We start from the raw sequence: 55756 nt of genomic DNA, 5'->3' as shown, positions 1-55756 counted from the left end.
CCGGCGGCCGAAGGATCGGCTGACGTCTCTGCAGGTGATCCCCGCAAGCTTAAAATCCTGATCCTCAGCCAGTATTTCTGGCCCGAGGGCTTTCGCGTCAACGACCTCTCCAGCGAACTGATCGCGCGCGGCCACGAGGTTACCGTGCTGACCGGCCTGCCGAACTACCCGGACGGTAAGATCTTCGCCGACTTCCGCGAGAACCCCGGGAAATATTCGAGCTTCGAAGGGGCCCCGGTCCACCGCGTGCCGGTGATCCCGCGCGGGAACAGCAGCCTGAAGCTGATGCTCAACTATCTCAGCTTTGCGCTTTCAGGCACGATCTTCGGCCCAGGCAAGCTGCGCGGCCAGCGCTTCGACGCGATCTTCGTCTTCCAGACCTCGCCGATCACTTCAGCGCTGCCCGCGCTGTGGATCGGCTGGCGCAAGCGCGCGCCGGTGCTGATGTGGGTCCTCGACCTGTGGCCCGATACGCTCTCCGCCATCGGGGTGGTCAAATCGCCCGCGCTGCTGGGGCTGGTCGGCAAGCTGGTCAGCTTCATCTACAAGCGCTGCGCGCGTATCCTCGTCCAGTCGCGCGCGTTCTACAACAATGTCGAGCGCTATGCGGGCGGCACGGACACGATCCGTTATTTCCCCGGCTGGCCCGAGCCCGTGTTTCAGAACGCGGTCGACGGGCTCGACCCTCCGCCCGAGCTCTCTCCCTATGCGGACGACTTCAAGGTGATGTTCGCGGGCAATCTGGGCCAGGCGCAGGATATTCCCGCGATCATTGAAGCGGCAGACGTACTGCGTGACGAGCCTGCCTTACGCTGGATCATCGTGGGCGAGGGGCGTGCGGGCGACGATGCGCGCGCCGAGGTCGCCAGGCGCGGACTGGAGGGCAAGGTGATCTTCGCGGGCCGTCACCCGCTCGAACGCATGCCATCCTTCTTCAGCGCCGCCGACGCGCTGCTGGTGACGCTGCGTGACGAGCCGATCTGGTCGATGACGATTCCGGGCAAGGTCCAGTCCTACCTTGCCTCCGGCCGCCCGCTGCTCGGCATGTTCAACGGCGAAGGCGGGCGCGTCATCCGTGAGGCCGAAGCCGGGATGACTGCACCCGCTGGCGACTACCGCACACTGGCAGACAATGTCCGCACAATGATGCGCATGTCGCGTGAAGAGCGCGCCGAGCTTGGCAGGAACGGGCGTGCCTACGCGCAGGCCCATTTCAACCGCGCCGCGCTGATCGCCAGTCTGGAAGAGTGGATCGTGGAACTTGGTGACAAGACGACTGCGGAGCGACAGCATGCCTAACCTCGCGGATCTCACCCCTGCCTTCCTCGACGAGTTGAGCGAAGCGGCACTCCGGTCCGACCGGCGGCGGATGCACTATTGCATCCACGCTGACCACTCCGACCCGGTGCAGATGCTGGTCAACGCGGTTGCGCCCGACAGCTATATCCGCCCGCACCGCCATAGCCTCGATCCGAAAGTGGAGCATCTGAGTGCGCTGCGCGGAACCTTTGCCTGCTTCGTGTTCGACGATGCGGGAGAGGTCATGTCCAGCCAGATTTTCGGCGAGCATGGCGATGCGCCTTTCGGCATCACGCTGCCGCCCGAGGCGTGGCACACGGTGGTCGCGCTGGATGATGGCGCGATCCTGCTCGAAGTGAAGCAGGGCCCGTTCCGGCCCGAACTGGCGAAGGAGCCTGCCGACTGGTCGCCCGAGGAAGGCACGGCGGAAGGTGTTGCGCTGATCGAGCGGCTGCGCGCCGGGCTCTCCGGCGTCAATTAGCGTTCGCGCCGACCCGCGTGATCGTGGGGCTCGTGAAGGACGTGTTCTGTGCCTGGAAGCCGCTCGACTGGCGTGCCGTGAGCGTTAGCGTCTGCTGTGGGCAGTCGCCGGGCACGGTGAAGGCCTTGCGATAGGTCTGCGTGCCCTGTCCTTCGGCCAGGTCCGCCATCGCGAAGGGCTGACCATCCGTGCAGGCGATTTCCCAGCGATAGGCGGAACGATCGCTTCCCTGCGGTGCCTCGAAGCTGCCCGCAAGGCGATAGCGGCCCGGGGCGAGCCGCAATGCCTGACTGGCGACCGCACCCGATGATGATGGGACCTTGCTCACGTCGAGGACGTAATCGTCCCCCGAACGGATGATCGTGGGCAGAATGCCCGTCGGTTCTTCCAGCTTCCAGTCGAAGGATGTCGAATAGGCCCGCGTCTGGCTGAAGGGCCGGATCGTGCCTGGCTTGCGGTTGATCCGGCTGGTGTAGTAATCCCAGGCGTCCTGGCGGAAGCCCCGGTTGTACAGGTTGGTCGCAAGCAGCTGATCGGCGGGATAGGCAATCTTGGTGCCCGCACGCCGCAGTTCTTCGACCAGCAGCGCGATATCCTTGGGGTTGCTGGCGCTCATCGCCGCAACATTGATGAAGTTCTGACCCCATGGCGGGTTGCTGCGAAACAGGCGGATGAGTTCCTTGCGCACCAGTGGCTCGCTTGCCGCACTGGCCAGCGTCGGGAAGAGCACGTCGGTGGCGTTCTCTTCGGTCCGAAGCGCGAGATCGTAGTGCTCCAGCGCGCCGCGGATGTCGCCCCGCATGGCCGCCTGCTCGATCGCCCAGATATGCGCGCGGGTCTCGCGGCGGGACATCCGCAACGCATAGGCGAATGCTTCGTCGGTTTGCGCCGGTTGGTTGTTGAGCTGGCTCGCAAGGCCGATCGCGACCGCAGCGTCGACCGCAGTCGGGTCTTGCTCCAGCGCGCGCGCAGCGACTTCGCGGAAATTGGTCGGACGATTACCCTGGATCGGGTTCGACACCTCGGAGAGGGCAAAGCGGCCCGCAATCACTGGGTTGGACGGATCGACCGCATAGGCGAGGTCGATCGACCGTCGCGCCATCGCCGAACCCAGCGAATAGACCCCGCTGGCCACGCCGCTCAGCACTGCGAGGGCAGCAATGACGTAACGGGTCCGCTTGCCCAGCGGCAGCGAAAAACCGGACGCGGAAGCTCCGCCCGCGGCCGAGGCACTCGCTTTCGCGGTGCGAGCGGGTTTGGCGTCAGGCACTCTTGCCCTCATCCTCTTTGCCGTAGGAGTATCCATATTCGTAGCCGTAGGAATAACCGTAGGCGGATTTCTTGGCTTCGAACTTGGTGAGGAGGGCGCCGAAGATGCGGATGTTTGCGGAGTTCAGGCGTCCGATGGCGTTCTTGACGAGGCCTGCGCGGATATTGTGGGATTCGACCACGTAGAGCACGCCTTCGACATGGGTCGCGATCAGCGGAGCATCGGCGAGGCCCATCACCGGGGGCGAGTCGATCACGACGTGGTCGTACATTTCCAGCAGGCGGCGCATCAGCAGATCGAGGCGGTTGCCGGTCAGCAGTTCGGCGGCGTTGGGCGGGATCGGACCGGCCGACATCGCGGTGAACCCCAGGTGGGTCATCGGGAAGGTCATGGTCTCGATCTCGTCGTCGCCGGCGAGGAAGTTGGACAGGCCGCGATCGTGATCGACCCCGCCCAGCTGGTGGACCGAGGGCGAGCGCATGTCGCCATCGACCAGGATCACGCTCTTGCCCGCACGCGCCAGCGTGGTGGCAAGCGCCAGCGAGCTGGTCGACTTGCCTTCCGCAGGCCGGGTCGAGGTGACCGCGAAGGAACGCGGCACGCCGTGTTCGGTGGTGAAGCCCAGATTGGTGAACGCGGCGAGATAGGCATCGACCAGGCTCGACTTGCGATCGAGCAGCGCCTCGTCCGGGCGCCCCTCGGCAACCGTGGGGATGGTGCCCAACAGCGGCAGGCCGAGCTTGCGGCGCACCTCCGTGGGATCGGTGATCGCCTCGTCGATCTGTTCGAGCAGGAAGGCCAGCGCCGCGCCGATACCCGCGCCCACGATCAGCGAGAGCAGGACGTTCATCAGCAGGTTGGGGCTGGAGGGGGCCTGCGGGACATCGGCCGGATCGATGATCGAGACATTGTTGACCCCGACCCCGCCGGCAACGCCGATCTCCTTGAAGCGCTGCAGCAGCCCGTCATACAGCGCGCGGTTGGTATCCACCTCCTGCTGGTAGATATTGTACTGGATCGAGCGGCGACGCAGGTCGAGATAGTCCGCCTTGAGGCGATTGACCCGCGCCTGCAGCGTCTGTTCGCGCTCCAGCGCGGCGCGGTAATCGCCCTGCAGCGAGCCCGAGACGCGCGCTTCCTCGCGTGCGATCGCCCGGTCGAGCTCGTCGATCTGCGATTGCAGCGCGCGCGCCTGCGGATAGCCCGGCTCGAACCGGACCATCAAAAGCTCGTACTGGCCGGCCAGATCGGCGCGCTTCTCGCGCAGGTTGTTGATCGCCGGGTTGGACAGCGATTCGGTGGAGGAGGAGCCGCCGCCCGCCTGGCGTGCGCGCGCCTCGGCCTGGATCCGGTCGGCGGTCGCCTCGGTCAGCGCGGCGTTGAGCGCGGCCAGATCGTCGGCCACGATCGAGCGTTCCTGCGTGCGCCCGTCGGCCCCGGGCTGTGCGGGCAGGTTGATGATCTCCTCGCTCGAGGCGTAGGTCACCAGCTGGCGCTGGGACTCATCGAGGCGTTCCTTGTAGTCGGCCAGCTGCGCCTGCAGCTGCTCGCGCCCGTAGGAGGTCGCCTGGACCTTGCGCTCAAGGTTGGACTGGATGAAGTTTTCCGCCCAGCTGTTCGAGACCCGCGCGGCAAACGCGGGATCGGGCCCGGTAAAGCTGATGTCGACCAGCCGCGAGAGGCGCGCGGGTGCAACGCTGATATTGGCGAGCAGGATCTCGCCCGCGATCCGCTGGCGGTCCTGGCGGCCCTGCGCGGTGTAGCGCCCGTTATCGAGCGCGAAGGCGGGGTCGTCTCCGCCTTCCACGCCGTAGGATGCGAAGAACTCGGGATTGTCGATCAGGCCCAGCTGGCCGGCCACCCGTTCGGCCAGGGTGCGCGCACGCAGCAGGCCGTACTGGGTCTGGTAGAACTCCTGGTCGGAGATGGAGACCTCGCGCTCGACCCCTTCGAAGTTGGTCACCTGGCTGCCTTCGCGCGAGATCTCGATCGTCGCGGTGGCGGTGTATTGCGGGGTCATCAGCAGGGTCGCGACCAGGCCCAGCGCAACGCATGCCGCGATCGAACCCAGGATCAGCCAGCGCCAGCGCTGCGCGATCCGCAGGTAATGCTGCACGATCGAGGGACCATCGCCCTCTCCCGGCTGGCCCGCCTGCACGCCCAGCGGATTGCCGCCACCCTGCGGGGGCTGGTCGGAAGGGCCGGACTCGCTGCCGAACCGGGAGGCCTGGATGTTCATGCTCGGCAAAAACCTTGTTGCAGGCGCACGTTTGCGCGCGCCCGGAAAAACCTACTGCAAAATCGTGACCAGCGGCGATGCCAGCAGCGGCGCCACCGTCAGGAAGTCGCGGAACAGACGTCGCTGGGGGGAGTCGCCCACCACCACGATGTCGTTGGCGTAAATCGCGGGGTCGTCGTACAGCCCGCGCTCGATCGCCTCAAGGCTGTAGAGCCCGGCCATCCGCCGGCCGTTGACCGTGCGCAGGATCACCACCTCGTCCTTGCGCGCAAACTCGCTCGTCCCGCGCGCCGCCGCGATCGCACGCAGCAGCGTCGTCTGGTTGGTCACCGGATACAGGCCCGGGGTCTCGACCTCGCCCGACACGGTCACCACCTGGCTGACCGAGTTGACGATGTTCACCGTCACCTCCGGATCGCGCACGTAACGCGCATCCAGCGCCCGCTCCACATCCATCGCCAGCTCGCCCGCGGTCTTGCCGCCAGCCTCGACCGTGCCCAGAAACGGCAGCGCAATACGCCCGCTCGCATCCACCTGAACATCGCGCGTGAACTCGGGATAGTTGAATACCTCGATCCGGATCGTGTCCAGCGGACCAATCAGCGCAGGACGATCCGCCGCCACCAGATCATCGCGGTTGGGTATAGGCAACCCATCCGCAGCCTCCACCACCGTCATGCGATCCGTCGATACCAACGGCTCCGGAGACCCGCACCCCGACAAAAACAACACACACAATAGCAATATCAATCGATGCATTATCTGCCTCTGGCGTGAATGGTCGAGTGGAAGGAGTCCGGGCAGACCCGACGCGCCCCCAGACTGGCGGCGCAGATAGGCCGAAACGCTATTCCGGTAAAGTGCTCATTGGGCCGGGTTCGTGTTTCGCCGCCGGGTGCCACCGCCGGACTTGCGCTTGCCTGAACCGGATTTCCCGCTGCCAGCGATGCGCTCTTCGCGCGGGTATCCGCCCGCCAGCCAGACCGCCGCGATCGCGCCCAGCGCCATGATGATCGGCGTGCGCGCGGGGTAATCGACGAAGCTGGCCGCGAACACCAGCAGCAGCATCCAAGATCCCAGCACCGCCAGCCCGCGCCCGGCAATCCATGCGCGCACGCTGGCATAGGCCCACCAGCCGATCCCCACCACCAGCAGCAGTGCGCCCAGTACGCCGCCTTCGAGCACCACCTGCAGGAAATCATTATGCGCAAGGTTGTAATAGCGGAACTGGAGCATCGCGTCGGGTTCGGCGATGCGGAAGACCGGATCGAAAGTGCCGAAGCCGCTGCCCACGGGGGCGAAGGTGGCAGCCATCATCGACACCACCCCAGAGAGATCTTCGCGTGCATCGCCGGAGATCGATTCCGAGCCCAATCTGTCGAAGGACTCTGCCCGTCCGAGCACGACGCTCGCAACCACCAGGGCGATCAGGATCGCCGCGCCCACAAGCAGCGCGGATCGGGGAATCTTCGGCGCATTGCCGCCCGGGATGACGAAGACCGAGGCGCCCGCCACCAGTGCAAGCGCGCCAAGTGCCAGACCGGCGCGCGACCCCGTGGCGAGGATCACCAGCACCATCAGCACGATCGAGAGCCCGCCACCGCCCAGCGCGAAAGCGGGAGAGAAATGGCCCCGGCGAACGCCGCGCGCCGCGACGAAAAATACAGCGACAATCGCCATGGCGAGCATAAGCGCCTGATGGTTGCGGTTGGCGAGCACCCCGCTTGCCTCGCCCGCGCTGTCGTTGATCAGCGGGTGGTCGAGGCTGATGCCGGAAAATTCCGCGAGCCCGACAAGCAGTGAGAGCACAGCCATAACAATCACAGCCTGTACGATGCGCCACTGCGCCTTTTCGGGCAGGTAGGCAGCGAAGGCGACCGCTGCGACCGGTACCACCAGCGACATCAAGGCGTTCATCGTACCTGGAGGCGAAAGGCTGATCGGCCGCCATGGCTGTGTGCCAAGCCCGGCGACATCGGCGGCGTCGAGGAACAGGTCGCGCCCCGGCATGGCGGTCCACAATCCCGGCGGGAGTGGGATCAGCTGTACCGCGACCAGCAGCGCTGCGGCGGCGAGCAGGATCAGCGGCATGCCTAGTTTGAATTGCGTCGGCCGAGCCTTGAGCACGAAGAACACCAGCACGGCCCAGGTGCCCACGCGGGTAACCATCTGGCCCAGCACATCGGCGCGCGATGCGCCGCCCGCCAGCCAAACGATCGCGAGCAAAACCAGCAGGCACACGAAGGCGAGGCTTTCCGGGCTGCCGCTACGTTCGAACGGAAGCCAGGATTTCAGAACATTGCGCTTCATTTTGAAATTGTTTCCGTCCGGGGTATGCGACGCGCGTCTTTAGGGAAGTTTCAATGATCAAGCGAATCATGCTGCTGGTTGCAGCCTTGGGATGTCAGGCATGCGGCCAAGAGACCATCGAGCCTTACAAGGTCGATAGCTTCGCCGGTCGTGAAATTCCAGCGGCGCAAAAGAAGGCTGCCCAGGCGCTCTCGATCGGCAATGCGTCTGCGCTGACCTATTCGGACAGCCCCTATACCCAGGCGGTGCTGTGCGATGTGGCGACCGACACCGTGCTGGGCCCCTATCGCAATTCCGCCCAGCTCGACCAGACGCAGCAGGCGGCGATGGCGCAACTGCTTGAGCTGTTCGACAAGCGCGCGCAGACTCAGGCACGCGAAGCGCAAAAGAACGCGAGCGAACTGGCGCAAGATCGCGAATCGCTGGCCGAGCAATTCATGCCTACCCGCCCGGCCAAGGCGAAGGTCGCGCTTGCCTGTATCCGTGAGATCGAGGGCTTCGGCGACCTTCCGGGGATCTAGCCTCCGGGATCTGACCCAGGGAAGCTAGCCGAGCGCGATGTCCGGCGCGTCTTCCTGCTTCATCCCGACGACGTGGTAGCCCGCGTCGACATGGTGGACCTCGCCGGTGACGCCCGACGACAGATCGCTCAGGAAATAGAGGCCCGAGCCGCCGACATCGTCGATCGTGACATTGCGGCGGAGCGGCGAATTGAGCTCGTTCCACTTGAGGATATAGCGGAAATCGCCGATCCCGCTGGCGGCCAGCGTCTTGATCGGCCCCGCGCTGATCGCGTTCACCCGGATGTTGTCCGGCCCCAGGTCATTGGCGAGATATTGCACGCTGGTTTCCAGCGCGGCCTTGGCGACGCCCATCACGTTGTAATGCGGGATGACCTTTTCTGCGCCGTAATAGGTCAGGGTCAGGATGCTGCCGCCATCGGGCATCATCGCCGCCGCACGCTTGGCCACCGCGACCAGCGAATAGGCAGAGATGTTCATGGTCATGAGGAAATTGTCGAGGCTGGTGTCGACATACTTGCCGCGCAGCTCGCTCTTGTCGGAAAAGCCGATCGCGTGGACCACGAAATCGAGGCTGTCCCAGTGGCTCTTGAGCGTCTCGAACGCGGCGTCCAGATTGTCCATGTCGCTGACATCGCAGGGAAAGACGATCTCCGAGCCGAGCTGTTCGGCCAGCGGGCGGACCCGTTTCTCCAGCGCCTCGCCCTGATAGGTAAAGGCCAGCTGTGCGCCCTGCGCGGCGCAGGCCTTGGCAATGCCCCAGGCGAGCGATTTATCGTTGGCGAGCCCCATGATGAGCCCCCGCTTGCCTTCCATCAGACCGGTCATGGTTTCTCCTTCTCGTATCCCAGCGCCTCTGGCGCGATCCGCGGCTCGTGCGCGCTCATCGTCGCCAGCCGCTCTTCCTCTGGCGTCTCTGCGAGCGCCGCGTTCAATTGCGCCCCGATAACGACGCCGAGCCCGACCAGCCAGAAAAACAGCAGCGTGATGATGATTCCGGCGAGCGAACCATAGGTGAGGTTGTAGCTGAAAAAGCTCCGCAGCACCTGCGGCAGCGCGACCGTCACGCCGACCCACCACAAGGTCACCGCCAGCGCGCCGGGCCATTTGGGATAGCGTTTCTTGCGGTACTGGCCGGGAGTCAGCACGTAGAACAGCGCGTAGAAAGAACCGAACAGGCCGAAACCGGGCACGAAGCGCGCCAGTGCCAGCTTGCCCAGCGCATCGCTGAGGGGCGGGAAATAGGCTGCAATGATTTGCTGCGCGGTCCCGATCATCACCTGCGCGATCAGCGACAGCATCAGCACGATGACCGCCGCGATGATTATCCCGGTGGATGCGAGGCGGTACCGCCAGAAGGCCTGGGTCGCCTCGGTGCCGTAGGACCGGCGCAGCAGGTCGCGGATCGTCTCGATCAGGCTGCCCACGGTCCACAGGCCCAGCAGCCCGCCCGCCCACAGCAGCCAGCCCTGCCGCGCGTCGATCACGTTGCGCGCCACGGGCTCGATCACCTCGGCCACAACCGGCGGCATCGCGAGCAGGAGGGCGTTGATGCTGGCCGCGCGCTCGCTGCTCTCGCCGAAGGCGGCGAAGATTGCCGCACCGGTGATGAAGAAGGGAAAGATCGCGAGCATCGCGAGGTAGGCAAGGTTGCCCGCGTAGAGGAAGCCGTCGTTGAACGTGCCCACCAGCACCCGGCGCGCAACCTCGTAGGAGCGGAAATACTTGTGTTCCGGCGCGCCGCGCGAGGTCCGCAGGGCCTGCGCCTCACGCCGCCGGTCTTCGGGGGTCAGCGAGTGGATCTGCCGGTTTTCAGGATCGGGAAGCGCCTGTCTGAGACGCGGAATGAGGCGGCCCATCGCCACCTCAGGTGCTCAGGTCCGCGCGTGGGTCGCTTGTGTCGGTCCATCCCTCGAGTGCTTGCTGAAGCGGGCCGATATCCTCGGGCAGGACGATCTGGATCGTTACCAGCTGGTCGCCGCGGCCACCGGTTTTGCGCGAGAAGCCCTTGCCCGACAGGCGCATGGTGGTGCCGCCGCTGGTGCCCGGCTTGATCGTCAGCATCACCGGCCCGTCGACCGTGGGCACGCGGACCTTGCCGCCGCGCACCGCCTCGCTCAGCGTGATCGGCAGTTCGAGCCGAACGCGGTCGCCGTCGCGTTCGAAATGGGGGTGCTTGTCGATTTCGACCGTGACCAGCGCGTCACCCGCGCCGCCGGGCCCCTGTTCGCCCTTGCCACGCAGCCGCATCTGGGTGCCGCTCTCGACCCCGGCGGGCAGCTTGAGATCGATCGTCTTGCCGTCGGACAGGGTGATCCGCTGGTCGATCAGCCTTGCGGCATCGACGAAGGGCACGCGCAGGCGATAGGCGATGTCCGCACCCTTGCGCGGGGGTGCGCTGCGCGAGCCGAAGCCGCCGCCTCTGGCGCTCCCGCCGCCCATCGGCCCGGTCCGGCCGCCGCCGAACAGGCCTTCGAACAGATCGCCCAGATCCACGTCTTCGCCGCCGAAGCCGCGAAAATCCTGGTTCGAATAGCCGCCGCGCGGCCCTGCGCCACCGCCGCCGAACCCGCCGCCACCGAAGGGATTGGTCGGATTGCCTTCGAGGTCGATCTCGCCGCGATCGTAGCGGGCGCGCTGTTCCTTGTCGGACAGCAGATCATAGGCCTTGGTGATGTCGGAAAAACGCTCGGCCGCCTTGGGATTGTCCTTGTTGCGGTCGGGATGGAGCTGCTTGGCGAGCGTGCGATAGGCGCTCTTGATCTCCTTTTCAGACGCACTGCGCCCGATGCCGAGGATGTCGTAAGCGTCTGCCATGAGCTGCTAGCTAGAATTCGCACCGGGTCCGCGCAAGGCGCTTGGCGACATAAGCCGGGTTACGCACAGCACAATCAGGCATTTGCAACGCGGGTCTCCTCGACCAGAATGGCACTCGCGTCGGGTCGCAGCGCAAGGCCGCGCAGCCCGCGCGAAAGCGTACAACTGCCCACGGGCAGCGGCTGTTCGTCCAGCGTGACCCCTTCGGACAGCGGCAGAACCAGACACTCGCGCCCGAAACGCCGTTCCGGCAAAGCGGCAGAACCGGTCAGTTTCGCGACCCGGAAAAACGGCCCGTCGATGAGTTCGGCATAGTCGCCGCTCGTCTCACCGGCACGGGTCAGCAGAGCGTCGTCGAACGGCTGACGCCGGGCCACCCGCAGCGCCTCTTCGAGATGCAGGTCGCGCGGGCGCCCGTAATCGTATAGGCGATAGGTCACATCGCTGTTCTGCTGCACCTCCAGCAGGCTGATGCCCGGGCCGATCGCGTGGATCGTGCCGGCCGGGATCGACACGAAATCGCCCGGCTGCACTTCGAGCCGGCGGACCGCGCTCTCGATCGATCCGTCGAGCGCCCCTGCACGCAGTTCGTCCACGCTCATCGTCCGCTCCAGCCCGACCGCGATGGTCGCGCCGGGCTGCGCATCGAGGATGTACCAGCACTCGTTCTTGCCCCGCTGGCCTGCCGGGGCCTGCGCATCGTCGGGGTGGACCTGCACCGACAGCGCGGCATCGGTGAAGATGAACTTGACCAGCAGGCTGTCGAGCTCGGGCGGCGGATCGAACCAGATCTCGCCCAGCGGCTCTTCGCCCGGATTGGCGAAAGGCGCAGGCGGCGTTTGCCGACCCCACACCTTGCGCACCAGATGGACCGGGAGCGTCCTCATGAGAGAGAGGCTCCGTCCAGCTTGCCGACATCCTGCGCCGCATCGGCGCGCATGACGAGAATCTCGTCGCCGTCGACCACCACGATCACGTCGTCCAGCCCGACCACCGATACCCGCGGCCCGTCGCTGTCGACCATCACTCCGCTGCAATCCAGCAGTTCGTGCGGCCCGCGAGAGGCGCCTCCGCGCGCCTCGCGCAGCGCGTCCCAGCTGCCGATATCGGACCATCCCATGGAGACGGGGACCATTGCGGCATGGGCGGTGTTTTCCATCACCGCATAGTCGATCGATTCGCCCCGGATCGTCTCGAACACCTTGGCATCGGGGCGGAACAGCGCCCCGTCCTCGGTGCCTTGCGCCACTGCAGCCTCGCACAGGACCGCCATTTCCGGTCGGTGTCTGCGGAGCTCTTTCAGGAATACGTCGCGGCCAAAGGCAAAGATCCCGCCGTTCCAGCTGTAGTGGCCATCGGCAAGGAAGCGCTGCGCAGTGGCAAGGTCCGGCTTTTCGACGAACGCGTCGAGCCGGAAGCCGTCCGCGAGAGCCTCCCCCCGCTTGAGGTAGCCGTAGCCGGTGTGTGGATGGCTTGCTTCGATCCCGAAGGAGACCAGCCAGCCCTGCTGGGCCAGCTGCGCTGCGGAGCGAGCGGCCTCCCGGAATGCGGGCGCATCGGCAATATAATGGTCGCTCGGGCAGACCAGCAGCACGCTGCCTTCCTGCGCGCGCAGCGCGGCGAGCGCGATCGCGGGCGCGGTGTTGCGGCCCATCGGTTCAGCGATAATCGCAAGCTCATCGCCGCACTGTTCGCGCACCAGCGGCACATGCGCCTCGCCCGCGACCACCAGGGGGGCGGCGAATTGATCGGGATCGGCCACCCGGTCGAGCGCCTGCTGGAACAGCGTCCGCTCGCCCAGCAGCGGCAGGAAGGGTTTGGGCCGGGCAGGGCGAGAGCGTGGCCAGAGGCGTGTGCCTCCGCCGCCGCACAGGATCACGGGCTTGATTAACGCCGACATGGCCGGGTGTTTACCAAGCACTCCTTACCAAATGAATGCGCCAATTGCGGCTCTGCACGGGCGGGGCTAGGGACCGGAGCATGAGCGACACCTCCCATACGCCCGCCACCAGCAGCGCGCTGCCCACCGATGGCCCGCTGGCGTTGTTCGACCAGTGGTACGCCGAAGCGCGCGCGAGCGAGCCGAACGATTCGAACGCAATGGCGCTGGCAACCGCCACGCCAGAGGGTCGCCCGTCGGTACGGATGGTGCTGCTGAAGGACTTCGGCGAGGGCAGATTCACCTTTTACACCAACGCGCAGAGCCGCAAGGGCGAGGAAATTCGCGCCAATGCGCATGCCGCACTGCTGTTCCACTGGAAGAGCCTGCGCCGCCAGATCCGCATCGAAGGCCCGCTCACCCAGGTGAGCGACGCGACCGCCGACGAGTATTTCCACTCGCGCTCGCGCCCGGCGCAGCTTGGCGCGGTCGCGTCAGACCAGTCGCGCCCGCTCGCGGATCGCGAGGCCTTTGTCGCACGCTATCACGAAGCCGAGGCACGCTTTGCGGGCGGCGAGGTGGAGCGGCCCGCGCACTGGACAGGGTTCACCCTGCACGCCGAGCGGATCGAATTCTGGCTCGACCGCGACAGCCGCCTGCACGATCGCCGCGTGTTTCTGCGCGAGGGCGACGGCTGGACGAGCACGCTGCTGTTCCCATGAGGAGCGGGTCGGCCAGCGAGAGGGCAAACCTCGGCCGCGCCGCCGCCATCGCATCGATTTCGACCGCGCTGCTGCTGGTCGCGCTCAAGCTATGGGCGGTGTGGCAGACCAGTTCGGTGTCGCTGCTCGGCAGCCTGGCGGACAGCGCGCTCGATCTGGTGGCGAGCCTTGTCACCCTGCTCGGCGTCATCGTCGCTGCGCGTCCGGCCAGTTCCACCCACCGTTTCGGGCATGGCAAGGCGGAAGCGCTGGCAGCGATCTTTCAGGTGATGCTGATCGCGGTGTCCGCCGCAGGCATCGCCATGCGATCCGGGCAGGCGCTGGTCGAAGGCGAGCGGGTGGTCGCCGCGCAGGAAGGGATCGTGGTCAGCGTGATCGCGATCCTTGCAACCTTCGCGCTGCTTGCCTTTCAGCGTTACGTTCTCGCGCGGACGGGCTCGCTCGCGATCCATGCCGATCATGTGCATTACCAGTCGGACCTGCTGCTCAATCTCGCAGTGATCGCGGCGCTGGTGCTCGATCGCTATCTCGGCGTGGCGTGGGCGGATCCGCTATTCGGCCTCGCGATCGCCGCGTGGCTGCTGTGGGGCGCCTGGCGTGCGGGCTCGGAAGCGGTCGATCATCTGATGGATCGCGAATGGCCGGAGGAAAAGCGCCGCCGCTTCGTCGAGGTCGCAGCGCGCCATCCCGAACTCGCCCGCCTGCACGATTTGCGCACGCGCACGAGCGGCGGAATCGATTTTGTTCAATTTCATGTGGACCTCCCCGGCGACTACACCGTTGAGAAGGCTCACGATATCATCGACCGGGTCGAACAGGAGCTGGGCCTCGAATTTCCAGAGGCCGAGCTGCTGATCCACATCGACCCTGCCGGTCATGTCGATGAGCCCGGAAACACACTCGTCGAGCAAGACGAGTTCGCCAAGCTGGAGAGCAAACCATGACCACGCTGCCTTACTGGCACGTCGACGCCTTCGCCAACCGGCCCTTCGCGGGCAACCAGGCGGCGGTGATGCCGCTCGCCTCGTGGTTGTCGGATACGACGCTGCAGGCGATCGCAGAAGAGAACAATTTCGCGGAAACCGCCTTCGTGGTGCGCGACACCAGCGGCGGGGCCGACTGGGAGCTGCGCTGGTTCACCCCGACCAGCGAGGTCGCGCTGTGCGGCCATGCCACGCTGGCCGCGGGGCACGTGCTGCTGGACCCGGACAACCGCTTCGGAAACGAAAGCGGCGACAGCGATTCGGTGACATTCCGCACCCGCAAGGCGGGCCTGCTCGAAGTGCGGCGGGTCGAATCGGGTTATGAGCTCGCGCTGCCGATCACCAGGGTGGAGGAGGGCGAGTATCCCTCTCTGCTCAATGCACTGCACGTCTCCGCGCCGCTGTTCGAATCGGTCAGCGGGGCGGAACAGACTACCATCGTGCTGCTCGAAAACGAAGCGGAGGTCCGCGCGCTGGAGCCGGACATGCGCGCACTCGCCAAGATCGACCGGATGGTCATCTGCACCGCGCCGGGCGACGAGACCGACATCGTCAGCCGCGTGTTCGTGCCCGCCTGGGGCGTGCCGGAAGACAGCGTCACGGGATCGGCCCATGCGGCGCTGGCTCCGTTCTGGGCGCAGCGGCTGGGCCGCGACACGATGAGCGCGTTTCAGGCCTCCGCGCGTGGCGGGCATCTGCATTGCCGGATGGATGGCGAGCGGGTGTGGCTCGGCGGACCATGCGTCACCGTTGTCGAGGGCAAGTTCCACCTGCCCGAATAGGGCGTGCGGGCGGGGCCGCGCCCCTCACCGCGTTATGGCGTGGGGTAGAGTTCCACCAGATCGTTGATCTGGCGCAGCAGCGCGCGGCGTTCTTCCGCGTCCGAATGGCCCAGCCGCACGATCGTCAGCTTCTGTTTGGGTGAGACCACGATGTACTGGCCCATGTGCCCGATCGCGGCGAAGATGCCTTGCGGATTGTCGATCGGATAAAGCTGGTTCTGCGGATCGGAGGCCTGCGTGTTGAGCCAGATCTGCCCGCCGTAGAACGGCGCGGGCGGACTGGGTTCGACCATGAAGTCGATCCATTGGCGCGGGACCAGCTGGGTCCCCCGATAGCTGCCGTGATTGCGCAGGAATTCGCCGAAGCGCGCCCAGTCGCGCAAGGTACCGTGGATCGCGCTGCCGCCGATCAGCGTGCCCGCTGCGTCGTATTCCGGCACCATCGAAGTCATGCCCAGCGGGCCGAACAGGCGAGTGCGCAGGTAGGTATCGACCGCCTTGCGCCGTTCCTCCGGGTCCTGGCTGTCCCTGGTCAGCACGTCGGCGGCGATATCGGCGAGGATCACGGTGGTGTTGCTCGAATATTCGAACTTCTCGCCCGGCTCGGCCTCCAGCGGCTGTTCCTCGGCGAACTTCGCCATATCGTCGCGCTGGTCGAGGAACAGCATGCGCACTTCGCTCGATTCATAGGGCACCTCGCCGCCCTCTGTATGGTCGAGGCCGGAACGCATCTGGAGGAGGTCGCGCAAAGTGATCTCGGCGCGCGCATCGCCGGGGCGCTGCCATTCGGGCACCGGCGCGGGCGCATCCAGCTCCAGCGCGCCATCGGCGACCAGCATGCCGATCATCACTGCAGTCACCGTCTTGGCCATCGACCAGCTGATGAAGCGGGTGTCTGCATCATAGCCGTCGGCATAGCGCTCGCCGACGATCTCGCCCGCGTGCATGACCAGCGCGGCGCGGGTTTCGCCAAGGCCCTGCTCATCCTCGAACAGGTCGCCGAATTCCATCGCCAGCCGCTCCCGCCCGACGCCGGGATTGTCCCCGATCACCGACAGTTCGGCCTCGGTTGCGCCCGGATCGGTCTCCGCGCCCCCACCGCACGCGGCGAGGCACAGAGCGAGGGGGAGGGTGAGGCAGACGGGGGTTGCAAGCGCACGGGCGCGGGGCGAAGACATGCGCAGCAATTCGCACGAGAGAAGCCCGCTTGGCAACGACAGATACCCATTCCGCTTACACCGCCAGCCGCCAGGGCGCCCGCCGCCGCCTGTGGCCGCGCATCCTGCTGGTCGCGCTGCTGGTGCTGGCGAGCATCGCGGCGATCGCGTTCTTCGCCAATCGCACGGCGATCAACGGCTATGCCGTGACCGGCGCGGCCTACGCGGCGCGGGTCGGCTGCTCGTGCCGCTATATCGGTGGCCGCCCGATCGGCGATTGCGCGAAAGACAAGGTCGCCGGGATGGAACTGGTCCGCCTGTCCGACGATCCGGCGACGAAGAGCGTTACCGCCACGTTCCCGCTGCTCGCCAGCCAGACCGCGACATATCGCGAAGGCTATGGCTGCGTGCTGGAGAAGTGGGAAGACTAGCGCGGGTTGGCGCGTGTCAGGCCGCGGGCCGGGTGCTGTCGATCCAGCCGCCGCCGACTGCCCGGTCGCCCGCATAGATCACCGCCGCCTGCCCCGGAGCGACGCCGTATTCGGGCGTGTCGAAGGTGATCGTGACGGGTGATCCCTCGCCCAGCGAGCCTTCCAGCGTGACCGGCACCGGTTTGGCGAGCGAGCGGACCTTGGCCGTCAGCGGCAGGTCGGGCAGCGGGCCGATCCGGTTGGTGTCGACCAGCTGTGCGCTCGCGGTGGCAAGCATGGCCTTGGGCCCGACGCGCACTTCCGCGGATTTCGCATCGAGCTCGACCACGTAAAGCGGCTCCGGCTGACCGCCGATCTCGAGCCCGCGACGCTGGCCGACGGTGAAGTGGACTACGCCTGCATGCTCGCCCAGCGTTTCGCCGGTGCGCGCGTGGACGATGGCACCGGGCGTCGCGCCTTCTGGCCGCAACTTCTTGACGATGCCGGCATAATTGCCGTCGGGCACGAAGCAGATGTCCTGGCTGTCGGGCTTGGCCGCGTTGCGCAGACCCGCTTCCTCAGCGAGCGCGCGGACCTGCGACTTGGGCATCCCGCCCAGCGGGAAGCGCAGGAAATCGAGCTGCGGCTGGGTCGTCGCGAACAGGAAATAGCTCTGGTCACGCCCGGCATCTTCGGCCCGGTGCAGTTCCGATCCGCCCGCACCCATGACCCGGCGCACATAATGCCCGGTGGCGAGGCAATCGGCATCCAGTTCGCGCGCCATGGTCAAAAGGTCGGTGAACTTGGGGCCCATGTTGCAGCGGATGCAGGGCACCGGCGTGCGTCCAGCGAGGTAATCGTCGGCAAACTGCTCGACCACCGATTCGCGAAACGCGCTCTCATGATCGAAGACGTAATGCGCGATCCCCAGCCGGTCCGCCACGGCGCGCGCGTCGGCGATATCGTCGCCCGCGCAGCAGGCACCCTTGCGGCCCGTCGCGGCGCCATAATCGTAGAGCTGGAGTGTGATTCCGACCACGTCGGCGCCCGTCTTCGCGGCCAGCGCGGCGACGACCGAACTGTCGACCCCGCCCGACATCGCGACCACGATCCGGCACTCGGAGGCCGGGCGCGGCAGATCGAACAGGTTCGCGGCCTGATCGGCGTTCGAGAGGAAGGTGGTGTCGGTCATGGGGATACTCGTAAGCCCCGCATATAGACCCGCGGGCCCAAGAGACAAGAAAAGCGCCGTTTGCGGGCGGCGCTCGCGTTAACGCAGGCCCGCGCCAAGCGACTGACTTATGGCGGCATTTACCCTCTCTTGACCATATTCGGGTTAGGCAGGGGGCATGTTCGAGGGAGCAGACAAGATCGCCGCGGCCAAGCCAGCGGCAGATGAGCACGGACTCAGGCGAGTCGGGTGGTCCGAACTGGCCGCCGCGATCAGCCTTTCGCGCGCCCTGCGTACGCAGGACCCCGGCCTCCTTTCGCAGGCCGGCCCGTCCTTCGACCGAACCGAGGCAAAAGACGAACGCGGCGTTAACCTTGTGTCTTTAGCGCGCCGCAAAGCGAGCCGGGGTAGGGCTTCTTCCAGCGCCAACCCGTCCCCCGAGCGCGATCGAGAGAACCAATGATCGAGAACCAGAAAATCAAACCCGACCAGGTTATCGGCCCGCTGGGCGAGCCGCTGACGCTGGCGGATCTGCCCAGCCCCAAGACCAAGCGCTGGGTCGTTCGCCGCAAGGCGGAGGTCGTCGCCGCAGTCAATGGCGGCCTGCTGACCATCGACGAAGTGCTGGAACGCTATGGCCTGACGCTGGAGGAGTTCGCCTCCTGGCAGCGCGCGGTCGACCGTTCGGGCATGCAGGGCCTGCGCGTCACCCGGATCCAGCACTATCGCGATCTTTACGAACGCCAGCTGAAATACTGATTTCGCCACGTTTCCGGCGGCCCGGCAGGCGACAATTCGTCGCCCGTCGGGAACCTCCTGTCCCTCGCTCCCGTTGCTGACCCGTGACCCGAACGGGGTGGAATAAAAACAGGAGCTGGGACATGTTGAGTTGGATTATCGCGATTATCATCGGCGGTGTGGCAGGCTGGATCGCCTCCATGATCATGGGCCGCGATGCCTCGATGGGCATCTTCTGGAACATCATCGTCGGCCTGATCGGCTCGCTGATCGGTAACTGGGTCGGCAACGCCTTCTTCGGCGTGGGTGGCCCGATCGGCGAATTCAGCCTGACCGGCTTCATCGTCGCCATCGTCGGTGCCGTGATCCTGCTCGCGATCGCCAATCTGGTGCAGCGCGGGCGCGTTCGCTAAGCTCGGTACGTCATAGAGACACCGGAAAAGGCGGTGCGGCCAGCGGGTCGCACCGCCTTTTTTTGCTGTGCGCTGCGCGGCCCCGAACACAGCTCTCGTTCGTCAGGCTTGCTAGGCAGTTGGTAGAGGAGCCGATTGCCGGTTGCGAATAGCGGCCCTAAGGCAAGTCCGGATCGATAAATCGCCCCCGACCTGCGTCGGAGAGGCGAAGCAACCGCCAGTGCGAACGGACCGAACATGAATTATCAGCCGACGGTCGGACACGACGAAGATGAGGGCAGGATGAGCAACCCCTACACGACCACTCCGGACAGTGAATCGAAGGGTGGGCGGACACGCATTGTCATCATCCTGGCGGTCGTCGTGGTCGCGTTGCTTATTGGCGGCTGGTTCTACCTCAGCTCGACCAACGAGGCCCCGGCCCCGGCCGATGCGGGCTCCCAGGCGGCCGACATCACGGTCATGAAGCCGGGCAGGGGCTCGATCGAGGGAACCATCACCGCGACCGGCACCATCGCCGCGCGGCGTTCGCTCCCCGTTGGCGTGGTCGGCGAAGGCGGCCGGGTCGTTTCGGTCAACGTCGAACAGGGCCAGTGGGTCAATGCCGGGCAGGTGCTCGCGTCGATCGACCGCTCCGTCCAGAACCAGCAGGCGCGTGCGCAGGCCGCGCAAATCCAGGTCGCCCGGGCGGACGCCGAGTTGGCCCAGAGCAATCTCGACCGTGCGCTCCAGCTGGTCGAGCGCGGGTTCGTCTCGCAAGCCGATGTCGACCGCCTGACCGCGACGCGCGATGCAGCCCGTGCGCGGGTTGCTGTGGCGCAGGCCCAGCTGGGCGAGCTGCGCGAGCGTAATGCGCGGCTCAACATCATCGCGCCCGCATCGGGCCTTATCCTGGAACGCAATATCGAGCCCGGGCAGACGGTGGGCGGTGGCACGCCGTCGGTCTTCGTGATTGCCCAGGGTGGCCAGATGGAACTGCGCGCTCAGGTTGGCGAGAACGAACTGCAGAAGCTGTCTGTCGGGGTCCCTGCAGAGGTTTCCCCGGTCGGATCGAACGAGAACTATACCGGCCAGATCTGGCAGATCGAGCCGACCGTCGACCCGCAGAGCCGCCAGGGCGTTGCCCGGATCGCGCTGAAGTACGCACCCGGCCTGCGGCCCGGCGGCTTTGCCACCGCAACCATCCGCAGCGGTACCACGGTTGCTCCGCTGCTGCCTGAAAGCGCGGTCCTTGCCGATGACGAGGGCAGCTACGTCTACATCGTCGGCCCGGACAACACCGTCGTTCGCCGCGCGATCGAGACCGGAATGGTTACGTCGCGCGGGGTCGCGATTACCGGCGGGCTCTCGGGTGACGAGCAGGTCGTCCTGCGCGCAGGCGGCTTCCTCAATCCCGGCGAACGGGTCAACCCGGTCGCGCAGAAGGACTGAGCACGATGAACTTCCGCAACATCTCCGCGTGGTCGATCCGCAACCCGGTCATTCCGCTGGTCTTCTTCACCGCGCTGTTGCTGGCCGGTCTGCTCAGCTTCAGCCGGATGGACGTGGTCAACAACCCGGAGATCGAATTCCCCGCGGTCAACGTCAACATTTCGCAGCCCGGCGCCGCGCCGACCGAGATCGAGAACCAGATCACCCAGCTGGTCGAATCCGCCGTGCGTTCGATCAACGGCGTGAAGACGATCAATTCGACCGCGTCGGAAGGCAGTTCCAGCACCTTCATCGAATTCGAGATCGGGACCGATCCGGATGACGCGGTGTCCGAGGTGACCAACGCGATCAATACGATCCGCGGCTCGCTGCCCGACGGGATCCTCGAACCGCGTGTTTCCAAGCAGGAAATTTCCGGCGGTTTCCTGGGGATCTACGCGGTCGAAGCCGACGACATGACGCTTGAGCAGCTCAGCTGGTTCATCGACGATGTCGTGTCGAAGCGCCTGCTCGGCGTCGAAGGGATGGCCGAGGTCAATCGCTTCGCCGGGGTGGATCGCGAGATCGAGGTGATCCTCAATCCGCAGGCCATCCAGTCCTACGGTGTCACCGCCAGCCAGCTCAACCAGGTTCTGCGGCAGAACAACTTGAACGCTGCTGGCGGCGCGGCCGAGGTCGGGGGTACGCGCCAGTCGGTCCGCGTGCTCGGCAACAGCCAGGACGCCTACGCGCTGTCGCAGCAGCAGATCCAGCTGGGCGACGGGCGCACGATCAAGCTCGCCGATGTTGCGACCGTGCGCGACGGCTATTCCGAGCAGACGTCGATCAGCAAGGTGCGCGACAAGGAAGTCGTCAACTTCGCCATGTCGCGTGCCAAGGGCGCGTCCGATGTCTCGACCTTCCACGACGCGCTTGAGGAAATCGAGAAGATCGAGGCGGAAAACCCGGGCGTGCGCTTCATCCAGCTGTTCAACACGGTGAAGTATACCGAGGAACAGTACGAAAGCTCGATGGCGATGATGATCGAGGGCGCGCTGCTCGCGGTCGTGGTGGTGTTCTTCTTCCTGCGCGACTGGCGCGCGACGTTCATTTCCGCCGTTGCCATCCCGCTCTCGGCGATCCCGACCTTCTGGTTCATGGATTTGCTCGGGTTCAACCTGAACTCGTTATCATTGCTGGCACTGGCGCTGGTGGCAGGTGTGCTGGTCGACGATGCGATCGTGGAGATCGAGAACATCGTCAGACATATGCGAATGGGTAAGGACGCGTACCAGGCGTCGATCGATGCGGCGGACGAGATCGGCCTGCCGGTGGTCGCGACCAGTTTCTGCATCGTCGCGGTGTTCCTGCCCGTGGGCCTGATGCCGGGCATTTCCGGCCAGTTCTTCAAGAACTTCGGGATCACCGTGGTGATCGCGGTGCTGATGTCGCTCGCGGTGGCGCGCATGATCACGCCGATGCTGGCGGCCTACTTCCTCAAGTCCAAGGGCCACGCGAGCCATGGCGAGGGTCCGATGATGGACCGCTACATGGGCATCCTCCACTGGTCGCTCGAACGCGGCAAGATGCTTCGCCGTCGCGAGGGAATCGAGCCGCCCAAGAAGCGTTTCGCCTACCTGCCCGCGCTGCTGGTGACGGCGCTGTTGCTGATTGCGGTGACCGCCGTGGCCTTCTTCGGTGTGAACGGCGCGCTGAGCGGGCTGGGTCTTGCCGCGAAAGTGGGTGGCGCGGTCGCCTCTTCACCCGAGTCCGTGGCGGGCACATTCTATAACCGGATCGTCGGGGTGGCGCAGATGGCGCTGGCCGCCGCGATCGCCTTCGCCGCTGGCTGGATCGTGCTCAAGCTGCTCGGCCTGCTGAGCTCGGTGTTCGGCCCGCGTGCGCGCGAAGTGTGGCGCTATCTCGAGGCGCGCTTCTACGACCATCGCGTGTGGATGCTCATGATCGGCTATTTCGCGCTGCTTCTGACCGTGCAGCTGTTCATGAGTGTGCCCGGCCAGTTCCAGCCGAACGTCGACAGCGACAACAGCCAGGTCCAGATCGAAATGGTCCCGGGGACGACGCTGGAAGATACCGAGGCGGTCGCAGACCGGGTCGCGACCCTGCTTTACGAACAGCCCGAGGTGCTGCGTGCGCTGGAGCGCGTGCGGATGGGTAGTGCGACAATCTACATCACCTTGTCGCCTGATCGTGAACGGACCTCGATCCAGTTCGAGCGGCAGCTCGCACCTCTGCTTGCCACCATTCCCGATGCCCGCGTGCGCTTCCAGTCGCAGCAGGGCGGCGGCGGCGGCAGCGGCCGTGACATCACCGTGATGCTCGCCGGATCGAATCCCGAAGTGTTGCAGGAAACCGCATCGCAGCTGGTCGAGCAGATGAAGGGGCTGAAGACCATTGTCGCCCCGCGCATCAACGCCGATCTTTCCCGGCCCGAGCTGATCATCGAGCCCCGGCCCGATCTGGCCGCCGATCTCGGCGTGTCGACGATCGCGTTGAGCCAGACGATCCGGATCGCGACTCTGGGTGAGATCGAGCAGAACGCCGCGAAGTTCTCGCTGTCGGATCGCCAGATCCCGATCCGCGTGAAACTGCCCGAAGCCTCGCGCGAGAGTCTGACCACGATCGAGAACCTGCCGGTGCCGACCCTTCGCGGGGGGACCGTTCCGCTGAGCCGGGTTGCAGATATCCGCTTCGGTTCGGGGCCGACCGCGATCCAGCGCTATAATCAGAGCCGCCGCATCCTGGTCGGTGCCGACCTCGCCGAAGGCGTGGTGACGGGCGAGGCGCGCGCGCAGATCGAGCAGTTGCCGGTGCTGCAGGATTTGCCTGCGGGTGTGACGCGTGATGCCGTGGGCGAGGAAGAAATCCAGAACGAGCTCATGACGAACTTCGCGATCGCGGTTCCGACCGGTGTGTTGCTGGTCTTCGCGGTGCTGGTGCTGCTCTACAAGCGTCTGATGAGTCCGCTGGTCAACATGACCAGCCTTGCGCTCGCCCCCCTGGGCGGCATTTTCCTGGTCTGGCTGGTCGGCCAGCCGCAGTCGATGCCCGTCTATATTGGTGTGCTGCTGTTGTTAGGCATCGTGTCGAAGAACTCGATCCTGCTGATCGACTTCGCGATCGAGGCGATGGCGCATGGTCAGGACAAGATGGATGCCATCATCGATGCAGGGCACAAGCGCGCCCAGCCCATCGTGATGACGACCTTTGCGATGACCGCCGGGATGATCCCCACCGCGCTCTCGGGCGTGCTCGGATCGGGCGACGGGGCATGGCGCGCGCCAATGGGCACCATGGTGATCGGCGGACTGGTCGTCTCCACGCTGCTGACGCTGCTCATCGTGCCGGCCGGTTTCAGCCTTGCCGACGGGTTCGAAAAGCGGGTCGGCCCCGCCTTGCGCAAGATGCTCTCGATCAACGCTCCCTCGAAGGACGGAGCCGCGCTCACCCCCGGTGTCGCGGCCCCATCCTCCGATTAAGCAAGCTGCTTTCGAGGAGCGATCAGTGGCACAAGAAAATCTGTGCGACCCATTCGCTGTAGGTGCGGGCTTCGCGGGTGCAGATATCCGGCACGTCTTGCTGCGCCATCGCGAGAGTCGGCGCGGTCGCAGCGCCGAGTACGAGAGCGCAAGCCAGGCTTTTCTTGATGATTCTCGACATCCGGTGTTTCCTTATACCAGCACGGAGATAGGTTCGTCTCCGCGTCGATGTATAAGCGAATGAGAGACAACCGGCCGATTGTAGGATCGTCTTTGGACCAAACCCGGCAGATCCGCCGCACCGCCACCGGCCTGCTTCTCGCCATGGCGGGCGTGTTCGTGGTTGCGGAGATCAACCTCGATATACATCCGTTCTGGGGCTACCTGCACGCCTTTGCCGAGGCGGCAATGGTCGGGGGGCTGGCCGACTGGTTCGCGGTAACCGCGCTGTTCCGCCATCCGCTGGGCGTGCCGATCCCCCACACCGCGATCATCCCGCGCAAGAAGGACCGGATTGCGGACACCATGGCGCAGTTCCTGCGCGCCAACTTCCTCACCCCCTCGGTGGTCGCGCGGCGGATGCGGCGGATGAACGTGGCGGCGAACGCGGGCGAGTTCCTGGTCAACCGCGAAGGGGGCGAACGTTCGCGCTTCATGGGCGGCGGGGCGGAGCTGGCGGCAGAAGTTCTCGAATCGCTCGACCCCGAACGGCTGGGCCTGCGGGTACGCGCGGGGCTCGCCAGCCAGCTTTCCCGAATTGAGCTCGCCCCGCTGCTCGGCAACCTGCTTGAAAACCTGATCGCCGATGGCCGTCATCGCCCGCTGCTCGACGGGCTGATCCGCTGGGCTGGCCTGACGCTGGAGGACAACGAGGAGGCGGTGCGCGAAATCATCCGCAGCCGCGCCAATTCGGTGCTACGCTGGACCGGGCTCGACAGCCGTATCTCCAGCTCGGTGCTCGACGGGGTGTACCGCCTGCTGGCCGAAGTGCTGGTCGATCCCGACCACCCCATGCGCGGCAAGATCGACGCGGCTCTGATCAAACTCGCGACACAGCTCAAGACGGATCCGGAGATGCAGGCCAAGGTCGAGGCGGTGAAGATGGACCTGCTCGAAAACCCCGCGCTGGCGGACTGGTGGATGGGCGTGTGGGAGCGGATGCGCCGGTCGCTGATCGCCCGCGCGCGCGATCCGAACAGCGGACTGGGCAACGACCTGCGCGAGGCGCTGCGCGAGCTGGGCAAGGCCCTGCAGGACGATCCGCGCCTCCAGCGGCAGATCAACCGCTTCGCCCGGCGGACAGCGGTGGGAATGACTTCACGCTACGGTGCGCAGATCGTCGCGCTGGTCTCCGAAACCGTGAAGCGGTGGGACGCGGGCACCGTGACCGACCGGATCGAGGGCGCGGTGGGCCGCGACCTCCAGTTCATCCGCATCAACGGCACGCTGGTGGGCGGGCTGGTCGGCGTGACGCTGCACGCGATCACGCAGGCGTTCTGAACCGCAGCGTCGCCGGGGCGCGCAAAAAAAGCCCCGCCACGAGGGCGGGGCTCTCCTGTAATCTTAAAGGCGTTTAGCCCTCAGAGCTTCTCGGTCAGCTCCGGCACCGCCTTGAAGAGGTCCGCGACCAAGCCGATGTCCGCGACCTGGAAGATCGGGGCGTCCTCGTCCTTGTTGATCGCGATGATGGTCTTGGAATCCTTCATCCCGGCAAGGTGCTGGATCGCGCCCGAAATGCCGATCGCGAAATAGGCTTCGGGGGCGACGATCTTGCCCGTCTGGCCGACCTGGTAGTCGTTGGGCACATAGCCCGCGTCGACCGCCGCACGGCTCGCGCCGATCGCGGCGCCCAGCTTGTCGGCCAGCGGCGTGATGTATTCCTCGAACGTCTCCGCGTCCTTCAGCGCGCGGCCACCCGACACGACCACGCTCGCGCTGGTCAGTTCGGGGCGCTCGCTCTTGGCGAGTTCGCGGCTGACGAATTCGGAGGTGCCCGCATTGCCGGTGGTCTCGACTGTCTCGACAGTGCCGCTGCCGCCTTCGGCCTCGGCCTTGTCGAACGCGGTGCCGCGCACGGTCAGGACCAGCTTGTCTTCGGTGCTTTCGACCGTGGCGATGGCGTTGCCGGCGTAGATCGGGCGGGTGAAAGTCTTGTCGCCTTCGACGCTCATCACTTCGGAAATCTGCATCACATCGAGCAGTGCGGCGACGCGCGGCGCGATGTTCTTGCCGGTGGTGGTGGCAGGCGCGACAAAGGCGTCGTGATCGGCCATCAGCTTGGCGGCGAGCGGCGCGATGTTTTCCGCCAGCATGTCCTTGTAGGCGGCGTCGTCCGCAAGGTGGACCTTGCCTACGCCCGCGATCTTCGCGGCGGCATCGGCCACGCCCGCGCAGTCTGCGCCTGCAACCAGCAGGTGCACTTCGCCGAGCTTGGACGCGGCGGTTACCGCAGCCAGCGTCGCGTCCTTCACTTCTGTGTTGTCGTGTTCGACCAGAACCAGAGTTTTCATGTTCTTACCTCAATATCTCTAAGCGGGCGCACGCCCTCAATCAGGCCCCAATCAGGCGATCCCGAGCGCCTTGATCTTGGCGACCAGCGCATCGACATCCTCGACCTTCTCGCCCGCCTGGCGAACCGGCGGCTCGGAGACCTTGAGCGTCTTGAGGCGCGGCGCGGTGTCGACGCCGAAATCGGCCGGGCTCTTGGTGTCGAGCGGCTTCTTCTTGGCCTTCATGATGTTCGGCAGCGAGGCGTAGCGCGGCTCGTTCAGGCGAAGGTCGGTGGTGACGATCGCGGGGAGCGTCAGCTTGACCGTTTCGAGGCCGCCATCGATCTCGCGCTTAACGGTGATCGAATCGCCTTCGAGCGTGATCGTGTTGGCGAAAGTGCCCTGCGGGCGGTCGAGCAGCGCGGCGAGCATCTGGCCCGTCTGGTTGCTGTCGTCCGAAATCGACTGCTTGCCCAGCAGCACGAGGCCGGGCTGTTCTTCCTCGACGATCGCCTTGAGGATCTTGGCAACCGCGAGCGGCTCCAGATCTTCATCGCTTTCGACCAAAATCGCGCGGTCGGCACCCATGGCGAGTGCGGTGCGCAGCGTTTCCTGCGCCTTTGCCGGGCCGACCGAGACCGCGACGATCTCTTCGGCGTTGCCCGCTTCCTTGATCCGGATCGCTTCTTCGACCGCGATCTCGTCGAACGGGTTCATGCTCATCTTGACGTTGGCGAGGTCGACCCCGGAGCCGTCCGCCTTGACGCGGGGCTTCACGTTGTAATCGATCACCCGCTTGACGGGCACGAGTATTTTCATCGGTTGTCCTTTCGCGTGGATGGCACGGCGAGGGCTCGCCGGGCCGCGGAATGCTATATCTGTTCCAATGGCTGCGGGCGGTGTTGCGTTCCGGAAACAGCGCCGTCAAGGGCGCGTTCGGTGCGCCGCGAGAGCGTAGCGTCAGGTATGCCGCCCCTGCGCCTCCCCCGCCGATGGCCAAGCGCCTGCGAATCATCTGACAACACGACGGAACCGTCGCACCGCAGGGGGTTTGGACTATCATGGCGGATACCCCCAAGACCGTGTGCGGCATTCTCGATCGCCTGACCGATATCGGCGATCGCAACGACCGGGCGACGATTGGCGACATCGTCGAATCCTTCGGCAGCCGGTCCTATGGCCCGGTTCTGCTGGTGCCCGCGCTGATCGGCATCTCGCCTGTTGGCGGGATTCCCGGCGTGCCGACCTTCCTCGCCATCACGCTGCTGCTGATCGCGGTCCAGCTGGTGTTCGGCAAGCAGCATCTGTGGCTGCCCGGCTTCCTCAAGAACCGCTCGGTCGAAGGCGAAAAGCTCGCCAACGCGTCGGAGGATATGGAGAAGGTCGGCGCGTGGCTGGACAAGATCTTCCACGGGCGGCTGGAGATCTTCACCGGGCCGACCGCGGCGCGCATCGCCGCAGCGGTGATCGCGCTGCTGTGCCTGGCCGTGCCCCCGCTCGAACTGCTGCCCTTTGCAGTCGTCCTGCCGATGGCGGTGATCGCGGCATTCGGCATCGCGCTGACCGTGCGCGACGGGCTGCTGATGCTGATCGCCTTTCTGGGCAGCGGCGCAGCGTTCTACGTCGTTGTCACCAAGGTGCTGATGGGCGGAGGCGGCGGCGCGGCTAGCGGCGGGATGTTCTAGGACCGCACACAGCGATGGAGCGCAATGACAAACGGGGCGCGAAAGTCTCCTTTCGCGCCCCGCTTTGCTGATTGGCCCATCGGTTGATGGGGCCGGGCTTACTTGGCCTTGTTGACTTCGGCCACGATCTTCTTGGCGGCATCGCCCAGATCGTCTGCGGGCACGATTGCGAGGCCCGAATTGGCGAGGATTTCCTTGCCCTTTTCGACGTTCGTGCCTTCGAGGCGAACCACCAGCGGAACCTGGATGTTCACTTCCTTGGCCGCCGCGACGATGCCGTCGGCGATCACGTCGCACTTCATGATCCCGCCGAAGATGTTGACCAGGATGCCTTCGACAGCCGGGTCCTTCAGGATCAGCTTGAACGCCGCGGTCACCTTCTCCTTGTTGGCGCCGCCGCCGACGTCGAGGAAGTTGGCCGGGAACGCGCCGTTGAGCTTGATGATGTCCATCGTCGCCATGGCGAGACCGGCGCCGTTGACCATGCAGCCGATATTGCCGTCGAGCTTGATGTAGGCGAGGTCGTATTCGCTCGCTTCCACCTCGGCTTCGTCTTCCTCGGTGACGTCGCGCAGCTTCTCGACTTCCTTCTGGCGATACATCGCGTTCGAATCGAAGCTCATCTTGGTGTCGAGCACCAGCAGGTTGCCGTCTTCGGTTTCGACCAGCGGATTGATCTCCAGCATCGCGCAGTCATAGGCGAGGAAGGCTTCGTAAAGCTGCTTGGAGAGCTTCTGCGCCTGCTTGTTGAGGTCGCCTTCCAGCTTGAGCGCGAAGGCCACCGCGCGGCCGTGGTGCGGCATGAAGCCCTGCGCCGGGTCGATGGTGATGGTGGTGATCCGCTCGGGCGTTTCGTGCGCGACGGTTTCGATGTCCATCCCGCCTTCGGTCGAGGCAACGATGGCGACTTCGCCGCTTGCCCGGTCGACCAGCAGCGCGAGGTAGTATTCCTTGGCGATATCCACCCCGTCGGTGACGTAGAGGCGGTTCACTTCCTTGCCCGCATCGCCGGTCTGCACGGTGACCAGCGTGTTGCCGAGCATTTCGCGCGCGGCCTCTTCGACCTCTTCGATCGACTTGGCGAGGCGCACGCCGCCCTTGGCGTCGGGGCCCAGTTCCTTGAACTTGCCTTTGCCGCGACCACCGGCATGGATCTGCGCCTTCACGACATAAAGCGGGCCGGGCAGCTGCTTGGCACCCGCGACGGCTTCTTCGACGTTCATTGCAGGGATGCCCTTGGGGATGGCGATTCCGTGCTCGGCAAGCAGTTCCTTGGCCTGATACTCGTGAATGTTCATGGGGCGGTGCGTCCTTCGTGGCTGACAGCGTGATATAGGTATTCGTGGGGCGCCTAAGCATGGATGCGCCCGCTTGAAAAGGGCGAGAACCGGACGCACATGCCAAGTGCCAGTTATGATCGACTATCCCCGCCTTGAAGCCATCCTGCGCGAAGCGGGACGAATCGCCATGAATCGCTGGCCCGGAGCCGGAAACAGCGTGGAGGTGTGGGACAAGGGCACCAATGATCCGGTGTGCGAAGCCGATCTTGAGGTCGACACATTCCTCAAACGCGAACTGGGCGCGCTGCTGCCCAGCGCGGGCTGGCTATCCGAAGAAAGCGCCGAGAATGCGGAGCGGCTGGACGACCGGCTGGTGTGGGTGGTCGACCCGATCGACGGCACCCGCGATTTCATCCGCGGGCGCACCGGCTGGGCGGTATCGGTCGCGCTGGTATCCTCGGGCAGATCGCTGATCGCGGCGCTCGAAGCGCCCGCGCGCGAGGAAAGCTGGCGGGCCACGGCAGGACGCGGTGCGACCCTGAACGGAGAGACGCTGGCGACGTCGCGGTGCGAGCAGCTGGAGGGGGCACGTGTTCCCGCCAATGATCTGGCCAAAGACGATCGCGGTTTCACCAAGGTCGAGCAGCCCAATGGCATCGCCCTGCGCGCCGCAATGGTCGCTGCGGGGCAGGCGGACCTGCTGGCCACGATGCGCTGGGGCTATGAGTGGGATATTGCCGCTGCGACCCTGATTGCGCGCGAGGCGGGCGCTTCGGTGAGCGATATTTTCGGCCAGCCGCTGGGATACAACAAGCGCGATCCGCGCAGTTTCGGGCTGCTGGTATGCGCGCCCACGCTGCGCGAACCGGCGATCGAGCATTTCGGCCCGAGGGCGCGCGAACTGCTCGCCCAGAGCAAGGCGCGATAGCGCGGGCGACAGAAAAGGGCCGACGCATCGCTGCGTCGGCCCTCCTGATATTCGATGCCGTAGCGGCAGAAATCAGCGGCGTGCGGCGGCCACTTCTTCCTGGCTGATCGGGACGATCTTGATTTCGACCCGGCGGTTGAGCGGCTCGTTCACGTTGTCGCCGGTGCGAACGCGCAGGTACTGCGGGTCTTCACCATAGCCGCGGGTCGCGATGCGGGCGCGCGAGACACCCTGCGAGACCAGGTAATTGGCGACCGCCTGGGCGCGCTGTTCGGACAGCTGCTGGTTATAGCTCGGGCTGCCGGTGGTGTCGGTGAAGCCGTACACGTCGATCAGCGAGTTGGGGTAGCGGATCATGCTCTGCGCCACGGTGTCGAGCGTGCGCTGGAAGCTCGGATTGATGTTGGCCGAGTTGGTCGCGAAGGTTACGCCGTCGGGCAGGCGCACCAGGATTGCGTCCTGATCGCCGATCTCCTCGACATCGACGCCGCTGCCGGCGGTCTGCTCGTCAAGCTCGCGAATCTGGTCGTCGAACTGGTCGCCGATCACCGCCCCGGCGGAACCGCCGATGCCGGCGCCGATAATGCGGGCCGCGCCGCCGCCGATGATGTCGCCCAGCAGGTAGCCCAGCGTACCGCCGACTGCCGCGCCGATCGCGGTGCGCGAAACCTTCTGCTCACCGGTGTTGGGGTCGGTAACGCAGGCCGAAGTGCTCACCAGCGCCGCAATGGCCACCGAAGAGAGAATAAGACGGGGGGTTTTCATGAACTTGGTATCCCTTTGTGGTTTTTTATGCGCGCCCCCTCGGGCGCAAGTGGGGGGCTTTGCGTCCCACCCACGCTAGCCGGTTCGACAACGCCGCCCGCTCGCCCGTTGTTCCCGGCGGCCTGCACAAGCTGGTTCACGGCTGGCGCGGCGCAAGATTTGTGCTAGCGCGGCAGACACCGTGACACCTTTCCCCTGGACAGACCTGATCATCATTGCCGGATTGATCGTGCTCAACGGCGTCTTCGCGATGTCGGAGCTGGCGATCGTTTCGGCCAAGCACACCCGCCTGCAGGCCAAAGCGGAGGGCGGCAGCGTAGCCGCGGCAACCGCGCTGGAGCTGGCGGGCGATCCGGGCAAGTTCCTCTCCACCGTGCAGATCGGGATCACCTTGGTCGGGATCATTGCCGGCGCTTACTCGGGCGCGAGCCTGGGCGGCCCGGTGGGCGAACGAATCGGCGATCCGCTGGGGCTGTCGGCCGACCGCGCGGAGCAGGTCGGCTTCATCCTGGTGATCGTGCTGACCACTTATGCCAGCCTGGTGGTCGGCGAACTGGTGCCCAAGCAGCTCGCCCTGCGCTCTGCCGACCGGATCGCGATGGTCATGGCGCGGCCGATGAAATGGCTCGCTACGATCGCCGCTCCGGTGGTGTGGGTGCTCGATTTCTCCTCCGCCACCATCGTCCGCCTGTTCGGTGTGCGTCCGGGTGGGCAGAACAGCGTCACCGCCGAAGAACTGCAGATGCTGTTTGCCGAGGCGACCCGCAGCGGGGTGCTGGAGGCTGACCAGAGCGCCATTCTGAAAGGCGTGGTCAGGCTCGCGGATCGCCCTGTGCGCGAAGTGATGACCCCGCGCACCGAGCTCGACTGGATCGATGCCGATGCCGACCGGGCCGAGATCGAGGCGACGATCGGCGATACACCGCACTCGCTGCTGCCGGTGGCGGAAGGCTCTGCCGACAAGGTCGTCGGCGTGGTGAAGGTGCGCGAAGTGCTTGCCGCGATGCTGACGGGGCAGCCGTTCCAACTGACCGACCTGGCCAAGCGCGTGGAGGTGGTGCCGGACCAGCTCGACGCGATGGACGCGCTGCGCGTGCTTCAGCAGGCGGATGTCGCGATGGCGATGGTGCACGACGAGTACGGGCATCTCGACGGGATCGTTACCCCGATCGACCTGCTGACCGCGATCGTCGGCCAGTTCGAAAGCGACAAGGATCAGGGCGAAATACCCGAAGTGATCGAGCGCGCGGATGGATCGCTGCTGATCTCCGGCAGCCTCGATGCGGAATCGCTCGGCGACCGGCTGGCGCTGGATTACGGCGAAGACCGCGAGTTCGCGACCGCCGCGGGCTTCGCGCTTTCGGTGCTCAAGCATCTGCCCGAAGAGGGCGAGGTGTTCACCCATCAGGGCTGGCGATTCGAGATCGTCGATATGGACGGGCGCAAGATCGACAAGCTGCTGGTGCAGCAGAACGATTCGCCCGGTTCGGCTGCCACGGCCGATCTTGCCCAGTGACGGGCGGGGATGACGGAACGGGCCCGCTTACGGGGCATTCGACCATCATGAGTACATCCCGCGATATCTGGTTGATCACGAACGAAGGCAGCGGATCGGTCCGCGAAGAGCTGCTCGCCGACCTGCACGAGGCGTGCGAGCGGTCGAGCCTGTGCATTGCGCAGCGCACGACCTTCCCCTCCGAAGAGATTCCCTCGCCGGCTGAACTCGACAAGCGGGGTATCGACACCGTTGTCGCTCTGGGCGGTGACGGCACGATCAATGCGGTGGTTGCGGCGCTGGCCGGATGGAGCGGGGCGGTCCTGCCGCTGCCGGGTGGCACGCAGAACCTTCTGCCCAAGCGGGTGCATGGCGAGGCCGGGGTCCACGAGGTGATCGAGGCGTTCGCCCGCGGGAACGCGCGCCGGGTCCGACCGCAGATCATCCGCTCTTCGAAAGGCATCGCGCTGGCCGGGTTGCTGGTCGGCCCCGGGACCAGCTGGAACGAGGTGCGCGAGGCACTGCGCGCGGCCGATGCCGGCGCCATGCTGACGGCGGCGGGTGCCGCGATCCAGAACACTGCCGGCCAGCCGCCCGTGCGGATCCGGCAGCCCGATGCGGGCGCGCCCGAAGGCTACCCGATTGTGGAGCTGATGCCGCATGCCGGGGGGATCGAGATCGCCGCCTATCATGCGCGGACCGGGGCGGATTTCGTCGCCCAGACCTGGGCGCTGTTGCGGCAGGAATTCCGCGAGGGTCCGCACGACACCCTCGGCCCGTTTCAGGAAACCACGCTCGCCAGCACGGGCGCCCAGCCGCTCGACCTGCTGCTGGACGGGGAACCTGCCCATGGCGACGCGACGGAGACATTCATGCTAGACAAAAGCCCCGTCGATCTGATCGCCACACTGGCGCAAGAGGACTGACCTGATGGCCGACACGCTGCTGTTCCACGTCAGCGACATTCACTTCGGGCTTGAAAACAACGAGGCGCTCGACTGGTTCGCTGCCGAGGTCGACCGGCTTCGGCCCAATGCGGTGGCAATCACCGGCGACCTGACAATGCGCGCTCGCCACCACGAATTTCGTGCGGCGGAAGAGTGGATCGGGACCCTGCAGGCCCCCGCCACGCTCGATGTCGGCAATCACGACATGCCCTATTTCAACCTGATCGAGCGGTTTGTGACGCCTTACAAGCGGTTCGGGCGGCTGACCGATATCGTCGAGCGGGAGATCGACCTCCCGGGGATCGCGCTGGTGCCGCTGAAGACCGCTGTGCGCGCGCAGCCCCGCTTCAACTGGTCCAAGGGCTGGGTCACGGGCCGCGCGCTGGAGGATTGCCTCGCGCGGATCGACGCACTGCCCGCTGGCACCCGCGCGCTGGTGACCGTGCATCATCCTTTGCGTGAAGTCGGTACGCAAGGCACCGCGATGACCCGTGGCGGATCGAACGCGCTGGCCGAACTGGCTCAGCGCAACGTGCTCGGCGTGCTGTCCGGCCATGTCCACGACGCGTTCGAGATCATGGAGGACACGCCCCACGGCCCGGTCCGCATGATCGGAGCGGGCACGCTATCGCAGCGCCTGCGCTCCACTCCGCCGAGCTTCAATGAACTGCGCTGGGATGGCGAGACGCTCCAGGTGCATATCCGCAATCTCGAGAACATCGAGGACGAGGCGATGAAGATCGACGATGTCCCCGAAGACGCGCATCCGCCGCGCGAAGAAGGCGAACCGGTCGCGCCCGTCGGCGCGGTGCCGCGCACCGATCCGCCGGTGAGCTGATCCGCGCACGCGGAAAAGCAGTTTCCCAAACAAAAAGGGCGGCGCCTTGCGGCACCGCCCCTCCTGGTGATCCGTTGTTCTTGTAGCTTAGCGCTTCGAGAACTGGAAGCTGCGGCGTGCCTTGGCCCGGCCGTACTTCTTACGCTCGACCACGCGGCTGTCGCGGGTCAGGAAGCCTGCCGCCTTGACCGTGCCGCGCAGTGCTGGCTCGTACTTGGACAGTGCCTGCGCGATGCCGTGCTTCACCGCACCGGCCTGGCCCGACAGGCCGCCGCCGCGAACGGTGGCGATCACGTCGTACTGGCCTTCACGATCGGTGATCGCGAACGGCTGGTTGATGACGAGGCGCAGAGTCGGACGTGCGAAATAGGTTTCCTGCTCCTTGCCGTTGATCGTGATCGTGCCCTTGCCCGGCTTGATCCAGACGCGGGCGACCGCGTCCTTGCGGCGACCGGTGGCGTAGGCGCGGCCATGCTGGTCCAGCTCCTGCTCGCGCAGCGGCGCGGTGCTCTGGGCGACCACTGCGGCGTCGGCAGCAGGCGCATCACCCGCGATGTTCGCGAGATCGGCGAGATCGCGGACGCTCTCGGCCTTTTCGGAGCCCTGCGATTCGTTCTGGTTCTTGTCGTCGGCCATTATGCGAGAGCCTTGTTCTTGCGGTTCATCGAAGCAACGTCGAGCACCTCGGGCTTCTGCCCGTCATGCGGATGCTCGGTGCCGGCATACAGGTGCAGCGCCTTCATCTGCTGGCGACCAAGCGGCCCGCGCGGGATCATCCGCTCGACAGCCTTTTCCACCACGCGCTCGGGGAACTTGCCCTCGAGGATCTTGGCGGGCGTGGTTTCCTTGATGCCGCCGGCATAGCCGGTGTGCTTGTAATACTTCTTGTTGCCCATCTTGCGGCCGGTGAACTTCACCTTGTCCGCATTGAGGATGATCACGTGATCACCGCAATCGACGTGCGGGGTGTAGCTCGGCTTGTGCTTGCCGCGCAGGATGTTCGCAACGATCGAGGCGAGGCGGCCCACAACGAGGCCTTCCGCGTCGATCACGTACCAGTTCTTTTCGACCTCGGCCGGTTTGATCGACCGGGTCATCTTGCTGAGCGCCTTCATGGCTATCGTGTCCCTCGAGAATTAGGGGGGTCTCGCCGGAGGATGAAACGCGCGTTTCGCCGATTCGCCCAGCCGGTCGTGGAGCGCGCTAATGCGTCCGAAGGCCTCCCAAGTCAAGCAATCTCGGGGGTTAGAGAAGAGGTATTATGATACCGTGTGGTAAAGCCGCCAGGTTTCGCCGGCGCTGCGCGAACTCTCGCCAACCGTCGTAATCGTCTCCCGCACGAAGGTTTCGAGCAGCCCGGATGCCGGATCTGCCTCCGCCATTTCGCGCAGTTCCACCCGGCCCTGCCCGCCGTCCGCCAGGGCGACCTCGCGGGTCGCCGTCCTGTCCCGGGGGGCAGGGAAGAGGAGGTCGGGTGGCAGGTGCGAAAGCCAGCCGATCTGCCGCTGCGAGAGGTGGGCGACGAATTCCCGCACGTTCAGATCGACAGCGGGTGCGGACGCATGGCCCGCGACATAGTCAGCCGCAGCCTCGATCACCGTGATAGGGAGCGGGTCGAGCCTGCTGTCGCCCGGCTGGTCCACGATCGTCCCGCTGGCTGAGAGCCGCAGAGGCAGTAGGGTGGCGGTGCGCTGCTCCTCCAGCCGGGCGAGGGCGGCGAGCGCTGGCGGGGCCTCGACCACGCTCGTCACCTGCTCCCCGGTCACTTCAGTACCGCCGCCAGCCGCCGCCTCGAACCGGATCAGCCAGCCGCGATTGACGATGATCGCCTTGCCGTCGAACAGGTCGCGCCTGAGCACGCGCTCCAGCCGGAATTCGCCCTGAGGAAGGGCGCGCGCGGCGAGCAGCGAAGCGGGGTGTAGGGCAAGCGGAGCAAACCCGACCAGACCAAGCCCCGTCAGAAAGCCGCGCCGCTCCATCGCGTCTAATCGCCCAGCGCCGCCAGCCAGGCCGCCGTGGCCTTGCCAACACTATCCGCGCGCCAGCCGAGGATTGCGGGCGCTTCGTATTGGTGCAGCGTTTCCAGACGCGCGACGGCGTCGTCCAGCCGCTCGGCATTGGTCTTGAACAGGATGGCGATCTCCTCGCCCGCGCCGCGCTCACCATCCCATTCGAACAGCGATTCGATCCGGCCGATCACGTTGGCACAGGCAATCAGACGTTCGTCCAGCAGTTGCGAGGCGACCGCGCGGGCGTCCTCTCGAGTGGCGAAGACGGTGTAGATCAGCGCGCTCACGCGGCGAGCCCGTCCATCCTGCTGGTGCGCTGGCCCAGTGCGTGGGCCGAGGCGGCAGTGGCGGCGACCAGCAGGGCACCGGTCACCTGATGGGCGACCGCGACCCAGATCGACACGCCCGTGACGACCGTGACGATCCCCAGCAGAACCTGCGCGCAGACGATCACGAGCAGCGCCTTGCCCGCGATCCCCTCGCGCCGTGAGGCTTGCAGGCCGAGCCAGACGAGCGCCGCGAAGGCGATCCACGCGAACCAGCGATGGAGGAAATGCAGCAGGAAGGGATCATGCGTGAAGGCCCAGAACGCGCCCTGCGCCCAGTTCGCCTCGGGCAGGAAACGGCCCTGCATCAGGGGCCAGGTGTTCGACGCCAGCCCCGCATTCAGCCCCGCGACCCACGCGCCCAGCACGATCTGGATAAACAGAACCACGCCCGCCAGCGCGGCGAACGGTCGCAGCCGCGCCGGCCGTGCGCGTGGATCGCGCTTGAGCGTGCGCAGGTCGAGAGCGGTCCATACCAGACCCGCCAGGGTAATCAGCGCAGTGCCGAGGTGGATCGAAAGCCAGAAATGGCTCACGTCGGTCATCTCGCCGCCGAGGCCGGAGCGGACCATCAGCCAGCCGAACACGCCCTGCAGGCCGCCCAGCGCGAGCAGCGCGACCAGCCGAGGCTTGTAACCACGCGGGATCCATCCGCGCACCCAGGCGAAGATCAGCGGCAGCGCAAACACCATTCCGATCAGTCGCCCGAGCAGGCGGTGGAACCATTCCCAGAAGAAAATCCCTTTGAAGTCGGACAGCGTCATGCCCGCAGGCCCCGCCTCAAGCCGATATTCCGGGGTTGCCTGATACCTCGCGAACTCCGCCTGCCATGCCTGTTCGCTGAGCGGGGGCAGCACGCCTGTAACCGGGTCCCACTGGGTGATCGAAAGGCCGGACTCGGTCAGTCGGGTAATGCCGCCAACCGCCACGATCGTGACCACCAGAACCGCAACGACGATCAGCCACCAGGCCAGCCAGCCGGGACGGGCGGTGTCGATCATGCGCGGAGTGTCGGGGCGGCGGGATAACAGGCTTGCCATGGCGCCTGAATGCGTGCCCGCGCGCCCAGTTGCAAGCACGCAAACCTGCGTCAGGGCTGAATTTTCGCCCCGGTTATCTTGCAAAATAAAACAACGTCACATACTTGGCTGGCAATGGACATCCGCAGTCTCTCGAATCGTGTCCGTCTCGATGCGATGGGTATCGCCCTGTCCGCGCTGTGCGCGGTGCACTGCGTGCTGACCATCGTGGTGATTTCCTCGCTGGGCCTTGCGGGTGGCTGGCTGCTCGCGCCCGAACTTCACTGGTGGGGCCTCGCCGCCGCGACGATCATCGCCGGAGTCGCGATCGGTATCGGCGCGGTGCGGCACAAGCGGCGCATGCCCTTCGTGATCGCGATGACCGGGCTCACCTTCATGGGCGGTGCGCTGGCCGCGCCGCATGGGGTGGAAGAAGCCGCGCTGACGATCATCGGCGTAGCGCTGGTTTCGCTTGGCCACGTGCTCAACCTGCGCAGTTCAAGCGACCACAGGCACGGCATTGTCTTGCGCGAACGGCGCTGAGGCCCCAAGTCGCCCGGCCATGAGCGACACCAGATCCATCCAGCTGAACGGCGAGAGCCGCACCACCACCGCCCCGACCATTGCCGCGCTCGTGCGCGAACTCGGCCTCGCGCCGGAAAAGGTCGCGGTCGAGCATAATGGCGAGATCGCACCGCGATCGCAGCTGGCCGAGATTGCGCTGACCGACGGCGATTCGCTGGAGATCGTGCATTTCGTGGGCGGCGGCGACCATGTGGCGGACGACGATGACACGTGGAGTGTCGCCGGGCGCACCTTCCGCTCCCGCCTGATCGTGGGCACCGGCAAGTACAAGGATTTCGCGCAGAACGCCGCTGCGCTGGAGGCGAGCGGGGCGGAGATCGTCACCGTCGCGGTGCGCCGCGTGAACGTGTCCGACCCCAATCAGCCGATGCTGACCGATTTCATCGACCCGAAGAAGGTCACATACCTGCCCAACACCGCGGGCTGCTTCACTGCCGACGAGGCGGTGCGCACGCTGCGTCTCGCGCGCGAGGCGGGCGGCTGGGATCTGGTCAAGCTGGAGGTGCTGGGCGAGGCGAAGACGCTGTACCCCGACATGCGCGAAACCCTGCGCGCGACCGAGACGCTGGCCAAGGAAGGCTTCCATCCGATGGTCTATTGCGCGGACGATCCGATCGCCGCCAAGCAGCTGGAGGAAGCGGGCGCGGTTGCGATCATGCCGCTGGGCGCACCGATCGGCAGTGGCCTCGGCATCCAGAACCGCGTGACCATCCGCCTGATCGTCGAAGGCGCGAGCGTGCCGGTGCTGGTCGACGCCGGTGTCGGCACCGCGTCGGATGCGGCGGTGGGCATGGAGCTGGGCTGCGACGGCATCCTGATGAACACCGCGATCGCAGAGGCGAAAGACCCGATTCGCATGGCGCGGGCGATGAAACTCGCGGTGCAGGCCGGGCGCGACGCCTATCTCTCCGGACGCATGGCGACGCGCAAATATGCAGACCCCTCAAGCCCGCTCGCAGGGCTTATCTGACGCCGCTGAGGAAAGACCGGATATCAAGCTTAGCGGTTTGTTTACCAAGATCGCGGAAACATGCCTCTCATCGGACAAACGGGCCGCCTCGACTCGGCGGCCACGGAGGGGCACGATGGCGACGAAGAACAACACCACCAGCCTGAGCATCGCCGAGATGCGCGAATTCGCCGGGTTCAGCCCGTGCGAACAGCGCTTCATCCGGCGCAATCTCGATATCGGGCTGGGCCGGTGCGATGCCTTCAAGCTGTGGGCCCGCAATGCGAGCGAGAATGTCGACATTCGTCGCCAGTACGTCGCCTATCAGGATCTCAAGGTGCTGCGCCACACGATGCCCGGCGCGGATGCGGGCGAATCGGTCTCCCCCTTCATGGGGCAGCTCTCCCGGCTTGCCGCCTTCGATCTGGCGCAGGAACGGCTCGACGGTTTCTCGCCCTTCCGCTTCCTCTACGAACGCCTGCTGGGGCCTGAGGTGCGCCCGTGGCTGCCGAGCGCGTTTTGCGCCGGCGCCGCCATGCCGCACCTGCGCCCGGCACGCCGCAAGCTGCTGCTGCAAAGCCTCAGCGAAGCTGCCGCGACCGCGCCTGCATGGTCTTCGCGCCCGCCGACCTTCTTCCCCGAATATGTCGATCTGGCAGACGAGGCCGCCTGAGCCGGACCACTCTTCGCGAGCGGCCCAGCACTGACGGCCTCATTAGCAACCTGGATCAGAACGCGACCTGCGCGCCTGCCAGAATCACATTCGTATCCGCATCTTGGTTCGACCAGGTGCTGCCATCGGGGAAATTGCCCCCCGACAGGAAGTTGAGCGGGACGTAACCGTTCACGCGGATGAACTCGCCGAACAGGTTCACGTTCGGTGCGGGGAACCACGAACCGCCCAGCACGATCTGGTTCTGCCGCCGCCACGGGGAGCCTTCCTCACCCGAAATGAACTTCGAGAATTCGGCCGACAGCGCGAATTCGCGACGTTGCATGGTCAGGCTCTCGGCCCCGAAGCCGAAGCGGCCGCCAACGGTGAAAGCCTCGGGCTTCACTGCGTCATATACGCTCAGCGGGTTGGTCGGATCGGGCACGGCGGTGCCCGCCCATTCCTTGGTCGTCTTCGCATATTCGCCCATCAGCGTCAGCGGACCATAGGTCAGCTTGCCATAGGCGGCGATGCCGGGGTTGTTGTCCTGACACGGGTTGAAGTGCGTGACCGGATAGTCCTGGCAATAGGCGGTCCCGCGCTGGTAGCTGGCACCGGCCATCAGCGCATTGCCCTCTCCGCCCAGGTCGATCGTGTAGCGCGCATCGACCGCGAAGTTGTTGGCGCGCGAAGGTACGCTGGTGCCCAGCACCGGCACGTTTGCCGACCGGAACTGCGCGCCGCCCTGGATGATCATCCCGCGCACATGCAGCCCGCCCGAGACGAAGCCGACCTGCCCGCCATAGGCCAGCCCTGCGAAAGCGTGCCAGTTGGTCGAATTGGTGAACGGGTTGACCGTGTCGTTGAGCCCGAAGGGCGTGTCCATCTTGCCGACCAGGGCATAGACCGGCAGCTGGTCCAGATTGCCGAACATCACCCAGCCGCGGCGCAGCTGGATCTGGTTGCGCGCCAGCGCGGTGATCGTCCCCTGACCGAAGCTCTGCTCCGGATCGTACAGCAGTTCCGCATAACCGGTGACGTTGGGCAGCAGCCGCGCGGTCAGCGCGAGGTTGGCCGAATGCAGCACCACTTCGGAAACATTGTCGCCCAGCTGGTTGGCGCTGGTCGGGTGGCGCATGAGGTAGCCGAACTTGGAGTCGACCGTCGCCCACTGGTAATTGGCGATCGCGGTGATCCCGCCCGACAGCGTCACCCGGTCGGTCAGCTCGCCCGATTGCAGCGCGGCGAGCTGGACCAGCGGCTTGGTGTTCACGTTCTCCGCATGGTCGAGCATCTGGTACGCATAGGCCGCGTTGGTGCCGACGAAGTTCTCCGACCCCGCCACCTGCATCTCGCGCGGGTCGTCGGCTTCGGTGACCACATCGACCGGGCCGGTAGAGCCTGCCGTCGTCGCGACGCGCGCCGTGCCGGGTATCTCGGCTTGCGCAGCCGCCGCAGGCACCTGCGCCTCGGACGCCGCGACGACGACATCGCCTTGCGCGGTTTTCACGCTGCGCATGTCTTCAAGCTGCGCGCGCAGTTGCTCGTTTTCGCTTTGCAGCGCATCGAGCCGGTCTTCGAGCGCTTCGAGACGCTCGAGCACGGCAGAGTCCTGCGCAAGTGCCGGTGTGGCCAGCGTGAAGAGCGAAATACCCCCCAGAAGGATTGCGCATCGGCGCGCACGCCCGCGTGTTGCGGTTGGGCAACTATTTGTGTTCATTATATATCCCTATGTCCAAGCGGCGGCGCCATTCAGATTGCAAATAGCGACCCCAATATCGATGCAATCCCTAAATACCGCCGGTTTGCGCGTTATCTCGCGCCTCTTTTCCTGCCAAGACTGCTATCGCGGGCTGGCCGAAAAAAGTTGCTATCGGGCAACACCGATCGCCGCGGCGGAAGGCTGGCAAGCGTTCGTCCGAGTACGGGTGAATTTCAATGTTGGGAGGGGTTTACCGCCCGGCGGTGGCAGCGGATCGGCCTGGCGCTCTTCCACCATCAGGTGGAAAACCGCTGTCTGGCCGACATCGAGCACTTCATACCACGCGGTGCCGTCGCTGGTATAGTCCGAGCCAGTCGTCCGAACCCCGTCTCATCGGTAATTCGCATCGTCACACCCCGCCTCCAGCGCGCTAAGCAACACGCGAGGCGGACACAGCAAGCTCACGCAAACCGCTATGAGCGCGGGATGCACCGCGAGACTGGCGAGACGGGAAGGCGCACGCGCATCAGCTGCGATAGAGGGCGTTCAGCCGATCGCCGTAGCGTTCCCTGATCTTGTGCCGCCGGATCTTCATGCTCGGCGTCATTTCCTCATTCTCGATCGAGAACGGCTCGTCGGCGAAGGCGAACCCGCGCACCTTTTCAACCACCGACAATTCGGCATTGACCCGGTCGATCGCCTTGCGGATTTCCGCGCGAAACTCGGGCAGCTCGAGCACCTTCTTGCAGTCGAGCGACTTGTTCTGCGAATTGCACCAGTCGAGCGCCCACTCGGTATCGGGGACGATCAGCCCGACCACGTAGGGCCGCCGGTCGCCGACCACCATCGCCTGCCCGATCTCGGGCTGGAGGGTCAGCATCCCCTCCAGCTTCTGCGGCGCGACATTGTCGCCCTTGTCGTTGACGATCATATCCTTCTTGCGGTCGGTGATGACGATCCGGCCCTTGTCGTCGATGTGGCCGATATCGCCGGTGTGCAGCCAGCCGTCCTTCAACGCGCGATCGGTTTCGCCCTGGTTCTGCCAGTAGCCATGCATCACCAGTTCGCCGCGGCACAGGATCTCGCCATCCTCCGCAATCCTGACCTCGACGCCCTTCATCGGCGGGCCGACGGTGTCCATCGACACTCCTGCGGATGGGCGGTTGCAGCTGATGACCGGCCCTGCCTCGGTCTGACCATAGCCCTGCATCATCGGCAGGCCGAGCGCCTGGAAAAAGATCCCGACATCGGGGGTGAGCGGCGCGCCGCCCGAAACCATCGCCTTGATCCGGCCGCCGAATTTCTGGCGGATCTTGGGCCTCAAAAGCTTGCCGACCAGCGCATCCATCGGCTTGTCGCGCAGGCGCTTCTTGCCCTTGGCGGCGGCCCGCTCCTCGATCTCCAGCGCGCGGTCCAGCAGGTAGCTCGCCGCGCCGCCCTGCTTGGCGATCTGCTTCATGATCCGCGTGCGCAGCACCTCGAACAGGCGCGGCACCACGACCATCACGGTCGGGCTGGTTTCCTCGATATTGCTGGCGAGCTTCTCCAGCCCTTCAGCATAGAAGATCTGCGCGCCGACCCCGATCGGCAGGAATTGCCCGCCGGTATGTTCGTAGGCGTGGCTCAGCGGGAGGAAGGAGAGGAAACGCTCCTCGTCCGACAGGTCGAAATCGTCGATCAGGATATCTGCAGCGCCCGCGACATTGCACAGGATCGCGCCGTGGTGCTGAAGCACGCCGCGCGGAGCGCCGCCGGTGCCGCTGGTGTAGATGATGCAGGCGGTGTCCTTGCGCCCGATCTTGGCGATCCGCGCATCGACCGCGGCGCGCGCCGCCTTCGCATCGCCCTCCAGCATCCGCTCCCACCCATGGCAGGCTAGGTTGCCGCCCTGGTATCCGCGCACGCTTTCGATCGGGATGATGTGTTCGGCAATGCCGGTCGCGAAGATCGCCGGGATCAGCGGGCCGGAAAGCTTCTCGTTGGAGACGATCACCGCCCGCGCGCCCGAATTGTCGAGGATGTGGACGTGGTCGCGCTCGGTATTGGTGGTGTAGGCGGGCACCGTGATGCAGCCCGCCGCCATGATCGCGAGGTCGGAAATGCACCATTCGGGCCGGTTCTCGCTGACCAGCATGACCCGGTCGCCGTCTTTGAGGCCGAGGCCTCGCAGGTTCTCCGCCAGCAGGCACACCTGATCGGCGGCCTCGCGCCAGCTGATGGTCTGCCACTCGCCCGCGACCTTGCGCCCGAGGAAGGGCTTGTCGCCGCCCGCGTCGGCGCGTTTCAGGAACAATGAGACGAGGTTGCTCGCCCGTTCGATCTCTTCAAGCTGCGTCAAAGCCGCACCGTCTCCCAGGTTTCGTTATTTTTATAACTATGTGCGGCGATCTAGGCTCCCGGCAGGATTACGGCAAGCGCGGGGGCCGATGCCGTCAGGGCAGTTCCAGCTGCCCTTCGAGCCGCGGATCGCGGGCCGAGACCCAGCGATCGCCCTCTCGCAGCACGATCCCTGCCTTCACCGGGGCCGGACGAATGGTCAGCATATTGTGGCCGAGCGACCGGAAGGCGTCCTGGCTGTCCGCCAGCCAGGTGCCTTCTTCCAGCAGCACGCTGTCGCCGAACGCCATCACGAACGGCAGGCCCAGCGCCTCTTCCGGAGCGAGCCCGAAATCGATCACGCCGATAATGCTGCGCGCGGTCTGCACAGGGATCGTGCTGCCGCCCGCCGCGCCGACCGCCATGAAGGGTCGCCCTTCCGGATCGTACACCACCACCGGCGACATCGAGCTGCGCGGACGCTTGCCGCCCTCCACACGGTTGGCGACAGGCGTGCCATCGACCGTGGGAGAGCGGCTGAAATCGGTCAGTTCATTGTTGAGATAGAACCCGTCGACCATCAGCCCCGATCCGAAGGCGCTTTCGATGGTCGAGGTATAGCTGATCATCGTGCCCGCAGCGTCGACCACCGCGATATGCGAGGTGCCGCGCTCCTCGGGCTCGTCGCCATCGGCCAACGCCAGGTCCGCGCCTTCGGGCGTGCCGGGCTTCACTTCGGCCAGAGTGCTGCCGGGCAGGATCAGCGCGCCGCGCCGGGCGACGTAATCGGGTGCGATCAGTCCGGCGGCGGGGACGGGCACGAAGTCGCTGTCCGCGAGATAGAGCTCGCGATCGGCATACGCGAGCCGCTGGGATTCGAGGAACAGGTGCCAGGTCACCGGATTGCGCGGGCCGAGTGCGGCAAGATCGAACCGCTCCAGCTGGCCGAGCATCTGCATCACCGCGATCCCGCCCGAGGTTGGCGGCCCCATCGCGCAGATGCGATAGGCGCGGTAGCGGGTGCACAGCGGCGCGCGCTCCTTCGCGACATAGCCTTCGATATCGCGCGCGGTCATCGCCCCGCTGCGCGGTGTGTCGTCGGCGACCGTCGTCGCGATCCGCTCGGCAAGATCGCCGTCGTAGAACGCATCGGGCCCGGCCTGCGCGATTTTCTCGAGCGTTCGGGCCAGCGCCGGGTTGGTCAGTGTGGAGCCGATCGCGACCGGTGTGCCTGCCGGATCGTAGTACAGCGCCTTGCCCTGATCGCTGCGCGCGCCGGTATCGGCGCTGTCGGACAGCGACTTGTTGAGCCGCGGATTGACCCGGAAGCCGTCGCGCGCCAGCGCAATCGCGGGTTCGAACAGCTGGGCCCAGGGCAGCTTGCCATGCTCGGCATGGGCCTTGGCGGCGAGCGCGAGGTTGCCCGGCACGCCGACGCTCAGCCCGCTGCGCACCGAATCGCGGAACGGCGGCACCTTGCCGTCCTTGTCGAGGAACCAGTCCGGCGTTGCGCCAGCGGGGGCGGTTTCGCGCCCGTCATAGGTCGTGACCGTGCCATCGGCATCGCCCAGCACCATGAAGCCGCCGCCGCCGATGCCGGAGCTTTGCGGCTCGACCACGGTCAGCGCGAGCATCACCGCGATCGCCGCGTCAGTCGCGGTGCCGCCCCGGCGCAGCATTTCGTAGCCTGCCTCCTGCGCGCGGGGGTCTGCGGCGCTGACTGCGCCCTGGGTCGCCTGCGGAGCGGAGGTTTCGACCGACGCCACGGGTACAGTCGCGCACCCGGCGAGCGAGAGGGCGGCGGCGATCCCGAACAGCGGGGCTTTGAAGGTTCTGGCGAGCATGGCGATCCTCAGGCTTGCGATCCGATGGCGTCCTCAATCGACGCAAAGCCTTCCGCCCGCAACCTTTGCGACAGGCCCTTGGCGATCCGGCGGCCGAGCATCGGCCCATGATAGACCATCGCGGAATAGAGCTGCACCAGGCTCGCGCCCGCGACGATCCGCTCCCACGCGGCGTCGGCGCTGTCGATCCCGCCGGCAGCGATCAGGGGAATCTGGCCACCGGTCGCCTTGCGGAAATCCTTCAGCCGCTGAAGCGCCAGCGGCGCGAGCGGCGCGCCCGAAAGGCCGCCGGTCTCGTCGGCATAGGACGATTTCAGATCGGGCCGGGCGAGCGTGGTGTTGGAGATGATCAGCGCGGCTAGCGGGCTATCGAGCGCGACCTTCGCGATCGCGTCGATCTCGTTCGGCTCCAGATCGGGCGCGAGTTTCAGGAAGATCGGGGTTGCCCGCTCTCCGCGTGCCTCGAACAGGCCGTCTAGCAGGTGCTTGAGCGCATCGCCCGTCTGCAGGTCGCGCAGGCCGGGCGTGTTGGGACTCGAAATGTTGATCGTCAGATAGCTGGCGAGCGGGGCCATCAGTTCGGTCATCAGCGCGTAATCGGCGATGCGATCGTCGCTGTCCTTGTTCGCGCCGATGTTGATCCCGACGATCCCGGGCCTGCCCGCACGCTTGCGAAGCCGCCTGTGCGCGGCCTCGGCCCCGCCATTGTTGAACCCCATGCGGTTGATGACCGCACGATCCTCCGCCAGCCGGAACAGGCGCGGGCGCGGATTGCCCGCCTGCGGCAGCGGGGTGATCGTGCCGACCTCGACGAAGCCGAAGCCGAGCCCCAGCAGCGCGTCGGGCACCTCGGCATCCTTGTCGTAGCCCGGCGCTACGCCGACCGGGCTGGGGAAGGTTACCCCGCCGATGGTCACGCCAAGCGCCGGATCGTGGCGCGGCGGGCGGCCTGTCGGCAGACGCTTGAGCCCTGTGAGCGACAGGCGGTGCGCGCGTTCGGGGTCGAGCGTGAAGAGCAGCGGGCGAGCAAGCGGGAACAGCATCGCGCCATGCCCTATGCCGGCCGTCGCGAGGTGTCGACTGTCGTTTGCACCGCCCTATCATTGGCGCGCTGCCTGGGGCAGGGTGGCCAAAACATGCAATTCTTGGGGAGACGCCGCATGACCATCACCCGCATCCCGGGCCAGACCGCCATCGTCCTGCTCGCGAGCCTGGGCCTCGCCGCCTGCACCACCACGCAGACCGAGACCGGCACCGCGCCGGTCGCGAATGTGGAGGCGCCGGCCGCGCAGGTTCCGGCGGATATCGACACTTTGTTCGATCGGTACGACGCGGCGCAGCTGGAAATGTCACCGCTGACCAAGGCCTATCGCGGGATTCGCGACGAGGATTACGGCACCTGGGGCGATTTCTCCGATCAGGCGGAAGTGCGCGAACAGGCGCTGTTGCAGGACACTGCAGCGGCCATGCGGGAGGGGTATGATGTCGCCGCGCTCTCGCCGCAGGATGCGCTGTCCTACCGCCTGTTCGACGCGATGGCGAAACGCTCCGCCTCGCTCTTCCCGTACCGCGACTATGGCTACATCTTCGACCAGATGAGTGGCGCGCAGAGCCAGCTCCCCGCCTTCCTGATCAATATCCATGCGGTGCAGAATGCCGATCAGGCGGCCGACTATGTCTCGCGGATCGATGGGCTGGGCGATGTGATCGACACGCTGACCGCCCAATCGCGCGAGCGGGCCGATGCGGGCGTGATGCCGCCCGACTGGGTCTATCCCTATGTCATCTCGGATGTTCGCAACCTGCTCGACGCGGGTGAAAACAGCGCGGTGCTGGAGGATTTCCGGGGGAAGGTCGAAGCGCTCGACCTGTCTGCCGCAGATACTGCCGCGCTCGAAGCAGCAGCAATCAAGGCGTGGAACGCCAGCGCCGTGCCCGCCTACCAGCGCCTGCTCGCCGAAATGAAGCGCCAACAAGCCATCGCGCCGACCGATGACGGAATCTGGCGCTTCCCAGAGGGTGAGGCGTATTACGCCGCGCTGCTCAAGAACTACACCACGACAGACCTGACCGCCGACCAGATCCACCGGATCGGGCTGGAGAATGTCGCGCGGATTCACGACGAGATGCGCGCGATCATGGACCAGGTCGGGTTCGAGGGGAGCTTGCAGGAATTCTTCGAATTCACCCGCACCGACGATCGCTTCTATTACGACACGCGCGAGGCCTATCTGGCCGATGCGCAGGCGCGGCTGGATGCGATGGAGGCGAAGCTGCCGGAGTTCTTCGCAACGCTTCCCAAGGCCCCGCTGCAGGTCAAGCCGGTCGAGGCGTTCCGCGAAAAGAGCGCGGGGAAAGCCTTCTACCAGAGCCCCGCACCCGACGGCTCGCGCCCCGGCACCTATTACGTGAACCTCTATAACCTGAAGGACATGAGCAAGAATGAGCTGGAGGCGCTCGCCTATCATGAAGGGCTGCCCGGCCATCACCTCCAGCGCACGATCCAGACCGAGCTGGGCGACGTGCCGCCCTTTCGCCGCTTCGGCGGGGTGACCGCCTATACCGAAGGCTGGGGCCTCTATTCGGAGGAGCTGGGCAAGGACATGGGCTTCTACACCGATCCCTATGCCGATTTCGGGCGCTTGCAGATGGAGCTGTGGCGCGCGTGCCGGCTGGTGGTCGACACCGGCATCCACTCCAAGCGCTGGAGCCGCGAGCAGGCGATCCAGTACCTCAAGGACAACACGCCCAACCCGGATGGCGACATCCGCAAGGCGATCGAGCGCTATGTCGTCTATCCCGGCCAGGCGACCGCCTACATGATCGGCAAGCTGAAAATCATGGAGCTGCGCGAGCAGGCCCGCGCCGAGCTGGGCGAGGATTTCGACATCCGCGAATTCCACGATGCCGTGCTGCTGCCCGGGCCGGTGCCGCTCGATATTCTGGAGGAGAATGTCGAGGCGTGGGTTGCTGCGCGCAGCGCCGGTGCCGCCGTGGCTTCGGTGCAATAGGCTGAGCCTTTCCGAGCGCGACCAGCGCGAGGCAAGGGCGACAGCCCGTCCGGACCTGCTCCGGAGCGAAGCGGAGGAAATAGCAGGGAGGATGCTCGCCCGGATGGGCGAGCGAAAAGCTAAGAACGACTCGCAAGAGTCGGGTTTTGGTTGAAATCGGACTGATTTAGTCCGAATTGGCTGGCATGCGCCTCAGCAACCTTGCCGACTACGCCATCGTGATCATGGCCGCGACCGCCCGCAAATGCGGCGGCGGGCGCGTGTCCTCGGCCGATCTGGCGCAGGAAACCGGCATTCCCGTGCCGACCGCGCAGAAGATCGTCAGCAAGCTGAGCGCGGCTGGCCTGCTCCGCTCCACCAGAGGCGCGGGCGGCGGGCTCCAGCTCGGTCGGCCTGCGGCGGCGATCAGCATGGCCGACATCGTCGAGGCGATCGAAGGGCCTATCGCGCTCGTCAGTTGCATCGACACCGGCGATTGCGCAGTCGAGCACGAATGCAGCGTCAAGCCGCACTGGCCGGTGGTCAATGCCGCGGTGCGCGGCGCGCTGGCCGGGGTTTCGCTGGCGAAAATTGCGGGCGCAGTACCTGCACAGAAAGAAGTGGCATGAACGAAGCAATCGACCTCAAGCAGCCCGAGCAGGACGCGGAGGCAAAGGCAGCCGCCGCGAAAGCCGCCGACTACGAGTTCGGCTGGCATTCGGATATCGAGACCGACTACGCGCCCAAGGGGCTGAGCGAAGACACCGTCAGGTTCATCTCGGCCAAGAAGAAAGAGCCCGAGTGGATGCTCGAATGGCGGCTCAAGGCCTACCGCAAGTGGCTGACCATGACCGAGCCGGACTGGGCGAAGATCGGCTATCCGGCGATCGATTATCAGGACGCGTATTACTACGCGGCGCCCAAGAAGAAGGAAGAGCTCGAAAGCCTCGACGAGCTCGATCCCGAGATCAAGTCGGTCTACGACAAGCTCGGCATCCCGCTGGCGGAGCAGGAAGTGCTCGCCGGGGTGAAGGGCGCGCGCAAGGTCGCGGTGGATGCGGTGTTCGACAGCGTCAGCGTCGCCACCACCTTCCGTGAGGAATTGCAGAAGGCGGGGGTGATCTTCCTTTCGATCAGTGAGGCGATCCGCGAGCATCCGGAGCTGGTCAAGAAGTGGCTCGGGCGGGTCGTGCCGCAGAACGACAACTACTTCGCGTGCCTCAACAGCGCGGTCTTCAGCGACGGCACCTTCGTCTACATCCCCGAAGGCGTGCGCTGCCCGATGGAGCTCTCCACCTATTTCCGCATCAATGCGGAGAATACGGGCCAGTTCGAACGCACGCTGATCGTTGCCGAAAAGGGCAGCTACGTCAGCTATCTCGAAGGCTGCACCGCGCCGATGCGCGACGAGAACCAGCTCCATGCCGCCGTGGTCGAGCTGGTCGCGATGGACGATGCCGAGATCAAGTATTCGACCGTGCAGAACTGGTATCCCGGCAATTCCGAAGGCGTCGGCGGGATCTACAATTTCGTCACGAAGCGCGGGCTGTGCCAGGGCGCGCGCAGCAAGATCAGCTGGACGCAGGTCGAGACCGGCTCTGCGGTGACGTGGAAGTACCCCAGCTGCGTGCTCAACGGTGAAAACTCCGTAGGCGAGTTCTACTCGGTCGCGGTCACCAACAACCACCAGCAGGCCGATACCGGAACCAAGATGATCCACAACGGCAAGGGCAGCCGCTCGACGATCATCTCCAAGGGGATCAGCGCCGGGCAGAGCAACAACACCTATCGCGGGCTGGTCCGCGTGGCCGCCAATGCGGAAGGGGTGCGCAACCGCACCGAGTGCGATTCGCTGCTGCTGGGCGACAAGTGCGGCGCGCACACCGTGCCCTATATCGAGGTGAAAAACCCCACCGCGCAGATCGAGCACGAGGCGACCACCTCCAAGATCTCCGACGACCAGCTCTTCTACGCGCAGCAGCGCGGGCTGGACGAGGAAGCGGCGATCGCGCTGATCGTTAACGGCTTCGCCAAGGAAGTGCTGAAAGAGCTGCCGATGGAATTCGCGGTCGAGGCGCAGAAGCTGCTGGCGATTTCGCTCGAAGGGAGCGTGGGGTGAGCACATCCCTTACCTCCCTCGTCATCCCGGCCCCCGAGCCGGGATCCCGCTTCTTCCAGCGCGGCGCAAAAGTCATCGGGACCCCGGATCAAGTCCGGGGTGACGGTTATGTTGATGATGATGTGGCACTCTGCTCCGAAGGGGGCGTAGCATGAGCCTTCGACTGATCGGAGTTTTGATCACCGTCTGGATCGTGCTCGGCCCGATCTCGCTACTTTGGCTGATGGGCTACTATACATTTGGGTCCACTCCTCAGCCATTCACTGAAGCAGGGGCTTGGGCAGCCATTATCGGTCTGCCTGCGGCCTCACTTCTAATCTGGATGCGTTCTCGGCGAGCACAATATGACTGACCGCAAAACCCTCAACCTCCGCCCCGCATCCGAGGACTCCACCGCCCCCGCCGTCAAGCGCAAGGGCCGCGGGTGGGAAATCTCGGAGAAGCGCCTCGACGCGCTGCACGATCGTGCGCGCGAGATGCGTCGCCATGCGAGCCCGGCGCACAAGGCGCTGGCCGAGAAGTTCTCCAAGGCCGATTTCGGGCGCTATTCCTTCACCCGCTTCGCGGTGGTCGGCAGCGCGATCGTCGATTTCAACTCGCACAATATGGGCCTCGCGATCCTGATCGACGAGGAGGGTGTCGAGCCCGCCATCGCGACCCGACGTGACAAGAGCCTGGAAGCGGTCGGCATCCGCGTGGTCCACGTGCCCGCAGCCGATATCCTCGCCGATATCGATGCGGTGCTGGCCACGCTGACGCAGGAAATGCGCGCCGCCATCGCCGACCGCAAGGAAGCGCGCCGCCGTCACGAAGAGGCTAATCCGCGCCAGACCAAGCCGCGCTACGACCGCGACGGGAATGGCCCGCCACGCCCAAACAACCGGGGCAGGAGCGACCGGGGGCGGCGCGATGGATAGGCTCGAAATTCTCGCCCACGCAGAGGTGGCCGATGCGAGCCGCGACCTGCTCGCGATGCAGGCGCTCGCGCGGGAGGTGCTGACCTCCGACGCACCCCGGCTCGCGCCGCTCGCCCGCACTCTGCGCCGCGATCTGGACGCTGCGATCAATGGCACGGCCACACCGTGGACCACTACGCGCACCCGTCTGGAAGCGCGCAAGCTTGCCAGGCTGGCGACTTCGCGCGCGCCGCAACCCGCGCCCCTTATGCAGACCCGCGCTGCACGCCCTGCCGTGCATCCGTCCGACGAGCGCAACGAACTGCTCCACGTCGGCGCCGCGCTGAGCGCGCTCGCGCTGTGGCTCGCTTGGGCCGCGCAGCTTTCGGCGCAGAACGTGATTGCGTGGGACGGCGGCACCGGCCCGGCGCAGACGCAGAACCTCGTTTCCCTTTACGCACCCGCGGTGCTGGCGCTGCTCGCCACGCTGATCGCGATCAATCCCCCCAACCGGGTGGCACGCCCTTGAAGATCGCCTGCGCCATCCTCGCCGGGCTGCTGCTGACCGTGCCCATTTCCGCGCAGGAGACGCTGAGCCCTGCGCAGGCCGAAACCCGCTTGCGCGGATGCCTGCAAGCCGGCGCGGGAGGTGCCCCGCGTACGGGTCTGCGCGCTGCGGTGGTTGCGGTGAGAGCGCTGTGCAAACCGCAGATCGACCGTGTTGCCGACAATCGCATCACGGATGCCACGCAAGGCCTGACCGGCGACGAGGCGGAGCAGGCCAGGCAGAGCGCCATCCTCCAGCTCAACGACGAGATCGCCCGTGCGATCGCCAATTTCACCGGATTGAGAACCCTTTAAGCTATGCTCCAGATCGATAACCTCCACGCCGAAATCGCCTCCGAAAATGGGGGGGGCAAGAAGATCCTCGACGGCCTCACGCTCACCGTGAACGCGGGCGAGGTGCACGCTATCATGGGGCCCAACGGCGCGGGCAAGTCGACGCTTGCCTATGTACTCGGCGGGCGACCCGGATACGAAGTGACCGAAGGCTCGGTCATTTTCCGCGGGCAGGACTTGCTCGCGATGGACCCGCACGAGCGGGCGGCGGCGGGACTGTTCCTTGGCTTCCAGTACCCGGTCGAGATTCCCGGCGTCTCCAACATCCAGTTCCTGCGCGAGGCGCTCAACGCGCAGCGCCGTGCGCGCGGCGAAGAGGCGATGACCGGCGGCGACTTCCTCAAGCTGGCCAAGGAAAAGGCCGGGCTGCTCAAGCTCGACATGGAGATGCTCAAGCGCAACGTGAACGTCGGCTTTTCCGGCGGCGAGAAGAAGCGTGCCGAGATGGTCCAGATGGGCATTCTCGATCCCGCCTTCGCGGTGCTGGACGAGACCGACTCCGGCCTCGACATCGATGCGCTGCGCGTGGTCGGCGACGGGATCAACGCGATCATGCGCAACCCGGAAAAGGGCGTGCTGCTGATCACCCACTACCAGCGCCTGCTCGACGTGGTGCAGCCCGATCGGGTCTCGATCCTCAGCAAGGGACGCATCGTCAAGACCGGCGGGCCGGAACTGGCGACCGATCTGGAGCGCGAAGGTTACGACGCGGTGATGGCAGATGCCTGAAGCAGCGCTCCTTCCAACGAACCGCGACGAAGCCTGGCGCTATTCCGATATCGGCGCGCTGCAGGATACCGCGCCCGACACGTTCGAGGCGTGGGAAGATGTCCGCGTGGCCGAGGGTGAGACGTGGTCCGACCTGATCGTGCTCGACGGCGGTGCGGACAAGGATGGGGGCCTGGAGATGCGCCGCCTGCGGATCGTGCTCGAAAAGAACGCTCGCGCCGAACTCGCCGCGCTGGTGGCTGGCGGCCAACTGGGGCGGCTGGAAGTCGTCGTGACGCTGGCCGAAGGCGCGCATTTCGAGCTTGGCGGAATTACGCTGGGCGGTGGCGACACCACCCGCGAGATCGTCACCCGCATGGCCCATGAAAAGCCCGGCGCGACCAGCAACCAGACCGTGCGCAGCGTCCACTGGGGCAAGGGCACGGGCAATTTCCTCGGCCGGATCGACGTCGTGCGCGATGCGCAGAAGACCGACGCGGCGCAGAGCTTCAAGGGCCTGCTGCTGGAAAAGGGCGCGAGCGTGAACAGCGTGCCGCAGCTCGAAATCTATGCCGACGACGTGCAGTGCGCGCATGGCGCGAGCGTGGGCCAGCTGGATGAGTCCGCGCGCTTCTACATGGCCGCGCGCGGCCTGCCGCCCGAGACGATCCGCCGCCTGCTGGTACAGGCCTTCATCGGCGATGCCACGCGCGAACTGGCGGACGAAGCCACGCGCGAGGCGCTGCTGGAAAAGGCTCTCACCAAGCTCGACGAGCGCGGCGCATGACCGAAGCGCTCAAGATTTCCGCCTCCGAGGCGACACCTGGCGACAAGGCTGAATTCCCCGGCATGGTCACCGAGGATGGCAAGCCGTGGCATTACCTCGACAGCGCCGCGACCGCGCAGAAGCCGCAGATCGTGCTCGATTCGATGGCCTGGGCGCTGGGCGAGGGCTACGCCACAGTCCATCGCGGGGTCTATTCCCGCTCGGCCAGGATGACGATGGGCTACGAGGCGGCGCGCCGCCGGGTTGCCGCCTTCATCAGCGCCTCGCAGGACGAGCTTATCTTCACCCGCGGCGCGACCGAGGCGATCAACCTCGTCGCCTATAGCTACCCGAAGAAAGGCCGCGTGCTGCTCAGCCAGCTGGAGCATCATTCCAATATCGTGCCCTGGCAGCTCGCGGGCTGGCAGGTCGACGTCTGCCCGCTGACCGAAGACGGCCGGATCGATCTCGACGCGGCGGAAAAGATGCTCACGCCCGAGCACGAAATGGTCGCCTTCGCGCATGTCTCCAACGTGCTCGGCTCGGTGCTCGACGCGCCTCGCGCGGCGGATCTGGCGCATTCGGTCGGCGCGAAGCTGCTGCTCGACGGATGCCAGGCCGCGCCGCGCCTGCCGGTATATGTCGACGAGATCGGCTGCGACTTCTACGCGATGAGCGCGCACAAGATGTACGGCCCGACCGGCGTCGGCGCGCTGTGGGGCCGCAAGGCGCTGCTCGAGGAGATGCCCCCATGGCAGGGCGGTGGTTCGATGATCGACAAGGTCACCTTTGCCGAAACCACCTACGCCCCGCCGCCGCAGCGTTTCGAGGCGGGCACGCCCGCGATCGCCGAGGCCTATGCCTTTGCCGAAGCCTGCGACTTCATCGATCAGATCGGCCGCGAGACCATCGAAGCGCACGAACGCGCGCTGGTCCGCCAGCTGCGCGAGGAGCTCGGCCGCATCCAGGGCGTGCGCCTGTTCGGGCCCGAAGATGCGCTCGGCATCGTGTCGTTCGAGCTGCCGGGGGTTCACCCGCACGATCTGGGCACCATATTGGATGAAGAGAACGTGGCGATCCGTGCCGGCCACCATTGCTGCCAGCCGCTGATGGACCACCTCGGCGTGCCGGGAACGGCGCGCGCCAGCTTCGGGGTCTACTCCGACGAGAGTGACATCGCCGCGCTGATGCGCGGGATCGACCGCACGCTGAAGATTTTCGCCTGAGGAACGCAGGATGAGCGACGAAGAAAAAGATTACATCGCGGCCCCTTCGCCGACCGAGCAGATGGTCGCGAGCAAGCCACCTCGCGCGCGGGTGGAAGACGCGGTCGATCCGGATGAAGAAACTGCCGGCGAGAAGCTTGCGCGCAAGCGCGACTATCTCGACGGCTTCCTCAAGAAGAAGCCCGAAGCGTCGAGCGAGACGGGTGCGGGCGGGGCCTTG

General features: G+C 65.8%; 55 protein-coding genes (2 of these 55 only partly in view). 30 read left to right on the top strand and 25 right to left on the bottom strand.

Translation table 11 applies throughout. The annotated features are described in order from the left end of the window. Together KYN89_RS06180 and KYN89_RS06175 are read left to right on the top strand one after the other, a co-directional pair. On the top strand, window positions 1-1299 hold the 3' portion of the coding sequence (locus KYN89_RS06180; protein ID WP_222824293.1) for a glycosyltransferase family 4 protein. It extends 18 nt beyond the left edge of the window; 1299 of the gene's 1317 nt are visible here — the last part of the coding sequence; its start codon lies off the left edge, out of view; the stop codon is at window positions 1297-1299. Further along, complete coding sequence (locus KYN89_RS06175) at window positions 1292-1780, top strand: WbuC family cupin fold metalloprotein (RefSeq protein ID WP_222824292.1); 489 nt, start codon at window positions 1292-1294, stop codon at window positions 1778-1780. Before KYN89_RS06180 ends, KYN89_RS06175 begins: the two co-directional genes overlap by 8 nt. Here the strand turns inward: KYN89_RS06175 and KYN89_RS06170 are convergent. The 4 genes from KYN89_RS06170 to KYN89_RS06155 all read right to left on the bottom strand — a co-directional run bounded on the left by KYN89_RS06170 (window position 1773) and on the right by KYN89_RS06155 (window position 7599). Next, entirely contained in the window at window positions 1773-3050 is a 1278-nt protein-coding gene (locus KYN89_RS06170; RefSeq protein WP_222824291.1) for a tetratricopeptide repeat protein, read from the bottom strand. The genes KYN89_RS06175 and KYN89_RS06170 overlap by 8 nt on opposite strands. After that, window positions 3043-5289 carry a GumC family protein gene (locus tag KYN89_RS06165; RefSeq protein WP_222824290.1) on the bottom strand — a complete coding sequence of 749 codons (2247 nt, stop codon included), beginning with the start codon at window positions 5287-5289 and terminating at the stop codon, window positions 3043-3045. Before KYN89_RS06165 ends, KYN89_RS06170 begins: the two co-directional genes overlap by 8 nt. Before the next feature lie 51 nt (window positions 5290-5340). After that, window positions 5341-5967 carry a polysaccharide biosynthesis/export family protein gene (locus KYN89_RS06160; RefSeq protein ID WP_248285050.1) on the bottom strand — a complete coding sequence of 209 codons (627 nt, stop codon included), beginning with the start codon at window positions 5965-5967 and terminating at the stop codon, window positions 5341-5343. 186 nt (window positions 5968-6153) lie between these two features. After that, window positions 6154-7599 (bottom strand): O-antigen ligase family protein, encoded by a 1446-nt coding sequence (locus tag KYN89_RS06155; protein ID WP_222824289.1) that lies wholly within the window; start codon window positions 7597-7599, stop codon window positions 6154-6156. 53 nt (window positions 7600-7652) lie between these two features. On the opposite strand from KYN89_RS06155, the gene KYN89_RS06150 reads away from it, so the two are divergent. After that, window positions 7653-8120: a hypothetical protein gene (locus KYN89_RS06150; RefSeq protein ID WP_222824288.1), complete on the top strand. Its 468-nt coding sequence runs from the start codon at window positions 7653-7655 to the stop codon at window positions 8118-8120. Between the two features lie 24 nt (window positions 8121-8144). Here KYN89_RS06150 and fabI read toward each other — a convergent pair whose 3' ends face one another. The 5 genes from fabI to KYN89_RS06125 all read right to left on the bottom strand — a co-directional run bounded on the left by fabI (window position 8145) and on the right by KYN89_RS06125 (window position 12837). Continuing rightward, complete coding sequence (fabI, locus tag KYN89_RS06145; protein WP_222824287.1) at window positions 8145-8948, bottom strand: enoyl-ACP reductase FabI; 804 nt, start codon at window positions 8946-8948, stop codon at window positions 8145-8147. Next, on the bottom strand, window positions 8945-9979 hold the full coding sequence (locus KYN89_RS06140) for a YihY/virulence factor BrkB family protein (protein WP_010235605.1): 1035 nt from the start codon (window positions 9977-9979) through the stop codon (window positions 8945-8947). Before KYN89_RS06140 ends, fabI begins: the two co-directional genes overlap by 4 nt. A 7-nt stretch (window positions 9980-9986) precedes the next feature. Further along, a complete protein-coding gene (locus KYN89_RS06135; protein WP_222824286.1) occupies window positions 9987-10937 on the bottom strand; it encodes a DnaJ C-terminal domain-containing protein in 951 nt (316 codons plus the stop codon). A 74-nt stretch (window positions 10938-11011) separates the two neighbouring features. Then, complete coding sequence (locus tag KYN89_RS06130; RefSeq protein WP_222824285.1) at window positions 11012-11824, bottom strand: class I mannose-6-phosphate isomerase; 813 nt, start codon at window positions 11822-11824, stop codon at window positions 11012-11014. Continuing rightward, window positions 11821-12837, bottom strand: a complete 1017-nt coding sequence (locus KYN89_RS06125; protein WP_222824284.1) for a mannose-1-phosphate guanylyltransferase — start codon at window positions 12835-12837, stop codon at window positions 11821-11823. The genes KYN89_RS06130 and KYN89_RS06125 overlap by 4 nt, the downstream gene beginning before the upstream one ends. 80 nt (window positions 12838-12917) lie before the next feature. On the opposite strand from KYN89_RS06125, the gene pdxH reads away from it, so the two are divergent. From pdxH to KYN89_RS06110, 3 genes are read left to right on the top strand one after another with little or no spacing between them, the layout of a single operon-like run. Then, window positions 12918-13538, top strand: coding sequence for a pyridoxamine 5'-phosphate oxidase (pdxH, locus tag KYN89_RS06120; protein WP_222824283.1), 621 nt, complete (start codon window positions 12918-12920; stop codon window positions 13536-13538). Further along, the gene (locus KYN89_RS06115; RefSeq protein ID WP_222824282.1) at window positions 13535-14482 is read left to right on the top strand and encodes a cation diffusion facilitator family transporter; all 948 of its coding nucleotides are present in this window, start codon (window positions 13535-13537) and stop codon (window positions 14480-14482) included. The genes pdxH and KYN89_RS06115 overlap by 4 nt, the downstream gene beginning before the upstream one ends. Continuing rightward, a complete protein-coding gene (locus tag KYN89_RS06110) occupies window positions 14479-15303 on the top strand; it encodes a PhzF family phenazine biosynthesis protein (RefSeq protein ID WP_222824281.1) in 825 nt (274 codons plus the stop codon). Before KYN89_RS06115 ends, KYN89_RS06110 begins: the two co-directional genes overlap by 4 nt. 32 nt (window positions 15304-15335) lie before the next feature. Here KYN89_RS06110 and KYN89_RS06105 read toward each other — a convergent pair whose 3' ends face one another. Then, window positions 15336-16481 carry a serine hydrolase domain-containing protein gene (locus KYN89_RS06105; RefSeq protein WP_222824280.1) on the bottom strand — a complete coding sequence of 382 codons (1146 nt, stop codon included), beginning with the start codon at window positions 16479-16481 and terminating at the stop codon, window positions 15336-15338. Between the two features lie 29 nt (window positions 16482-16510). Here KYN89_RS06105 and KYN89_RS06100 point away from each other — a divergent pair, with 29 nt between their 5' ends. Next, window positions 16511-16891, top strand: coding sequence for a hypothetical protein (locus KYN89_RS06100; RefSeq protein ID WP_222824279.1), 381 nt, complete (start codon window positions 16511-16513; stop codon window positions 16889-16891). Between the two features lie 16 nt (window positions 16892-16907). Here the strand turns inward: KYN89_RS06100 and mnmA are convergent, their stop codons facing one another. Continuing rightward, complete coding sequence (mnmA, locus tag KYN89_RS06095; RefSeq protein ID WP_222824278.1) at window positions 16908-18062, bottom strand: tRNA 2-thiouridine(34) synthase MnmA; 1155 nt, start codon at window positions 18060-18062, stop codon at window positions 16908-16910. Window positions 18063-18500: 438 nt separating this feature from the next. On the opposite strand from mnmA, the gene sciP reads away from it, so the two are divergent. The 4 genes from sciP (at window position 18501) to KYN89_RS06075 (ending at window position 24102) form a co-directional block, all read left to right on the top strand. Next, entirely contained in the window at window positions 18501-18800 is a 300-nt protein-coding gene (gene sciP, locus KYN89_RS06090) for a CtrA inhibitor SciP (protein WP_010235586.1), read from the top strand. 122 nt (window positions 18801-18922) lie between these two features. Further along, window positions 18923-19192, top strand: a complete 270-nt coding sequence (locus tag KYN89_RS06085) for a GlsB/YeaQ/YmgE family stress response membrane protein (protein WP_010235583.1) — start codon at window positions 18923-18925, stop codon at window positions 19190-19192. A gap of 237 nt (window positions 19193-19429) precedes the next feature. Then, a complete protein-coding gene (locus KYN89_RS06080) occupies window positions 19430-20623 on the top strand; it encodes an efflux RND transporter periplasmic adaptor subunit (protein WP_222824277.1) in 1194 nt (397 codons plus the stop codon). Window positions 20624-20628: 5 nt separating this feature from the next. Then, entirely contained in the window at window positions 20629-24102 is a 3474-nt protein-coding gene (locus tag KYN89_RS06075) for an efflux RND transporter permease subunit (protein WP_222824276.1), read from the top strand. 22 nt (window positions 24103-24124) lie between these two features. On the opposite strand, the gene KYN89_RS06070 is transcribed toward KYN89_RS06075, so the two are convergent. Beyond that, entirely contained in the window at window positions 24125-24283 is a 159-nt protein-coding gene (locus KYN89_RS06070) for a hypothetical protein (protein ID WP_222824275.1), read from the bottom strand. Window positions 24284-24342: 59 nt separating this feature from the next. Between KYN89_RS06070 and KYN89_RS06065 the strand changes: the two genes are divergently transcribed. Continuing rightward, window positions 24343-25602 carry a DUF445 domain-containing protein gene (locus tag KYN89_RS06065; RefSeq protein ID WP_222824274.1) on the top strand — a complete coding sequence of 420 codons (1260 nt, stop codon included), beginning with the start codon at window positions 24343-24345 and terminating at the stop codon, window positions 25600-25602. Window positions 25603-25682: 80 nt separating this feature from the next. Here the strand turns inward: KYN89_RS06065 and KYN89_RS06060 are convergent, their stop codons facing one another. Both KYN89_RS06060 and KYN89_RS06055 read right to left on the bottom strand, forming a co-directional pair. Beyond that, window positions 25683-26612 (bottom strand): electron transfer flavoprotein subunit alpha/FixB family protein, encoded by a 930-nt coding sequence (locus tag KYN89_RS06060; protein WP_222824273.1) that lies wholly within the window; start codon window positions 26610-26612, stop codon window positions 25683-25685. A 51-nt stretch (window positions 26613-26663) separates the two neighbouring features. Next, the gene (locus tag KYN89_RS06055) at window positions 26664-27410 is read right to left on the bottom strand and encodes an electron transfer flavoprotein subunit beta/FixA family protein (protein ID WP_222824272.1); all 747 of its coding nucleotides are present in this window, start codon (window positions 27408-27410) and stop codon (window positions 26664-26666) included. 242 nt (window positions 27411-27652) lie between these two features. Here KYN89_RS06055 and KYN89_RS06050 point away from each other — a divergent pair, with 242 nt between their 5' ends. Further along, on the top strand, window positions 27653-28276 hold the full coding sequence (locus KYN89_RS06050; RefSeq protein ID WP_222824271.1) for an exopolysaccharide biosynthesis protein: 624 nt from the start codon (window positions 27653-27655) through the stop codon (window positions 28274-28276). Between the two features lie 98 nt (window positions 28277-28374). Here KYN89_RS06050 and sucC read toward each other — a convergent pair whose 3' ends face one another. Then, window positions 28375-29574: an ADP-forming succinate--CoA ligase subunit beta gene (gene sucC, locus KYN89_RS06045; protein ID WP_010235565.1), complete on the bottom strand. Its 1200-nt coding sequence runs from the start codon at window positions 29572-29574 to the stop codon at window positions 28375-28377. Between the two features lie 115 nt (window positions 29575-29689). Here sucC and KYN89_RS06040 point away from each other — a divergent pair, with 115 nt between their 5' ends. Beyond that, window positions 29690-30484: a 3'(2'),5'-bisphosphate nucleotidase CysQ gene (locus tag KYN89_RS06040; protein WP_222824270.1), complete on the top strand. Its 795-nt coding sequence runs from the start codon at window positions 29690-29692 to the stop codon at window positions 30482-30484. 72 nt (window positions 30485-30556) lie between these two features. Here KYN89_RS06040 and KYN89_RS06035 read toward each other — a convergent pair whose 3' ends face one another. Then, window positions 30557-31249, bottom strand: coding sequence for a YiaD family glycine zipper/OmpA-like lipoprotein (locus KYN89_RS06035; protein ID WP_054525475.1), 693 nt, complete (start codon window positions 31247-31249; stop codon window positions 30557-30559). 181 nt (window positions 31250-31430) lie between these two features. On the opposite strand from KYN89_RS06035, the gene KYN89_RS06030 reads away from it, so the two are divergent. Genes KYN89_RS06030 through KYN89_RS06020 form a run of 3 tightly spaced genes read left to right on the top strand, consistent with a single transcriptional unit; the run spans window position 31431 to window position 34529 of the window. Beyond that, complete coding sequence (locus KYN89_RS06030; RefSeq protein WP_222824269.1) at window positions 31431-32765, top strand: hemolysin family protein; 1335 nt, start codon at window positions 31431-31433, stop codon at window positions 32763-32765. A 47-nt stretch (window positions 32766-32812) separates the two neighbouring features. After that, window positions 32813-33670 carry a diacylglycerol/lipid kinase family protein gene (locus KYN89_RS06025; protein ID WP_222824268.1) on the top strand — a complete coding sequence of 286 codons (858 nt, stop codon included), beginning with the start codon at window positions 32813-32815 and terminating at the stop codon, window positions 33668-33670. A gap of 4 nt (window positions 33671-33674) precedes the next feature. Then, window positions 33675-34529, top strand: coding sequence for a metallophosphoesterase family protein (locus KYN89_RS06020; RefSeq protein WP_222824267.1), 855 nt, complete (start codon window positions 33675-33677; stop codon window positions 34527-34529). 87 nt (window positions 34530-34616) lie between these two features. Here KYN89_RS06020 and rpsI read toward each other — a convergent pair whose 3' ends face one another. From rpsI to KYN89_RS05995, 5 genes are all read right to left on the bottom strand, one after another. Further along, window positions 34617-35165 (bottom strand): 30S ribosomal protein S9, encoded by a 549-nt coding sequence (rpsI, locus tag KYN89_RS06015; RefSeq protein ID WP_248285048.1) that lies wholly within the window; start codon window positions 35163-35165, stop codon window positions 34617-34619. After that, window positions 35165-35644 carry a 50S ribosomal protein L13 gene (gene rplM / locus KYN89_RS06010; protein WP_010235548.1) on the bottom strand — a complete coding sequence of 160 codons (480 nt, stop codon included), beginning with the start codon at window positions 35642-35644 and terminating at the stop codon, window positions 35165-35167. The genes rpsI and rplM overlap by 1 nt, the downstream gene beginning before the upstream one ends. A 144-nt stretch (window positions 35645-35788) precedes the next feature. Beyond that, entirely contained in the window at window positions 35789-36508 is a 720-nt protein-coding gene (locus KYN89_RS06005) for a hypothetical protein (protein ID WP_222824266.1), read from the bottom strand. Window positions 36509-36513: 5 nt separating this feature from the next. Further along, window positions 36514-36825 (bottom strand): divalent-cation tolerance protein CutA, encoded by a 312-nt coding sequence (gene cutA, locus KYN89_RS06000; RefSeq protein ID WP_222824265.1) that lies wholly within the window; start codon window positions 36823-36825, stop codon window positions 36514-36516. Beyond that, a complete protein-coding gene (locus KYN89_RS05995) occupies window positions 36822-37904 on the bottom strand; it encodes a COX15/CtaA family protein (protein ID WP_429699538.1) in 1083 nt (360 codons plus the stop codon). The genes cutA and KYN89_RS05995 overlap by 4 nt, the downstream gene beginning before the upstream one ends. A 114-nt stretch (window positions 37905-38018) precedes the next feature. On the opposite strand from KYN89_RS05995, the gene KYN89_RS05990 reads away from it, so the two are divergent. From KYN89_RS05990 to KYN89_RS05980, 3 genes are all read left to right on the top strand, one after another. Then, complete coding sequence (locus KYN89_RS05990) at window positions 38019-38426, top strand: MerC domain-containing protein (RefSeq protein ID WP_054527801.1); 408 nt, start codon at window positions 38019-38021, stop codon at window positions 38424-38426. Between the two features lie 19 nt (window positions 38427-38445). After that, window positions 38446-39438, top strand: coding sequence for a sulfur carrier protein ThiS (gene thiS / locus KYN89_RS05985; protein ID WP_222824264.1), 993 nt, complete (start codon window positions 38446-38448; stop codon window positions 39436-39438). 115 nt (window positions 39439-39553) lie between these two features. After that, window positions 39554-40090, top strand: a complete 537-nt coding sequence (locus KYN89_RS05980; RefSeq protein ID WP_222824263.1) for a hypothetical protein — start codon at window positions 39554-39556, stop codon at window positions 40088-40090. Window positions 40091-40145: 55 nt separating this feature from the next. Here KYN89_RS05980 and KYN89_RS05975 read toward each other — a convergent pair whose 3' ends face one another. From KYN89_RS05975 to KYN89_RS05960, 4 genes are all read right to left on the bottom strand, one after another. Next, entirely contained in the window at window positions 40146-41672 is a 1527-nt protein-coding gene (locus tag KYN89_RS05975; RefSeq protein ID WP_346727202.1) for a hypothetical protein, read from the bottom strand. Window positions 41673-42297: 625 nt separating this feature from the next. After that, window positions 42298-44109 (bottom strand): AMP-dependent synthetase/ligase, encoded by a 1812-nt coding sequence (locus KYN89_RS05970; protein WP_222824262.1) that lies wholly within the window; start codon window positions 44107-44109, stop codon window positions 42298-42300. Window positions 44110-44203: 94 nt separating this feature from the next. Continuing rightward, window positions 44204-45931, bottom strand: a complete 1728-nt coding sequence (gene ggt / locus KYN89_RS05965; protein ID WP_222824261.1) for a gamma-glutamyltransferase — start codon at window positions 45929-45931, stop codon at window positions 44204-44206. Between the two features lie 8 nt (window positions 45932-45939). Further along, complete coding sequence (locus KYN89_RS05960) at window positions 45940-46974, bottom strand: quinone-dependent dihydroorotate dehydrogenase (RefSeq protein WP_222824260.1); 1035 nt, start codon at window positions 46972-46974, stop codon at window positions 45940-45942. Window positions 46975-47091: 117 nt separating this feature from the next. Here KYN89_RS05960 and KYN89_RS05955 point away from each other — a divergent pair, with 117 nt between their 5' ends. The 10 genes from KYN89_RS05955 to KYN89_RS05910 form a co-directional block, all read left to right on the top strand. Beyond that, a complete protein-coding gene (locus KYN89_RS05955; protein ID WP_222824259.1) occupies window positions 47092-48942 on the top strand; it encodes a DUF885 domain-containing protein in 1851 nt (616 codons plus the stop codon). Between the two features lie 185 nt (window positions 48943-49127). Beyond that, complete coding sequence (locus KYN89_RS05950) at window positions 49128-49550, top strand: SUF system Fe-S cluster assembly regulator (RefSeq protein WP_054527795.1); 423 nt, start codon at window positions 49128-49130, stop codon at window positions 49548-49550. Beyond that, on the top strand, window positions 49547-51040 hold the full coding sequence (sufB, locus tag KYN89_RS05945) for a Fe-S cluster assembly protein SufB (protein ID WP_222824258.1): 1494 nt from the start codon (window positions 49547-49549) through the stop codon (window positions 51038-51040). The genes KYN89_RS05950 and sufB overlap by 4 nt, the downstream gene beginning before the upstream one ends. Before the next feature lie 344 nt (window positions 51041-51384). After that, entirely contained in the window at window positions 51385-51957 is a 573-nt protein-coding gene (locus tag KYN89_RS05940; RefSeq protein WP_222824257.1) for a DUF559 domain-containing protein, read from the top strand. After that, window positions 51950-52465, top strand: a complete 516-nt coding sequence (locus KYN89_RS05935; RefSeq protein WP_222824256.1) for a hypothetical protein — start codon at window positions 51950-51952, stop codon at window positions 52463-52465. Before KYN89_RS05940 ends, KYN89_RS05935 begins: the two co-directional genes overlap by 8 nt. Beyond that, window positions 52462-52797 (top strand): hypothetical protein, encoded by a 336-nt coding sequence (locus tag KYN89_RS05930; RefSeq protein WP_222824255.1) that lies wholly within the window; start codon window positions 52462-52464, stop codon window positions 52795-52797. The genes KYN89_RS05935 and KYN89_RS05930 overlap by 4 nt, the downstream gene beginning before the upstream one ends. Window positions 52798-52800: 3 nt before the next feature. Further along, window positions 52801-53565, top strand: coding sequence for a Fe-S cluster assembly ATPase SufC (gene sufC / locus KYN89_RS05925; RefSeq protein ID WP_222824254.1), 765 nt, complete (start codon window positions 52801-52803; stop codon window positions 53563-53565). Beyond that, window positions 53558-54331, top strand: coding sequence for a SufD family Fe-S cluster assembly protein (locus KYN89_RS05920; protein ID WP_222824253.1), 774 nt, complete (start codon window positions 53558-53560; stop codon window positions 54329-54331). The genes sufC and KYN89_RS05920 overlap by 8 nt, the downstream gene beginning before the upstream one ends. Continuing rightward, complete coding sequence (locus KYN89_RS05915; protein ID WP_222824252.1) at window positions 54328-55536, top strand: aminotransferase class V-fold PLP-dependent enzyme; 1209 nt, start codon at window positions 54328-54330, stop codon at window positions 55534-55536. Before KYN89_RS05920 ends, KYN89_RS05915 begins: the two co-directional genes overlap by 4 nt. 10 nt (window positions 55537-55546) lie before the next feature. Then, window positions 55547-55756 carry the start of an SUF system Fe-S cluster assembly protein gene (locus tag KYN89_RS05910; protein ID WP_010235496.1) on the top strand. It continues 294 nt past the right edge of the window, so 210 of the gene's 504 nt are visible here — the first part of the coding sequence; the start codon lies at window positions 55547-55549; the stop codon falls past the right edge of the window.

It is taken from the genome of Alteriqipengyuania abyssalis (genome assembly GCF_019857185.1).
Taxonomy (GTDB): domain Bacteria; phylum Pseudomonadota; class Alphaproteobacteria; order Sphingomonadales; family Sphingomonadaceae; genus Alteriqipengyuania; species Alteriqipengyuania abyssalis.
The sequence above is the reverse complement of the archived record's forward strand: the minus strand, read 5'-3'. Positions and strand labels throughout refer to the sequence as shown.

Bases quoted from the DNA above. Each gene is read 5' to 3' on its own strand.
- KYN89_RS06135 (WP_222824286.1), bottom strand. From the start codon at position 10,937: ATGGCAGACGCTTACGACATCCTCGGCATCGGGCGCAGTGCGTCTGAA.
- fabI (WP_222824287.1), bottom strand. From the start codon at position 8,948: ATGACCGGTCTGATGGAAGGCAAGCGGGGGCTCATCATGGGGCTCGCC.
- KYN89_RS06025 (WP_222824268.1), top strand. From the start codon at position 32,813: ATGAGTACATCCCGCGATATCTGGTTGATCACGAACGAAGGCAGCGGA.
- KYN89_RS06130 (WP_222824285.1), bottom strand. From the start codon at position 11,824: ATGAGGACGCTCCCGGTCCATCTGGTGCGCAAGGTGTGGGGTCGGCAA.
- KYN89_RS05915 (WP_222824252.1), top strand. From the start codon at position 54,328: ATGACCGAAGCGCTCAAGATTTCCGCCTCCGAGGCGACACCTGGCGAC.
- sufB (WP_222824258.1), top strand. From the start codon at position 49,547: ATGAACGAAGCAATCGACCTCAAGCAGCCCGAGCAGGACGCGGAGGCA.
- KYN89_RS05955 (WP_222824259.1), top strand. From the start codon at position 47,092: ATGACCATCACCCGCATCCCGGGCCAGACCGCCATCGTCCTGCTCGCG.
- sucC (WP_010235565.1), bottom strand. From the start codon at position 29,574: ATGAACATTCACGAGTATCAGGCCAAGGAACTGCTTGCCGAGCACGGA.
- KYN89_RS06160 (WP_248285050.1), bottom strand. From the start codon at position 5,967: ATGACGGTGGTGGAGGCTGCGGATGGGTTGCCTATACCCAACCGCGAT.
- KYN89_RS06165 (WP_222824290.1), bottom strand. From the start codon at position 5,289: ATGAACATCCAGGCCTCCCGGTTCGGCAGCGAGTCCGGCCCTTCCGAC.
- KYN89_RS05940 (WP_222824257.1), top strand. From the start codon at position 51,385: ATGACTGACCGCAAAACCCTCAACCTCCGCCCCGCATCCGAGGACTCC.
- ggt (WP_222824261.1), bottom strand. From the start codon at position 45,931: ATGCTCGCCAGAACCTTCAAAGCCCCGCTGTTCGGGATCGCCGCCGCC.
- KYN89_RS06005 (WP_222824266.1), bottom strand. From the start codon at position 36,508: ATGGAGCGGCGCGGCTTTCTGACGGGGCTTGGTCTGGTCGGGTTTGCT.
- KYN89_RS06075 (WP_222824276.1), top strand. From the start codon at position 20,629: ATGAACTTCCGCAACATCTCCGCGTGGTCGATCCGCAACCCGGTCATT.
- KYN89_RS05920 (WP_222824253.1), top strand. From the start codon at position 53,558: ATGCCTGAAGCAGCGCTCCTTCCAACGAACCGCGACGAAGCCTGGCGC.
- KYN89_RS06055 (WP_222824272.1), bottom strand. From the start codon at position 27,410: ATGAAAATACTCGTGCCCGTCAAGCGGGTGATCGATTACAACGTGAAG.
- KYN89_RS06020 (WP_222824267.1), top strand. From the start codon at position 33,675: ATGGCCGACACGCTGCTGTTCCACGTCAGCGACATTCACTTCGGGCTT.
- KYN89_RS06140 (WP_010235605.1), bottom strand. From the start codon at position 9,979: ATGGGCCGCCTCATTCCGCGTCTCAGACAGGCGCTTCCCGATCCTGAA.
- sufC (WP_222824254.1), top strand. From the start codon at position 52,801: ATGCTCCAGATCGATAACCTCCACGCCGAAATCGCCTCCGAAAATGGG.
- KYN89_RS06050 (WP_222824271.1), top strand. From the start codon at position 27,653: ATGGCGGATACCCCCAAGACCGTGTGCGGCATTCTCGATCGCCTGACC.
- rpsI (WP_248285048.1), bottom strand. From the start codon at position 35,165: ATGGCCGACGACAAGAACCAGAACGAATCGCAGGGCTCCGAAAAGGCC.
- KYN89_RS06065 (WP_222824274.1), top strand. From the start codon at position 24,343: ATGAGAGACAACCGGCCGATTGTAGGATCGTCTTTGGACCAAACCCGG.
- KYN89_RS05935 (WP_222824256.1), top strand. From the start codon at position 51,950: ATGGATAGGCTCGAAATTCTCGCCCACGCAGAGGTGGCCGATGCGAGC.
- KYN89_RS06070 (WP_222824275.1), bottom strand. From the start codon at position 24,283: ATGTCGAGAATCATCAAGAAAAGCCTGGCTTGCGCTCTCGTACTCGGC.
- KYN89_RS06040 (WP_222824270.1), top strand. From the start codon at position 29,690: ATGATCGACTATCCCCGCCTTGAAGCCATCCTGCGCGAAGCGGGACGA.
- KYN89_RS05990 (WP_054527801.1), top strand. From the start codon at position 38,019: ATGGACATCCGCAGTCTCTCGAATCGTGTCCGTCTCGATGCGATGGGT.
- KYN89_RS06035 (WP_054525475.1), bottom strand. From the start codon at position 31,249: ATGAAAACCCCCCGTCTTATTCTCTCTTCGGTGGCCATTGCGGCGCTG.
- KYN89_RS05960 (WP_222824260.1), bottom strand. From the start codon at position 46,974: ATGCTGTTCCCGCTTGCTCGCCCGCTGCTCTTCACGCTCGACCCCGAA.
- KYN89_RS06175 (WP_222824292.1), top strand. From the start codon at position 1,292: ATGCCTAACCTCGCGGATCTCACCCCTGCCTTCCTCGACGAGTTGAGC.
- rplM (WP_010235548.1), bottom strand. From the start codon at position 35,644: ATGAAGGCGCTCAGCAAGATGACCCGGTCGATCAAACCGGCCGAGGTC.
- KYN89_RS05980 (WP_222824263.1), top strand. From the start codon at position 39,554: ATGGCGACGAAGAACAACACCACCAGCCTGAGCATCGCCGAGATGCGC.
- thiS (WP_222824264.1), top strand. From the start codon at position 38,446: ATGAGCGACACCAGATCCATCCAGCTGAACGGCGAGAGCCGCACCACC.
- KYN89_RS06060 (WP_222824273.1), bottom strand. From the start codon at position 26,612: ATGAAAACTCTGGTTCTGGTCGAACACGACAACACAGAAGTGAAGGAC.
- sciP (WP_010235586.1), top strand. From the start codon at position 18,501: ATGATCGAGAACCAGAAAATCAAACCCGACCAGGTTATCGGCCCGCTG.
- KYN89_RS06085 (WP_010235583.1), top strand. From the start codon at position 18,923: ATGTTGAGTTGGATTATCGCGATTATCATCGGCGGTGTGGCAGGCTGG.
- KYN89_RS06115 (WP_222824282.1), top strand. From the start codon at position 13,535: ATGAGGAGCGGGTCGGCCAGCGAGAGGGCAAACCTCGGCCGCGCCGCC.
- KYN89_RS05950 (WP_054527795.1), top strand. From the start codon at position 49,128: ATGCGCCTCAGCAACCTTGCCGACTACGCCATCGTGATCATGGCCGCG.
- KYN89_RS06125 (WP_222824284.1), bottom strand. From the start codon at position 12,837: ATGTCGGCGTTAATCAAGCCCGTGATCCTGTGCGGCGGCGGAGGCACA.
- KYN89_RS06150 (WP_222824288.1), top strand. From the start codon at position 7,653: ATGATCAAGCGAATCATGCTGCTGGTTGCAGCCTTGGGATGTCAGGCA.
- KYN89_RS06080 (WP_222824277.1), top strand. From the start codon at position 19,430: ATGAATTATCAGCCGACGGTCGGACACGACGAAGATGAGGGCAGGATG.
- mnmA (WP_222824278.1), bottom strand. From the start codon at position 18,062: ATGACCGACACCACCTTCCTCTCGAACGCCGATCAGGCCGCGAACCTG.
- KYN89_RS06155 (WP_222824289.1), bottom strand. From the start codon at position 7,599: ATGAAGCGCAATGTTCTGAAATCCTGGCTTCCGTTCGAACGTAGCGGC.
- KYN89_RS06110 (WP_222824281.1), top strand. From the start codon at position 14,479: ATGACCACGCTGCCTTACTGGCACGTCGACGCCTTCGCCAACCGGCCC.
- KYN89_RS06105 (WP_222824280.1), bottom strand. From the start codon at position 16,481: ATGTCTTCGCCCCGCGCCCGTGCGCTTGCAACCCCCGTCTGCCTCACC.
- pdxH (WP_222824283.1), top strand. From the start codon at position 12,918: ATGAGCGACACCTCCCATACGCCCGCCACCAGCAGCGCGCTGCCCACC.
- KYN89_RS05995 (WP_429699538.1), bottom strand. From the start codon at position 37,904: ATGGCAAGCCTGTTATCCCGCCGCCCCGACACTCCGCGCATGATCGAC.